This is a genomic window from Gemmatimonadaceae bacterium (assembly GCA_035606695.1).
Taxonomy (GTDB): Bacteria; Gemmatimonadota; Gemmatimonadetes; order Gemmatimonadales; family Gemmatimonadaceae; genus JAQBQB01.
The window spans coordinates 1-40,509 of the sequence record DATNEW010000030.1; the positions used below are offsets into that span (position 1 = coordinate 1).

Consider the following 40,509-nt stretch of genomic DNA (forward strand, 5'->3'; position numbering starts at 1 on the left):
CGTTAACGTCGCGATCGACGGCGCGTAGCGCCGAACGAACCGGCAGGCACCAGAACCACGGTCAGCCGCGCTCACACCCGCTGGCTGACCGCTCATTCACGAAAACCATTCACAAACACTCTTAGTTCAGACCTTCCCTAGGGACTCCGGCCTCCCGAGTAGCTACCGACGAGCCTTCGCCGAACGCATTCTTGCGCAGGCGGCGGCCCGAGCGTTTCTCGGACTCGGTGGTCGTCGAGCGTTCTGCTCTCGATCGATCGATGCTTGAGTACCATCTCGAGACTCTGACGAACCGTGGCGAAGAAACTCTCTTTGAAAACTTTGCGCGCCGGCTTGCGGAACGAGAGATCTGCCCGAATCTGCTGCCGCATACCGGTCCGACTGGAGGTGGAGACAGCAAGGTCGATTCGGAGACCTATCCCGTCGCTGATACACTCGCTCTCGGCTGGTACTTCGGTGTAGGTCGTGTAGCGGCTGAGGAGCGCTGGGCATTCGCCTTCAGCGCCAAGAAGACGTGGCGACCTAAGGTACGGTCCGACGTAGCGAAGATCGCCGCCACAGGCCGCGGTTACACCACCGCTTACTTCATTACGAACCGGTTCGTGCCAGATAAGGCACGCGCTGCAATTGAAGATCAGCTTCAGAAGAAACACAAGATCGATGTTCGCATTCTCGACCGAACTTGGATTTGCGACCGCGTATTCGACCATCATCACGAGGAGCTTGCGGTCGATGCGTTGGGTATGTCGCCATCAATTCTACATGAGGTTCGTCGTGGCCCACTCGACACCCAGCGCGAGCAGGACTTAGAGGACACAGAAGCGCGAATACAACTCGCGCTCAGGGAAGGCGGTTCGTCATTTCAGCTCGTCGATGATTGCATCCAGGCTGCAATGCTCGCACGCGGCCTCGAAAGGCCACGTAGTGAAGTCGAGGGGCGCCTATCGAGGGCGATCAGGATCGCGAAAGAGCACGGTACGCACCGCCAGCTACTCGAAAGCATCTACCAACACGCGTGGACAGCTTTCTTCTGGTATGAGGACTATGCGCAGTTCGTGAGCATGTATCGGGAGGTCGAGGACCTCGCGAAAGACAGCCGCAACGCCCAGGAGCTTGAGCGGCTGACGACGCTTTGGATGTCCCTGCGCAATGCCGTCGATCGAAGCGCGCTTAGCGACAATGACGCGCAGATGGAGCAGCACACGACGGTTTTGACGGAGTCGCTCACTCGGCTAACGAAAGAGACCGAGCGGCCGAGCACAGCGCTTCAGGCCCGGACATTCCTCCTTAAGGTCCGCCTTCTTACCTCGCCTTCGGATCGCGCAGATCCGATTCTGCGCGAACTCACGGATGTTGTCCGCAAAGCTGAAGGCCTCGTCGGTTATCCATTGGAGCCACTCGCCGAGATCGTTGCGGAGCTCGGAAACATCTTCGGGGAAAGCGCCGCATACGAGACGCTATTCGAGACGGTAGTTGAGACAACTTCGCGCCACACGGGTGATATCGCCGCAGCTAGAGCACTTTTGGGCAGAGGCGCCCAACAACTCGATGCCGGCAAGCCGTATACAGCGATTCTAACCTTCGGACGGGCACTGAGGCGTCTGGCGGCGCACGAGAGCCGAGGCGACTTGATTCGGGCTCTGTACCTCTGCGCCGGCGCCTATGAGCAAGTCGGGCTGCTATGGGCTGCGCGCGGGACCCTGCTCGTCGCCGCATCAATTGCAACGAACGAATTCTGGTCACATGAAACGGTCTCGCCTGCTCAGCGGGTCTGCTACAACCGATTGAAGTGGATCGAACTTCGGCTCGGTCGGATTCCGCACATCCTCGCTTGGCATGAGGTTGACGCGACGTTCGCTGAAATACTTGCGGCCAAGGGCTTCAGCGCAGACGCAACATCGCGAGGAGAGGTTGCTTTCGATGCAATTGTTGGAATGCTCTTCTTGAAATCAGATGTCTGGACTCTGCGCAGGCTGACGCGCCTACCGTCCGTCCTTGACCGACTTGAGCTCTACAATGCCGCCCCCGCACTGCTGTACGCTTTGGGGCGTGACGATGCGCTTCCGAAAGAGTTCTTAGAAGCCGCTACTGCTGATGGCACCATTGCTGAGTACTTCACTAAATGGCGGGATCAACCTGCGGCCGACGAGCTTCCAGAATCTGCCGATCCTTGGGACACGCGCACGGTGACACTGAGATCCCGGATACTCGGATGTCAGTTCACCGTAACCTCCCAAAACGCATCGCCGTGCATCGAACTCGGCGAATCTATGTTGGCTGCACTTGAAGCGTTGCTGTCAACAGGATCAATAGAGCGGCTAGTCGCACATGAGCCGACGCTTACTATCGACATTCGAGCCAGCGAGTTCGCAGAACAGCCGTTCGGATTTGAAATCTCGGAGCACGATGGTCGATATCAGCTCGATGTGCGCTGCGCAAAGTTTCATCCGCACAAGCTCTCGCCGGATGAGCACTCGGCCTTGAAGCGTAGGATGTTCGAAGCCATGGCTCAGATCCTCGCGCACGTGTACTTCTGGGGCGACGATGCTGAGGCTCGTCTTGCCGCTTTATTCGACGATGGTCATGCGCTCGAGCGCTCCATCGACTTCACGACGAGCTTCATTACAATCGGGAACATTCTGGGCCACGAGCCGAAAACAGCACTGTCAGCGTGGCTGACCGCGACTGATGAGGAGTACTCACTGGCGCGTGAGGAAGAGTGGGATGCCGGGGCTCGGCGCGCGCGCGCGGAAAAAGCTGCACGTCGGGCGTCACGGCCGAAGAATGCTGAAGGAGAGGCGCCCGAAGAACTTCGCGATCCTGAGCGCACTGTCCACTCGAAAATCGCTACCGTATCGCTCATTCGCATGCCGCTTTGGGAGCGAGCTGGATGGTCGGGCACAATGTTCCTTGTGGTACCCCAAGCGAACCTGCCGCCGGTCTTAGCACCAATTTTTAAGAATGCCGAAGCGGCGCGACAAATCATGGCTGGCTTTAAAGCAGATCTGGGCGAATCTGACAAGGAGGAGCGGCTCCGCGTGACAATCATCCGAGGAATCAACCGGGCGAACCCCTTCGCCTACCGCGTGGTGATCGGGGCAAACCTTCCAGCCGACGTTGCACAGGATGCGAATTCACAGTGGATCGTGGTCGCTCGATCGAACACAATGGATCCTGATTCCGACATCAATCTCAGGCGCTTCATTGACTCGTATGAAAGTTCTGGCAGCTATCTGCTGGCTGGCGCTGTATGGCACGATGCTCAAAGAGCACCAAGCCCGGCGTCCAACGTGCGCATAACAAAGCGGGAACTAAACATCCGCGAAGCCTGGCAGATCGGTCGCAATGACCCGGATGCCGTGGGAATTCGAGACGACGACGAACCGCTTATTCCAGACGACGGCAACCCGGCACCCGTTTTGGATCTTCTGGAATGGATGCGCCGGAATCGCAGTACCTAACCGCCTGACCACCGCGATGACGTCCGACGAGCTAGTCGACAGCACCGCTAGCTACTATCTCGAATCGGGTGACTTCAACGGTCTTCCCGCATACGGGGTCGTGGGGAAGAGCGTCGCGTCGCTCGATGAGCTGACGGGGCTGCTCCGCCCGCTGATCGAACGGGGCGTCCTTAGCGTGAATTTTGGCGACACGCACGTCAATCCTCACATCCGTGCACTCGCCGATTCGCCTATCGAACGCCAGCTGGCCAATCTCAACGCGGCCAGGACTGATCAATTTGTGATCTATCCAACGGCGACCACGCTCGAGTCGACAGTCGATCGAAACAACTACACAGGCCGCCCGTTCTCGCTTCGCCTGGCACTCGGTGCGCCGCAGTTGGAATTCGCGTCATTCGACCTCGCGGTGATCGATTATTACAGGAGAGACCCTCGATATCGTCTCTGGACCAACGATGTCCAAGCCACGCTCTCCATCAGCGATGATGCGTATCTCGACCCAGCGTTCCCCGAGAAGCACAAAGTTTTGATCCAGAACTTTGGCTATAGCTACGCCACTGATCTTCGTCGGGCCGTCGCCGTATTTCTCACGGACCTCGACCACCTCACGCCCGAGCACCAACAGCTCTGGGCTACGCACGAGGTCGAAGGGGACTACAAGCTACACCCAGATTTCTGGCGTGCAGCCATCATGGGCGACTGGGAGCTCAAGGCGTCGCTGCGCGATGCGTTTCTCGAAGAGCTGCGCACGGTCAACGCGATGTGCGAGGCGATTGGATGGCCGCGAATGTTCCACGACGTACCCGCGGAGCCTCCGCGAGAGTTGGCCCTCCTGATTCGTCCAACCCTGGCTGAGTTTAACGAGTTCGTCCACATCCTCGACAAGCTCATATCGGAGAACATAGACAAAGCCTTCTTCCCCGTCACGATCGCACGTGAAGACGAACGGGTGCGAGGTGACGGCAAGGTGATAGTAACGCCCCGTGGCACGCTCAAGATGCTCGACGAGTGGCTGCGCTTGAAGTTCCGCACCCCAGATCCCGCGCCGCTCGACGACATGCTGAGCACGTTTCGCGAGATTCGGCGGCTGCGCCAAAAACCCGCTCACGCGATCAACCCGGACGCCTACGACGCAGCGTTCTTCGAGACACAGCGGAAGCTCTTCGTGCGCGCCTACGATGCTGTTAGAACGTTGCGCCTGATCTTGCAAAATCATCCACTCGCGCGAGCAGTGGCCGACGAGATGGACGAGCGAGTGCGAGAGGGCGAGATCTGGAGCTACTAGCGGCCCGATTCCCTGCCGTTTCGCTTAGTCCGCAGAAGACACTTATCCCGACGAGAGACCTCACCGTGCCCCGAGCACCCAGAAAACGCTCGCCGCGAACAACAGCTGAGTTCGATCGACAGTTTGGCGATACCCTGCTTTCGGTGATCGCGAAGCGTCTCGAAGGCACTGACACGGACCTCGACGACGAGCCGCTTGTGCACGCGACCGTAGCGGCAATGGCGAGTGCCGCGGACGACATCGTCGCAAATATGGTCAAAGTTTCAGCCGTCGTGATGCGACGCCGCCAGTCTGCGCGACGCGGTTTCGAACGCCGCCTCGCTCGAACGTGGGCCCATAGCTTCGACGCCTTTGGCCATCTCTGCGCGGTGTACACTGAGTACGGCGAGGAGTACTACGCGACCGGAATCGTCGACGATTCTGTCAGAGACTCAGCGCTCTTCAAGGCGCTTCTTCAACTACACGGCCGGTCGTGCCGTGTAGCGTGCGAGATCGAGGCCCTGCTCCGGTCCGGCCTCCCCGACGGTGCCTTTGCACGGTGGAGGACCCTTCATGAAATCGCTGTTATTGCCCTCTTCATGGCGCAGGAAGGCGAAACCGTAGCTCGGTCGTACCTGGACCATGATATCGTGAAGCGGTACAAGCTGATGCTAACACACGAGAAGTACGCACAGACGCTAGGTCACCAACCGCCCACCGAAGCAGAACGGACGGCTGTCCACGATGCGTATAAGACGGTCGTCGCTTCCCACGGGGCGGGGTTCGCCGAAGAATATGGCTGGGCTGCGGCGGCCCTGAACAAGCCGCGACCCAAGTTCGTCGATCTCGAGCGTCACGTGAAGCTGGACCGCTTCCGGCCTTACTATTCCTGGTCCAGCAGTAGCGTCCACGCGGGCTCTCACGGTCTGGCAGGATTCGCTGGCGGCTTTCGCCTCGTCAGACCGATGCCTGCAGGATCTACCAATCAGGGCCTCGCTGATCCCGGGCAAAACACCGCGATCTCGCTGTCCCAGATCTTCGCGGCTGTGAGCGTCGTTCGCGCGAGCCCGTTCTTCACGCTTTCTTCGATCGTTGTCGGCAAACTCGCGAAACGGTGCCAGGATGCATTCATCGCGGAAGACCGCAATCTCAAGCAGGGTGTCAGCTAAGCGTCTCGACGTGTGGACAGCGCCGATTCCTCCCCGCACTTAGACGTCATGGGAAAGGTACTGACTCAACTGCCCTCCGAAGTGACGCCTGAGATACAACGGGCCTGTGTGCGCATTGGACTCGCCGACCATCCTCGATTCATCGACATCTCCCCGGATCCGTCCGCCAAGGTCAACAAGTGCATCTTCAACGTGCTCGCTGCGGCTTCCGCTGGCCGCGGTAGTGCAGCCGTCGGCTGGAAGATTCATGTTTGGCCGCGAGTCCTGGTCGAATTCGTTGGTCACGCCGTTCTACGCACCGACGTTGGGCTGGTCTGCATTACTCCCGACCGCTACGGCGAGGCGAAGGTGCTTTTCGTTGCCGATACTCGCATTGAGTTCAACCCGAGCGACCCCATGGCCCGAATGCCCTCGCGACGCGTCGCCTGCACTGACCACGAAGACGTCGCGGCATTCATTCGGACGCAAGAACAAATGGATGCGATCCGAATGGCGTATCCTCCGCAGTCAGGGCACTTCCTCGTGACAGGTCCCGCAGCGGCGCAACTCCAGAGCCTAGAACGCGCGCAGCGGCGCGCCTTCCGCGACATCGCCTTAAGAACCGTAGGCCACAACGCACCATGCATCTGCGAAAGCGGTCGCCCGTTCAAGAAGTGTTGCCGCCCGGGAATGCTTTTTGAGCGGAACGCGGAGTGATGCAGAGCGTAGGTCAGCCACCACTGCGCACACGGCGTTTCTGCGGTGCAAAGCCACTGGAAGGATGACCCATCAGCTTCCAACCTCTCTCCCTGAAGTGACTCGCGCTGTTGTAGAGTCAGGCAAGGTGCCGAAGCGGGGGCGTCGTCTTCATGGAGGAGATCATGAGGGCACCGTTACGGGAGCGCTGTTGCGAACGCATTCCATGCTGCGCGCGCTGAGGCGTCGCGAGATCTCTTATTCCTCGCTGAGACGGGATGCATGGAGGACAGTTTGACGCGGCAACCGTAGAAGGCCAGCTGGCTAAGCTGGACGCCTTCGCGAGAAGCCGATCCGACGTCCTCATTACAGGAAGAGCGCAACTGGCTGTCGGTGAAGCGGTTTGTCATCCACGATCAGAGCTCGCTGGCGCGAACGGTCCCCAAACCGATTGGCGCTGGGGACCGTTGCAACGGTCCCCAAAGCGAAAAACGGCCCCCACTCCGAAGAGCAGAGGCCGTTTCTAAGATGTTCTAAATCTCTAACTTACAGAGCGGGCGATGGGACTCGAACCCACGACGTCCAGCTTGGGAAGCTGGCATTCTACCAACTGAATTACGCCCGCGTCCCTCCAACATAACGCTCGCGACCGCCCGCTACAACATTGTGCGGCTTGCGCCCCGCCCTGCCCCGCCCCGCGAACGGTTTGCCACGACAGGCCGTCGAACACATAGATAATGGTATGATCCAACGCCCCGACCGCCGTCACGAGGTTCGCATGGCGAACGACGCAACGATCTCTCGGTCCGCGTTCCTCACCCGCTGCGCTGGGTTACTCGTCGTCGCCGCCGGCCGGCCACGTGCCCTGCTCCACACCGCGTCATCCGACATCGAACATCCGGACCCGCGCCCAGGAATCACCTCCGAGCACGTCCTCTCCGCCGACTCTCTCGCGAAGCTCAAACAGCGCGTGCGCGACGCCTACGACGCCGCCCGTCAACATCCGGAAATCTTCGATGGACTCGGCTGCGCCTGCGGCTGCACCGGCAGAGGCAGCGGCGGCAGCGGCGGCAGCGGCGGCAGCGGCGCCATGCATCGCTCGCTGCTCTCCTGCTACGAATCGCGCCAGCCAACGGGTTGTTGGTCCTGCCAGGAAGAAGCGCTGTTCGTCGGCGAGCAGATCAAAAACGCCAAAACACTGAGCGAAATCCGCGTGGCGGTCGACAAGAAATTCGCCTAGTCTTCCACGTGGCATGTGCCATGTGCCATGTGCCATGTGCCATGTGCCATGTGGCCCGACGGGCGAAGCCGCTCAGCCGACAGGTATCGCTTCGCTCGGAGACGAAATGAAGGTCGTGGCTTTCTATACCGGCCAGGGCGTGATCGGAAAGCTCAGCGAGATGAGCTTCTACACAGGACAATTCAGCACGTGCTCACCCGTCGTCATGTTCAACGAGAATACGACCATGGCCGGCGTCTACCACCTTCCCGGCTGCAACGGTACGCGCTCGAAGTTGATGACGGAGTGGGCCACGAATCTGATGCCGATGGCTGACGTCGTGAATCCGACCCACGTCTATCTCTTCCCGTCGGGCGACGCGTCGTACGAGGAAGCGTTCGGCCAATCGAGCCAGGCGAGCAAGTACGGCGATCGCGACAAACTGAAGCCGTTCTTCGAGGAGTACAAGGCGCTGTTCTCAACGAAGCTCAACATCGTCGTCGAGACCGTCGGGCGCACGGGCATCTACGTGTCCGCCCAAGGCAAGAACATTCAATTCGCGACGGCACTGCCGACGAGCGGCGTCGACGTTCACGATCTCAAGACAAACCGCAAAGAGCCGACGGGATGTCAGGTGTACAACATGGACATCGACTACTCGATCTGGATGTAGCGAGATGTAGCAAGTTGTAGCGACGTGACCGAGCGTTGCGACAACGGCGACCGGCATTCGCGACATCGAACGCCAGTCGCCGCATGCTTTCTACCGCCCGTTCGAGCTCGTCAAGCTGTCCTGCGACATCGCGACGGTGCTCTGCCCGCGCGACTCGATCACGAACACCACGCGCCGATTGAGCTCCGCGCCCGGCTGATCGTGACTGGCGCCCGGCACCACGAGGCGCGTCTTGCCGTAGCCGACCGTCGCCAGATCGTTGCCGGTCAACCCTTGGGCGAGGAGATACTGCCGCACCGCATCCGCGCGACGGGCCGAGAGCGCGACGTTGTATCGCGTACTGCCCGCGGGATCGGCGAAGCCTTCGATCGTGATCTTCGAACCCGGATAGTACGACTGCGCGATGTGCGCGAAACGCTGCAGCTGCGGCTGATCCTGCGTGCGCACGGCGGCGTTGTTGAAATCGAAATTCACCGGCATGGCGAAGTGCAGGCCGTCCTCGAGCATCGAGATCTTGGCGCCGAATTCCTTGCGCATCGTCGCGAGATCGGTGCGGAGCGAATCGACGCTCCCGCGCACCATGCCGAGTTGATCGGCCAAGGCGCTGTCGCTCGCCGCGCGCGCGGCGCGTTCGTTCGCGAGCTGCTGGCCCTGCACATCACTCACGTGCTTCAGCTGGCTCTGTGTCGCGAGGCATCCACTCAACAGAACGCTCGCTCCGGCAACCACGAGACGGGTGGCGTGACGCATGTTCCTGTACTCCGATGAAGGTGAGACGTACACCCGGGCACGCCTGCAAGAAGCAAGCACCAGATCACAAATGTGATAACAATCACGGCGGGGGTGTGACGCTCGGATCGCGTTTCCTGAAATCGCGGTACATCGCACGCCCATCGCACGCACACCGCATGTCCATCGCACGTACGTCGCGCCTACGACAGATGACGTATGCCTCGCCGCACCGCAGCTCGGCAGCTTGTGCGGGTCGCCAACCCGAGAGTGCACATGCGTCGTGCAGCGCTTTGTATCAGTCTTGTGTGTTCCGTCACGTCAATTCGCTCCACCCACGCGCAACTGCCGGTCGCGCCAGTGCTCGTCGTGCGCGCCGCGGAGTATGTGTTGAACGACGATCGGTCCGGCCCTCGCGTCGGCGTCGGGTACATCGCGGGCGGCAGCGTCACGGCGCAGAATCAAGGCAAGTCGTTCGCGCCCGTCACGTCGATGTTCGGCTGGCAGCTCGAACGCCAATTTCCGACCGGCCGCAAGGACGAGCCGCTGCCAGTGACGGAGTTCGTCGTGCTCGTCGCGGGCATGGAACAAGGTCTTTTCCTGCCGAGTGCGACGTGGCTGCTCGGGTTGCGGCAGCCGAACGGGTGGGAAGCGGGCGTCGGGCCGGCACTCACCGGTGCCGGGGTGCAGCTCGCGTTCGCCGCGGGAGTGACCCACGAAGTCGGACGGCTGAACGTGCCGGTGAATCTGGCGATCGCGCCCGGGCGGCGCGGCGCGGCGATCTCGCTGACGACGGGATTCAACGTGCACTAAGCTCGCGCCAGCCTGTTACCAACCCTTCAATAGCGTTTCACTCGGCTCCGGCCGCTCAGCGCATCGCCCGGAGCCCCGATCAAGCCCTCTCATGAGACATTCCTCATGGAGGGCTTTTCGGTTGCGACACCGCCCGCCTCGAGTGGATGCGCGTGTCTACGCGGTAGAGCCCTGACTCCATCGCGTCGGTCCCCCGCTTACACGCCGTGCGACGTAAACGTTTCTCGCACAACACGTTCGCGCGCGCAACGGATTGGGCACACGCGTTGCCTTCGCACTCGTGCAATTCACCGTCGCCCTTGCCCTTGCCCATTCCGGAGAACGACCATGCCCGCGACGACTCACGACCGAGTGAGACAGCACCAGTCCGACCCCGCGTTCGTCGCCCAGGCGAACGATTTCTACGCGCGCCTGCTCGAGCGCTCGGCCGTCGATCGCACGTTTCGTCAGAAGCTGCTGACCGACTCGCGTGCCGCGCTCGCCGAGTTCGGCGGCCGCGATCCGTCACAGGTCTCCTCGAACATCGTGTTCGTCGAAAACACGGCCGACGCGACCATCGTGCTGCCCGACTTCGTCGGCGAGAACACGGAGCTCTCGGATCAGCAGCTCGAGAGCGTGGCCGGAGGAACCGACCTCACGAGCATCGTCATCACGGCCGTCGTCCTCTACGATGCGGCCGTCGACTACGTGCGAAGCAAGATGCCGCAGGTTCCGTGAGCGTCCAGGCATTCCGAAACGCTCATACGCTGTCACGCGCAGGACATTCCGGAGATCACGCCATGACGTCGACGACGAACGCACAGATGCACCATGCCGAAACCGCCTACGCGAAGCTGCTCGAGCGCTCGGCGGTCGATCGCGACTTCCGGCGACAGCTGCTGACGAATCCGCGCGCGGCGCTGGCCGCGATCACAGGACGCGAGGTCGCGGAGTCCGTCACCATCAAATTCGTCGAGAATACCGCCGACGCGACGATCGTACTGCCGAACTTCGTCGGCGACGCCGAGTTGTCGGAGGCGGACCTGTCGGCCGTCGCCGGCGGCACGAACGTGCTGACACTTCCGCTGGCCGCGATCCTGATCGGCCAGGTGTTGCCCGAGACCCTGCGCGGCGGCGATCCCGCCCCATAGACCACGCGCACCGTTCGCCGAACGTCGAGTGCAGGAACCGCATCATCACCGTCGCATCATCACAGGAGACGATATGTCGAAGAAAAAGACGAAGAAGCGCGTGAGCCCCAGCGAAGACCAGCCGCTGTCCGACACGGCGCTCGAGAGCGTCGCCGGCGGATGCCAGATCGGCTGCAGCAACGAGAAGACGTGCATCGACATCATGTCGGGCGACGTCGACCGTCTGACGGTGCTCCAACAAGCCGGCGGCCTATAACACCCCAACCGCGCAGTCGCGCACAGAGGATTCGAGATGTCAAACGACAATACGCCCAAGGGAACGAACTCGCCGTCCACGCCGTCGGATCGCAAGCGCGTCGCGCCGTCCGATCCGAGCGAAGTCACCGACGAGGCGCTGGAGAGCGTCGCCGGCGGCTGCGAGATCGGATGCAGTGCGAACAGCTGCGCCGACATGGTCTCGCTGGAGCGGCCAACGTTCCTTCAGCAGTTCAACGGCTGATATGGCGCGCGCCATTCCATTCCGAATGGCGCGCTTCCCCTTTCTGAACTTGGAGCAACAATGAGCAAGAAACGCCGCGTGAAACCAAGCGCCAATCAGGAGCTCGACGACGCCTCGCTCGAGAACGTCGCGGGCGGCACGCAGAACCTGACGACGCCGGTCCTCACCGTGTACGACCCGCCGAGCACGATCGTCGTCATCGATCCGATTCCCGAGCCGATCATTCCGATCAACCCGACGATCCCGGTGAAGTAGCGCGCTCGAGATCGCACGTCATACGCTTTGACCTACAGCAAGGAGCAATCATGTCCGACGAGAACCGCAAACGCGTATCGCCGAATCAGGAAGAAGGACAGCTCGATGACGCGACGCTCGAGAGCGTCGCGGGCGGATGCGAGATGGGAACGAGCATCCAGACCACGGTGATCATCACCCGTCCGATCGAGCCGATCATCCCGCTGCCGGAACCGATCATCCCGATCAATCCGATCATCGAGTTGAGCTGACACGTCGTATGTCGCCGCTCGCGGACGTCATCACGCGCGCGGCCACGCTCGAGGAACGGCGCGCTCGCGGTGCTCACCCTCCGGTGACCACCCCAGCGCGCCGACTCGACGCGTGGCAGTCGATCGTCGCGCGCGGTGATGCGGAGCGTTGGCGCCGCCGCCTTCGCCACGATGGTATCGATCCCTCGACCGCGGCAAGTCTGGTCGAATCCTCGGGCGACGCGACCGACCGCGAGCGCGGTGCGCGCTGGTGGGAACTGCTGCAGTCCGCGATCGCGATCGCGGCTCAATCGACGGATTGGCACGCCTCGACAGATCGCGCATTGCGCGCCGAGGCGCCGTACCCGTTCGAGCACGTGCTGCTGCCCTTCATCGTCACGGCCCGTGCCGCGATCCGTACACCGCACCTGGCCGCGTTCACCGCGGCCGCGCAGGCGCAACTCGAGCGCGCGCTGCTCCGCCGCCTGACGTCGATCGCGGCGCCCATACTATATGAAGAGTTCACCGCCGCGGGCGGGGGCATCGAGTTGGACGACGCCATGCCGGAGCGCACTGCCCCGCGCGAGATCTACGATCGGTTCGTGTGCGCCCAATGCGCCGGCGCAATGGCCGACGTCTTCGCGCGATACGCGGCGCTGGCGCGCCTCCTTGCCACGCGCTGCGTGATGTGGGCGGAAGCAACGGCAGAATTGTGCGATCAACTCGCGGCGGATCGCCGGGTAATCGAGCATACCTTCACCGACGATCGCCCACTCGGCGACGTCGTGAACGCGCAGTCGGAGTTGTCGGACTCGCACAACGGCGGGCGGATGGTCAGCATCCTGACCTTCTCCAACGGCCTCACGCTCGTGCACAAGCCACGGTCACTCGCTCCGGAGCGCGCGTTTCAGGCGTTCGTGGAATGGGCGAACGCCGCGGGTGTAACCCCGGCGCTTCCCGCGCTCCGCGCGATCGATTGCGGCGATCGCGGCTGGATGGAGTACGGCGAAGCCGCGCCGTGCACGACTCGCGCTGGCGCGGCGCTCTACTATCGTCGCGCCGGGATGCTGGCGTGCTCGATGTATCTCATCGGCGGCAAGGATCTGCATAGCGGAAACGTTCTCGCGCGCGGTGCCGAGCCGCTGTTGATCGACCTCGAGATGCTGGTGCAACCGACGGTGCCTGACGAGCGGATTGCCGACGCGGCCGCGGTCGGCACGTGGCGGCACGTGCACGGGTCGGTGCTTTCGTCCTATCTGATCCCGATGCTGTGCCGCGACGCGCACGGTGGCACGTTTACCGAGGGCGGCTTCGCTCGCGGGGACGCCGGACGCGAAGGTGCGGCGCGACGCTGGTATGACGTGAATACGGACGCGATGGCGCTGTATGAGGAACCCGCGTTTCGCCCGGCGGGCAGCAACGTTCCGCAAGACGTCGACGGCTTCACGCGAGACGACGAATTCGTCGCGCTCGTTCGCGGCTTTAGAGATTTCTATACTTTCCTGATGAGCCGGCGCGCCGAGTTGATGGCGCCGGACGGTCCGCTGACGGCGTTCGGGCCGCTGCGCGTCAGGCTTCTGCTTCGCTCGACAGACGTCTATGACGGACTGCTGCGCCGCGCGCTGCGCCCCGAGGCGATGGTCACGGGCGCGGATCGAAGCATCGACTTCGATGCCTTGCGCCGCCCGTTTCTTCGGGGGCCGGAGCGGCATCGCCTGTGGGATGCCGTGGCCTGCGAGGTGGCGGCGCTCGAGCGCGGCGACGTGCCGATTTTTCATATGCAGGCGGACGGCACCGCGCTCTTGTCCGGCGAGCGGACCGTCGTCGCCGACTACGCCATGTCGCCGGGGTTCGCGCAAATGGCCGCGCGCGTGCGACGTCTGGGCGCGGCCGATCTCGAGCGGCAGACGCATTTTCTGCGCGTCGCGTGGTCGAGCTACCGCGCGCGATGGGACGCCGCACGACTCGAGGCGAGCGCACACGCGGCGCCTCCCTCCTCCGACGCGCGCATGCTTGGCGAGGATCGCGCAATGAGCGCGGCGGTGGCCATCGCCGCATCGCTTCGCCGGACCGCCGTCAAATCGCCCCGCGGCGGCGCGGAATGGATGACACTCGGCGACCGCGGCCTGACGCGCACCGATCTCAGCTTCGCCAACGGCCGTGCCGGTGTCGCCCTCTTCTACTCGGCATTGAGTAAACTGGGATTTAACAATTATTATGCCGACGCCTTGGCGCCGATCGAGCCGCTGCTCGCGGCCGACGAGACGCGCGTCCGGCAGTTGGTGCACAGCCACGGCATCGGCGGCGCGCGTGGCGTCGGTGGGATCATCTACGCGCTGACGCGCATCGGACAATGGCTCGGTGAGCCGGCGGCACTGCGTGCGGCCGAGCGATTTGCCGGAGCGCTCACGCAGGAGCGGATCGGGGCCGATCGCAAGCTCGACGTATTCGCCGGCTCGGCCGGCGCGATGCTCGGGTTGCTCGCGCTGCACGAAGCGACGGGCAGCGGCACGTCGCTCGCCGCGGCCGTGTGGTGCGGACGGCATCTGCTGTCGCGGCGGAGCATCGATCGCGGTAAGCACCGCGCATGGAGAACGCTCAACCGTGAGCTGACCGGCGGCTTCGGACATGGCGCGGCGGGAATCGCGTACGCGTTGGACCGTCTGCGGAACGCGGTCCACGACGAGACCATGAGGGACGCGATTCAGGAAGCAATCGACGACACGATCGACTTCGAGGGTTCGTTGTACGTGCCCGAAGCCGGCAACTGGGCGAGCAATTCACGGCGGGTGCGCGCGCTCGGCGAAGGTGCCGACAGCGCGCCGCTGATCTGCGGCTGGTGTCACGGCGCGGCCGGCATCGGGCTCGGACGCCTGGCCCTGCGCGATCACGCGAAGCTCAGCGGCGACGACATCGAGCGGGCGCTGGCGGCGATGCGCGCGAACGAGAGTGCGCCGCCGCCGCAGGACCATCTCTGTTGCGGCAATGCCGGACGCATCGAGCTGCTGTTGTACGCCGGCATGCGGCTTGGTCGCGCGGATCTCACCGAACGAAGCCTTCGTTATGCGGCGAGTGTCGTCGAGCGCGCGCATGCGCGCACGAGCTGGGGCGCCGGCAGCGTCGACGACGGATTCGCGCCAACGATGTTCTTCGGTACCTCGGGCATCGGGTACGAATTGCTTCGCCTGCATCACACCGCCGAGCTGCCCAGCGTGCTTCTGTGGGGATGATGGGTCTCGTCGATACACCATGGACCGCGGCTAACACGCTCGATCAGATCGCGCCGAGTTTTCCATCGGCGCTTGTCACTCGCGAAGCGCATACCGCGTTGCTCGCACTCGCGCGCCGGTTCCCCGCCTCGTATACGAACTGGATGTATCTCGAGTGTCGTCTTGCCTGGGCGCGGACCGAACGCGCTGACTTCATCCTGCGACTCACACGGCTGCCGAGCAGCGTGCCGCGCGAACTGATCGAGGAGATGTGGTTGGAGTTCGACGTCGCGACGAATGCCGATTTGGCGACAACGGCCGCGACGCCGGGCTTCTTTCTCCATCTGGCGCACGGCGCACGCGCGGCCGGTTCGCCCTTCGAGCGCGTAGAGAATGCGCAGCGCGCGCTCCGGGTGCTTCACGATGTCAGCGGGGTGGACTTCTCGTCGGCGGCGGCACTCGCGCTGGCGCGATGCGTCCGCGCGCTGCGCGCGGGCGCCTCGCTTCTATACCTCGGTTGCTTCCCGCATCGATCCAACCTCGTTCGGCTCTGCGTGCTCGGGCTCGCGGATGCGGCGATCGCGGAATACTTGGAGCGCGTCGATTGGCCTGGCGACGTGACCGAAGTGAACGCATTGATCACGCCCTTTAGTCGCGCGAGCACCCGACCCGGTCGTGCGGTCGCGATCGTGCATCTCGATATTGGTGAATCTGGTGAATCCATTGCGCCGACGGTCGGCTTCGAGCTGGGCTTCGCGCGCGCATCGCAATCCGCCGGCCGGATCGAGGAGCAGGCGGTGCTAGACACGCTCGTTCGCGAAAGCCTCTGCACCAGTGCCGAACGCGAGGCGCTTGCGACGTGGCCAATGAGTCGCATCTCGACCATGCGCCACGAGCTGTGGCCGAGCGTCGTGACACGACGCCTCAACCACGTGAAGCTCACGCATGCGCCCGGCCGGCCAACGTTCGCGAAGGCGTATCTCGCGTTGTCGCACCGACAGCACGTTCCCCGATCACCTGACCGCCTGAACGTGCGCGCCTTCACGGGCGTGCCACCGTGCACGGCGAATCGGACGCTGCTTTCCGTGAAGTAGAGTGCTGCATCCATCGCGACGTCGATCGCATCGGGTCCCGAATGTCACAACTCGTGATACGATCCTCGATTACGCTCGCGCGCCCTGCGGTATGAGCGTTGCGCTGAACTTTAGAAACTTCTTAGTACACCCATGACGCGATCACCTCAGGTCCGGAGCCGATATGGCATCGAATGAAAGCCACTCGGAAGCGATGCAGCGTATTCTGGCGCGCGCGGCGACGGACGCCTCGTTCCGTGCCGAGCTGCTCGTCGATCCGCGGGCTGCGATCAACCGCGCGTTCGCGATCGCGATTCCCGTCGGATTTCGTCTCAAGTTCATCGAGCGCGATCCCGGCGTCGATGCACTCGTCGTGCTGCCGGACCTGCGGCCGCCCGACGGTGAGCTGAGCGACGATGCCCTCGACGCCGTGAGCGGGGGCACCCAGACCGATGACCCGTCGAACTTCATCTGGTCCGATCCGTCGCCGCCGCCGCCGCCGCCCCCCGGTGGTGGGAACGACGGCCCGTGAGACGCAGCGCGCGGGACTGAAGCGACCCTCGTGACTTGAATGCCGGCGCAAGGACGAATGCGCCGGCATTCGTGCGTCTACCGGTCGCGGTGCGCCGGATCGTTCGCTCTAAAAAATAGAGGGTTCGATCCTGTTCGTCGGAGGCGCTCGCCGACGATGAATGCGATAACTCATTGCGGGGATATGAGTTCTCTCATTCGCGCGAGACGGTACACGCGTTGCTTTGGTGCGCGGCGTCGAAGCACGATGTCGACCGTCTCAACGCTCAGGATCATTTCACACGGAGAGGAGCCATGACTCGCACCGAACGGACCAAGGCGTACAACCAGGCCAGCCCGGAGCATCAGCGCGCCGCACAGAAGATGATGGAGGAAGTCGTCACGCGCTCGACGACCGATCGCGCGTTCCGCGACCTGCTGCTGTCGAACCCGCGCGCCGCATTCGCGAGCCACAGCGGCGTCTCCGAAAGCGTCATCCCCGAATCGTTCAACATCTCGTTCGTCGAGAACACGGCCACCGCGACGGTGGTGCTGCCGGATCCCGTCGGCTCGGGCGAGTTGGCCGAGCAGGAGCTCGAGACGGTCGCCGGCGGCACGGAAGTCATCTATGGCGAGATCGCGCTCGCCGCGGTCCTCGCGTACGACGCGATCAAGGAAGCGTACGAGCTTGGCAAGAACGCGAAGTAACGCCCCGTCGTCATCCGATTCAGCAACCCTACTCTACTGGAGTATTGCGATGCCCACCACCGCGAATGTGAAGTCACACGGCTCGCCCGACATCGAAGCACAGGCCCGCGAGCAGATCAGCAAGCTGCTCGTTCGGTCAGCCACCGACAAGAATCTGCGGAATCGTCTGCTGACGCAGCCGAACGCCGCATACACGGAAGCGACCGGCAACGTGTTGCCTGAGAACGTGCAGCTCAAGTTCATCGAAAACCGCGGCGGCCCGACGATCGTGCTGCCCGCCTTCGCCGACGCGGGCTCCCCGCTGGGCGACATCGAGCTCGAGATGGTGAGCGGCGGCTCGGAGCCGCTGACGATCGCCGGTCTGGTGTTCCTGGGAACCGCCGCCTTTGCAGTCGGCGCGTGGGCCACGGTGAAGGTCCTGGAAGCCGTGTCGAACTAACAACCGTCATTCATCCTTTCATTCTCAGGAGACTCACACATGCCGACCACCACACAGACGGCGAACGAAGAATCGGTTCGCCACACCCTCGAAGCGATCGCCGAGCGCGCCAACACGGACCGTCCGTTCCGTGAGAAGCTCATTTCCGATCCCCACAGCGCGATGGCCGAGTTCGCGGGTGTCAGCGCGGACAAGATGCCGAAGGTCAGCATCGCGTTCGTCGAGAGCGAAGCCGAAACGACGGTCGTGCTGCCGCCCTTCGGCAAGTCGCGGACGGAGTTGTCGGACAGCCAGCTCGAGACGGTCTCGGGCGGAACGGATCCAGTCACCGCCGGTCTCGTGATCGGCATTTGCTTCCTCGCCGGGGTCGACACCGCGCTGCTCGCGTACGACATCGGTTTGGCCAGCCGCAAGTAATCGGCGAGTCGACGCGAGTCGGCGCGAGTCGACCGACATCAGTCCGCGGATCTCGGAGAGTTTTCCATGCAGCAGCAGCAGCGGCAGCAGCAGCTCCCCCACTCGAACGCCGGCGGCGGCATGCGCATCGTCATAGGATTCGCCTATCTCCTGGCGGTGTTGACGGCCATCGATCTCGTCTCGACGTGGGTTCGTGACCACCGCGTACGGTATGTCTCGTTGATTCTGTGTGTCGGATTCCTCGCCGCCGCGACGCTGCAACTCTGGCAACTGCGGCGCACGCGGGGATGACCGCGAGGATGACCGCGGCGGGCCGGCTCGTTTACGAGCCGGGCGCCGGCCGCCTCGAGCGGCCGGCGCACTCGCCGGACTGGCGAGCGATTGCGGATGCGGCCGAAACACTCGGCGAACGCCTCACGCGCGTTCGCCGCTCGGATTTCGACGCAACGCGAACGAGCGACTCGTCCGATCTGGACGCATGGGCGGCCGTTGTCACGCAAGGCGACACGGCCGCGTTCGCACGTCGTCTCGAGTGGGACGAGCTCAGCGCATCGCGCGCGGCGGCACTCGTCGCGCATCCGAGCGGTACCCCAGCCGCGTGGATGCCGACGCTCGTCGACGCGTGGGATCGAGCACGCGACACCGCCAGCCAACCGGACACGGCGGACGAGCGATTGTCGACCCCGTTGCTTCAGCCGTTCATGTCGGTTGCACGCGAACGCCTGCGCCGCGTCGCGGGAGGTTGGATTGGTCGCCTTTCACCACACGCCCGTGACGTACTTGAGCATTCTTTGATAAAGCGGCTCGACGCCGTCGGTAGTCGCGCGGCGAGTACCCTGCCTCACCAGCCGCACGACCAGCACGACCAGCACGACCAGCACGAGCCGATGCACGACGACGGCGCGGCGCGCTTTGCGCGTTTCATCACGGCATATCCCATGGCCGCGCGATTGTGCGCGACCGTCGTGGACCTCTGGGTGGCCGCCACGACCGAGTTCCTTCAGCGCCTCGATGCGGATTGGAGCCAGATCGCGGCGACATTCGGCGACGGCACACCGCTCGAACCCGTGTCGCATCTGATCGGCGACTGCTCCGATCCCCATGGCGGCGGCCGCACCGTGCTGATCGCCGAATGGGAGTCCGGTCTTTCGGTCGTCTACAAACCGCGGACGGTGGGAGTCGACGCCGCCTTCTCGCGTCTCATCGATCGGCTCAATCCGCACCTTGGCGAGTTCGCGTTGCATTCTCTCCGGGTCTTGCCGCGCGATGACTTCGGATGGATCCAGCGCGCGGAGCTCGATGTCTGCTCGTCGGGGGCTGACGTCGAACGCTACTATGCGCGCTGCGGCGCGCTGCTATGTCTGGTGTACGCGCTCAACGGCACCGACTTTCATCACGAGAATCTGCTGGCGTGCGGCGAGCATCCCGTCTTGCTCGATCTCGAGATGCTGCTTGGCCCGCGCTTTACACTCGTCGAGGAACTGCCCGCCGCGGGAATGGCGAGCATCGCCTCGGGCCGCGATGTGTTGGAGTCCGTGCTCAACCTTCGGATGCTGCCGGTCGCCAAGGAGGCGGGCTTTGGCGCGGCGGTGGACGTTGGCGCGCTCTCCGACACAGCTGGCGGGCATCACCGCGCGGCACACGACGGCCGCGCCGTTCCCGCCTCCGCTTACGTGGATGCAATCGTGCGCGGATTCACGCTCATGCACGAGGTGCTGCGACGCGAATCGGCCTCGCTGATCGCTTCGGGCGGCGTCCTCGATGCACTTCGCGACGAAACCGTGCGGATCGTATTGCGCAACACGAGTCTCTATCAGGCGCTGATCCAGCGAACGCTGCGTCCGGAATATTTGCGTTCCGGATTGGCGTTTGGCGTGCAGCTCGACGTCCTCGCGAAAACGTTTCTCTCCATGGAGGATCGTCCGACGGTGTGGCCAGCCGTGAATGCCGAGCGTCGCGAGCTGGAGCAGATGGATGTGCCAATCTTTTCGGTGGGCGTCGACAGCCGCGATCTTCGTTGTGAAAGGGGAGTGGTCGCGCGCGATGCGTTCGTGGAATCGCCGTATGAGATGATGCTGCGCCGCCTGCACGGGCTAGACGATGCGGATCTCGCTCGCCAGGTCGACTTCATTCGCGGTGCGTTCGCCGCGACAGCGCGGCGCGGTCTGCATTCGCGGCGCCTTGTCGCGGCAGTAAGCGGTCACGATCCGCGGGAGCAGCGCCCGATCGCGCGCGATGAATCGATCGCCGCCGCCCGCGCGATCGCCAACGAGGTGCTCGGCAGAGCAGCCACTCGGACCGCGACCGAGACTTCGTGGATCGGCGCCGCCTACGCGCCTTCATCCCGCCGCTACACGCTACAGCCGATGCGCTACGACCTGTTTGACGGGTACGGCGGCCTGTCGCTGTTCTTCGCGGCGCTCGCGCGCGTGAGCGGCGACGATTCGGCTCGGGCGACGGCGCTGTCGGCGCTTGCCCCGCTTCGCACACGCTTTCGGGTTCTCGAACGTCTCATGCGGATCCGTCGCGCGTCTGACGTGGGGTTGGGATTCGGACCGGCCTCGGTCGCGTTGGCGCTGGCGAGGATCGGTCGCCTGCTCGATGAGCCGGACCTTCTTGGCGAATCGCGCGGCGTGATCGATCTCGTCACGCCACGACTCGTCGAGACGCAGGACGCGCACGATGTCATTGCAGGCTCGGCGGGCGCGATCCTCATTCTGATCGCATTGCACGCGCAGTTCGGCGACGCCGAGCTGTTGAAGCGTGCGGCGCTGTTCGGTGCGCATCTCGTCGAGCGGCGCATCAGAATCGGTGATTCGCTCGTCTGGCGCGCGCCGACGCGAATCGTCGACAGCGGGTTCGCACACGGCCAGGCCGGCATCGCGTACGCGCTCCAACGACTCGGCGCCGTCATGGGCGAGCGCGCATTCAGTGACGCCGCTGATCAGGCGATCGCGTTCGAGCGCGCGCGAATGGCGTCCAGCAGCGCCGACGTCGGCCGAGATGATCTCACGGCGGCCTGGTCACATGGCCGCACGGGCATCGCGCTCGCCAGACTCGGGGGCGGCGCGGCCGACGATGCTGCGCTTCGCGACATCGACGATGGTCTCGCCCTCGCGCGCCGAAACTTCGGTTGCGGCGTGCACTCGCTTTGCTGCGGTGATGCCGGCCGCATCGACCTATTCGTCGAATCCGCGAGTCGCTTGCGCCGTCGAGCGTTGTTCGACGAAGCGCAGCGGATGGCCGGCTCGCTCGTATCGCATGGACGCTATGACACGGGCTGGGGCGATCAGCAGACGTGGGAGCTCGGGCTGTTTCATGGAACGGCCGGCATAGGGTACACGCTCCTTCGTGTCGCGGAGCCGGCGCTGATACCGTCGGTGTTGCTGATCGCGTAGGCGGTAGAGCCAGCCATCTATAGAATAGACCAGCCCATCTCCGATCGCGCCCGCGCTTCGACGACGCATCGTCGCATGGCGTTGTGTTGCATCGACTTCGCGAACACGATGCATCGGTATGGCGGTTGCCTTGAGCCACGGTGAGCCACCGTCCCGCCGCCGGTACGGCCTCGCAGAGAGTTTCACCCATCCCTCTGCCGGTGCCGAGATGAGAATGTTCTCATGGAGCGTTTCATGAACGACGCGATCGCCGGATCCCACTTTGGCGCGTACATACCGCAGGCGCGGGCGGATGACGTCAACGACTCGGGCGAGCTGCTGGACAGCGATCTTGAACAGGTTGTCGGCGGCCTGTCCCGAGCTTGGCACGACGGACCCGGCATCGACGTCGGCACGCCTTCTTCGCACATCGCGATGCCCACCGTATCACCGCTCTCACCGTTGTCGCCGCTGTCGCCGCTGTCGCCTCTTTCGCCGATGGAACTCTCACGGCGTATCTCCGCATGATGTCGTCGAGTCGCTCGGCGCTCACTGCACTCCTGGTCTGCGCCGTAGCGGCGCGCGCGCAATCGCCAGGTGCTTCCAGCGCGGCGCCGGCTGGCGGACTCACGCTGCAAGCGGCGATCGACGCGGCGCTCACCGGCAATTCGCAGATACGCAACGATTGGCTGCAAGTCGAAGGGTTCCGCGGCCAGCTGCTGGCGAAATCGGCGCCGTTCGACATGCAAGTGCATAGCGCGGTGTCGCGGCGTCATGACAATCCGCAGCTCGCAAGCTCGGAATTCGTCGGCGAGCAAGCAACGAATTATGAACTGAGCGTGAGCCGGCAATTGCATTCCGGGGTGACGCTCTCACCGTCGGTGCAGGTGGCGCGATCGCAATACGGGTTGCCGAACGCGCCGGCCACGGGCACCGCGACGGTCGGCATTTCGGCACAGGTCCCCCTGCTGTACGATCGCGGCGGCGCGGTCACGGCGACGGCGCTGCGCGTTGGCGAGTACGACCTCGACGGAATTCGCGGCAGTTGGAAGACGAGCGTCACGGTCAACGTGAATGCGACAGCGACCGCGTATTGGAATTATGTCGCGGCCGTGGAACGCCTGAGCGCCCAGCGCGAAGCCGAAGTGCGCGCGCAACGTCTGCTTGACGAAACGACGCAACTCGTTCGCAATCAGGAGCGGGCGCCGGCGGACCTCGAGCAGTTGCGCGCGAACCTCGCCGCCAAGCGCGGGGCGCGCATCCTCGCCGAACAATCCGTCGTCGAATCGCGCGTGCAGCTCGGCAGCACGATGGGCCTCGACGCGTCGCACGTCATGGCGCTGCCATTGCCGGCGACGGAGTTTCCTGTTCCACCCGACTCCAACACCAATGCGGCATCGTCGAGTGCGTCGTCCATCGAGCGGCTCGTTGCGCTGGCGCGCGACCGCCGCCCGGATCTTGCGGCGGCGCAGTCTCGCATTCACGCCTGGGATCTCGAGCTCAAGCAATTCCATTCGGCGGTGCTCCCGCACTTCGATCTCGTGATGAACCTCGGATATCAGGGCTTCACGATCGGCGCCGGATACAATCCTCTCGTATCGCCGTTGTATCGCAACGTGCCGGGACTCAACGCCACCCTCGAGTTCCGTTACGACGCCGCGGTCGACAATTCGGGAGCGCGCGGACAACTCGCGCAGGAAGCGGCGTCGGTGGGCCAGCAGCACATCGCGCTGCACGACGTCGAGCGCCAAGTGATCACCGATGTCGAAACGGCGGCGGCGGGCGTGGACCGCAGCGTGCTCGCACTTCGCGAGTCACAGGCGGCGGTGGCGCTCTTTCGCCGCACGGTGGACAACGAGAAGCGCAAACTGCAATTGGGCATGAGCACGTTGTTCGACGTGTTGAACGCTGAAGACGCCCTCACCAACGCACTGCTCACAGACGTCAACAACCGGCGTACGTACGCGGCCGCACTTGCCTCGCTGCGTGTGGCGACCGGGACGCTCGCCGACATCCACGACGACACGCCGCACGTTGATGCGGCGCGTCTGCTCGTCGCTCCCTGAGAGGCGCTCGTGACACAATCTTCCGCCATCTTCCGAAAAGTCTCGCTCGATCGGCTCGCATCACCCGAGCAGCTCGATCAACTCATGCGCGTCACCGATTTGCGCGGATGGGTGGCGCTTGCGGCGACGGGCGTGGTGCTCGCCACCGCGCTCGCGTGGGGAGTCGCGGGCCGCATTCCCGAAAACGTGAGCGGAACGGGCATGCTCGTGAAGAGCGGCGGCATTTTCCAGGTGACGCCCTCCGCGGGCGGACGCGTGGTCGACGTCGCGGTCGACGTCGGCGACGATGTGGCCGAGGGGCAGGTGGTTGCGCGCGTCGCGCAACCCGAGCTCGACGATCGCATCCGATCGGCGAAAGCGGAGCTCGAGAATCTGCACGCCGAGCATGCGAAGCTGGTGCAGTTCACCGCGCGAGACGCAGTGTTGCAGCAGGCGTACATCGACCAACAGCGCACGAGCATCGAGCAGTCGAAGGCCGCGGCCGAGCAGAGCCTGGGGTGGTTGCAGGAACGCATCAACAGTCAGGAACAGCTCGTTCAGCAAGGGCTGTTGACGCGTTCGACACTCGTTGGCACTCGGCAGCAGTACGATCAGCTGCGCGAAAAGATCGCGGATGCCGCGGGCCAGCTCACGCAGCTCAAGGCGAAGAGCCTTGGCATTCGCAACGATCACGACGATCGCCTTCGGCAGAGCGAAGCGCAAATCGATCAGCGCTCGAATGAGCTTGCGGAGTTGGAGCGGCAGCGCCGTACAGGCACCGACGTCATCGCGCCGTACGGCGGCCGGGTTCTCGAGATCATGACGGACCGCGGCAATCTCGTGTCGGCCGGCGAACCGATCATGAGCATCAACCTCGGCGGCCGCGCGGTGCAGGAGCTCGAGGCGGTGATCTTCATTCCGTCGGTCCAGGGCAAGCGCATTCGTCCAGGAATGACGATCCAAGTCGCGCCGACCACGGTGAAACAGGAAGAGTTTGGCTTGATGGTCGGCAAGGTGACTTACGTATCCGACTTCCCCGCCACCGCGCGCGGCATGCAACGCGTTCTCAAAAACGACAAGCTCGCCGGTGCGCTCGCGGGAAGTGATGCGCCGTACGAGTTGCACGCCGAGCTCGTTCCGGATCCAAACACGACGAGTCGTTACAAATGGACGTCGTCCAAGGGCCCACCCATTCGCATTCAGAGCGGCACGCTGGCGACGGGCAACGTTGAAGTCGCGTCACGCCGCCCGATCGAGATGGTCCTTCCGTTGTTGCGCCGCGCCACCGGCCTGTGACCATGCCGACGGTGCCGATCATTCGGTCGCGATTGCAGGCACTGCGCGAACGGCTTCCGTTCGTCTCGCGGCGCGATGACAACGACGGGCCACCGGCGGACGCGCCGCCGCCGAAGATCCGGCGCGTCCGCACGCCGACCGTATTGCAAATGGAAGCGGTGGAGTGCGGCGCCGCCGCACTCGCCATGGTCCTGGCCTATCACGGCCGCTGGGTTCCGCTCGAGGAGCTGCGCACGGCGTGCGGCGTCTCGCGCGACGGAAGCAAGGCAAGCAACGTGCTTCGGGCGGCGCGCGCCTACGGACTCGACGCCCGCGGCTACAAGCGCGAGCCGGCACAGCTGCGATCGTTGCAGGTGCCGATGATCGTGCATTGGAACTTCAATCACTTCCTCGTGCTCGAGGGCTTTTCGAAGGGCCGCGCATATCTGAATGATCCGAGCGGCGGCCCGACGATCGTGAGCGATGAGGAGTTCGACAAATCGTTCACCGGCGTTGCGCTGGTCTTCAACGAGACCGAGGACTTCAGGCGCGGCGGCGAGCAGCCGAGCGTGATTCGCGCGCTTGGCCGGCGTTTGCCGGGAAGTCGAAACGCATTCGCGTTCATCGTGCTCGCGGGACTCGCGCTGCTCATTCCGGGCATCGTCGCGCCGTCGTTCAACAAGGTGTTCGTCGACGACATTCTGGTGAAGTCGTTGTCCGAGTGGGTAAAGCCGCTGATGTTCGCGATGGGCACCGCCGCGCTGCTCGCCGCCGGACTCACGGGCTTGCAGCAACGCTACCTGTTGCGTCTCGAGACGAAACTCTCGATCGAAACGTCGGGCAAATTCTTCTGGCACGTGTTGCGCTTGCCGGCGGGCTTCTTCACGCAGCGATTCGCCGGCGACATCGGCAGCCGCGTCGGCATCAACGACAAAGTCGCGAAGACGGTGTCGGGCGATCTCGCCACGACTACGATCAACATGCTGCTCATCGTCTTCTACGCCGTGCTGCTGCTGCAGTACGACGTCACGCTGACGATCGTCGGCATCGCGACCGCGGCGTTGAACATCGGCGCGCTGCGCTGGGCATCGCGTCGTCGCGTCGATCTCAATCGCCGGCTGCAGCAGGACCGCGGACGCATGCTTGGCGCCGCGATGGGCGGCCTGATGACGATCGAAACGCTCAAGGCAACGGGCGCGGAATCGGACTTTTTCAGCCGGTGGGCCGGACATCACGCCAAGGTCACCAATGCCTATCAACAGGCGCAGCTGACCGCGACGCTCCTCGGCGTCGTGCCGCCGATGTTGATGGGCCTCAACGCCGCGATCACCATCGGCGTCGGTGGGCTCCGGGTAATGGATGGTCGCCTCAGCATGGGATTGCTCGTGGCGTTCCAGGCCCTGCTCGTGGCGTTCCTCAACCCGATCAACAAGATGGTCGACCTGGGTGGACAGCTACAGGATCTCAAAGGCGACTTGAGCCGGCTCGATGACGTCCTGCGCGCGCAGCTCGATCCACATGCATCGCACCTTGGGGTCGCGGAAGAAGAACACGATGATGCGACCGGGACAACGGCGGTGAAGCTCAGCGGGCATCTCGAGCTTCGCAATGTGACATTCGGCTACAGCCGGCTCGATCCGCCGCTCATCACCAACTTCAATCTCACGCTTCGGCCGGGCGCACGCGTCGCCCTCGTCGGCTCGTCGGGCTGCGGCAAGTCCACCATCGCGAAGCTCGTGGCGGGATTGTATCAGCCATGGGAAGGCGAGATGCTCTTCGACGGTGTGCCGCGGAGCGCTGTTTCGCGCCGCACGCTGACGAGCTCATTGGCCGTGGTCGATCAGGACGTGAGCATGTTCGAGGGAACGATCTCCGAGAACATCACGCTATGGGACGAGACGATTCCGGACGCCGCTGTCCTGCAAGCGGCGCGCGACGGCGCCATCCACGAAGAAGTTGCCGCGCGAAACGGTGGCTACGCCGGCGGAATGGAAGAGGGCGGCCGCAACTTCAGCGGCGGACAGCGCCAACGGCTCGAGATCGCGCGAGCGCTCGCCAATAATCCCTCGATTCTGGTGCTCGACGAAGCAACGAGCGCGCTCGATCCGTCGACCGAGAAGATGATCGACGACAATCTTCGGCGCCGCGGATGCACGTGTCTGATCATCGCGCATCGCCTGAGCACCATTCGCGATTGTGAGGAGATCATCGTCCTCGATCGCGGGGTCGTCGTGCAGCGCGGTACGCACGAGTCGCTGAGCGCGGTGCCGGGACGATATCAGTCGCTCATCGCGTCGGAGTGAGACGAGAGCCCATGACCAATCTCCGCGAGCTGCCGGAATCGGACGACGCCCTGCCCCTTTCGCAGACGCTGGCGCTGTTCGCCGACGCCGAAACGCAGCTCGGCGGCAGCGATAAGCCGTTCCGAATGGACAACGACCTCGTGTGGCTCGTCGAGCACGGTGAAGTCGACGTCTTCTCGGCGCCCATATCCGATGCACCAGGCTCGGGCAGCCGCACGCATCTCTTTCGTGCGCGACCCGGACAGGCGGTGTTCGGTGTCGGATCCTCGGCGCCTGATGCGACGCGCATGCTGGTGGCCGTTGGCACGAGTGGCTCGCGCTTGCGGCGGCTGCCGCAGGCCACGCTGCGCGCGCGCGCGTGGCGCTCGGAGTATCGCCCCACAGTGCACGCCATCGTCGACGCGTGGGTGCAAGCACTCTGCGACGGCATGACGCGCGGCGTCGCGCCGAAAGAGTGCGCCGAGCTCGACGCAGGGACTGAGGTGAAAGTCCCGGAGCCGACGACCGCCCGGCCCCGACGCGGTGTGATGTGGGTACGTCATCTCGAAGGGCACTCACATCTGCTTGGACAGGAATCGCTCACGGTGAACGGCACGGGATTCGTTCCGATCTCGCGCCCGTCGTGGTTCCGCGTCACCGAACCAAGCCGTTTGATTCTTCTCGAGACCGCATCGCTCCCGCATCCGGACGAGCTGTGGGGCGGCCTGACGCTGTTGCACGATCTCGTGCTTCGCTACGCGACGCTGCTCGAATCGCAGTCCGCGGCGAGCGCCGCGGAGCGCATGCGTCGCAAGGCGCTTGGAAATCGCGCGGCACTTCGCGGGGCGTGCGCGTCGCTCGTGGCGACGATGCGGCCGGGTACGCCGGAGCCCTTGACGAGTGTCGTCGCCGCGCCCGACGACGCGCATCTCGATCCGGTGGAGGCGCGCCACGAAGCACTTTTCGCGGCGTGCGCGCTCGTCGGCCGAGCACTCGACGTGCCGGTACGACGGTACGCGTCGTCCGAAGACGGGAGCCAGCCGCGCGATCCACTCGCGGCGATCGCGCGCGCGTCGCGCCTGCGTACGCGTTCCGTATTGTTGCGCGACGATTGGTGGCAGCACGATAACGGGCACTTGCTCGCGACCTTCGGCGAGGACAAGCGGCCGGTTGCGCTCATCCGCGGTACGCGCGGTTACACGCTGCACGACCCGATGTTCGGCACCACCGCGCCGCTCGATGCAACGTCCGCCGCGTTGCTGCAACCGATCGCGCATACACTCTATCGACCGTTCCCCGATCGGCCGCTGAATCTGCTGGACGTGCTGCGCCTGGGCGTGCGCGGGTGTGCATCGGACTTCGGCATGGTCTTCACCATGGGACTCGTCGCCGCGCTGCTCGGTCTCGTGCCGCCGATGGCGACCGGCGTGGTCTTCAATTCCATCGTTCCGGGTGCGCAACGATTGCAGCTCGTCGAGATCAGCGTCGTGCTCGCGGCGTGCGCGATTTCGACAGCGCTGTTCAATCTCGTGCGCGGCCTGGCGCTCCTGCGCGTCGAAACGCGAATGAGCGCAACGATTCAAGCGGCGGTGTGGGACCGGCTTCTCAGTTTGCCAATGCCGTTCTTCCGTCCATACGCCGCCGGCGATCTCGCCACGCGCGCGATGGGCATCGACGCCATCCGCCAGGTCATCTCTGGCACGACGGTCAGCGCGATCCTCGGCGGCGTCTTCTCGCTGGTGAATTTCGGCTTGATGTTCTCGTACAGCAGCGTCATGGCCTGGCGCGCCACGCTGCTCATCGCGGTGGCCGTGGCGGTGACGGCGTTCGGCAGCTGGCTGCAGCTCAAGCATCAGCGCGGCATCGCCAGCATTCAATCGAAGGCATCCGGACTCGTGCTCCAGCTGTTGTCGAGCATCACCAAGCTTCGTGTCGCCGGCGCGGAAATCACCGCGTTTACGCTCTGGGCGCGTCGCTTCGCCGAGCAGCGCCAACTGACGTTTCGCGCGCGCATGATCGGCAATGCGGTGAGCTCATTCCATGCGGCGTTCCCCACGCTCGCGTACATGCTGTTGTTCTGGACCGCGATTCCCCTCGTCCACGGCGCGCAACCAACGATTCGCACCGGCGACTTCCTCGCGTTCCTCTCGGCGTATGGCGCATGTCAGGGGGCGCTGCTCGGAACGTGCGTCGCATTGCTCGGCACCTTGAACGTCATTCCGCTGTACGAGTTGGCGCAGCCAATCCTCGTCAGCCGTCCGGAAGGCGATCTCGCGAAATCGGATCCCGGCGTTCTCACGGGGAACGTCGAAGTGCAAGCGGTGACGTTCCGATACGCGCCGGATATGTCGCCGGTCATGCACGGCCTGTCGTTCCAGGTTCGCCCCGGCGAATTCGTCGCACTCGTCGGGCCGTCCGGCGCCGGCAAGTCGACGATCCTCCGCTTGCTGCTCGGCTTCGAGACGCCGGAATCGGGAGCGATCTATTACGACGGACAGGATCTCGCCGGCGTCGACATTCAAGCCGTTCGCCGGCAAATCGGTGTCGTGCTGCAGAACGGCAAGCTGCTCGCCGGCGACATCTTCAGCAACATCGTCGGAACGTCGCCGCTCACGATCAACGATGCGTGGGCCGCGGCGCGCATGGCGGGATTCGCCGAAGACGTCGAAGCGATGCCGATGGGCATGCACACCGTCGTGAGTGAAAGCGGGGGCACGTTATCCGGCGGACAGCGTCAGCGCCTGATGATCGCGCGCGCGCTCGTGCACCGCCCGCGCCTGCTCTTTTTCGACGAGGCAACGAGCGCGCTCGACAACCGGACGCAGGCGATCGTCAGCTCGAGCCTCGAGCAACTACACGCCACGCGCATCGTCGTCGCCCACCGCCTGAGCACCATTGTCAACGCCGATCGCATCTGCGTGATCGCGCGCGGCCAGATCGTGCAGAGCGGCAAGTTCGACGACCTCATGAAAGAACCTGGAATCTTCGCCGAGTTGGCAAAGCGACAACTCGCGTAAGGATCATTGATTTCGACGCAGCGACCTTCGCAGGAGCACCACTGATGCAGATTCTCCGATTCGCGCCCGAGGTCTCACCGCCGCGGGTGATCGCCGCGGTGGCCGCGCTCGTTCTTGCCGCCTCGTGTGGCCCGCACAGCATTGCCGAACAGCGCGCGGATCGAGCGAGTCGTGCGAGCGGCGACGTGGTCATCGGGGTCGCGTGGCCGTGGCAAGCGCGCCGCGAGCTGCGCTTCGGCGATGGTCTCGACATGGCCGTGGCCGAGATCAACGCAAGCGGCGGGATCGACGGGCGACACATTCGTCTGGAGAAGAGCGACGATCATGAATCCGCCGACGACGGCCGCGCCGTCGCGCAGAAGTTCGACGCAGACCCGAATGTGGTCGCGGTGATCGGACACCTGCAGTCCTACGTCTCGGTGCCGGCGGCATCCATCTACGACAACGGCGGCCTCGTCATGGTCGCGCCGGCCGCAACCGATCCGGAGCTGACGTCGCTCGGATATCGCCGCGTGTTCCGCGCGACGTTCACGGACAAGGCAGTCGGTCATCGCATGGCTGATTTCGCCGCGGCGCGGGGCTACCGACGCGTGGCGATCGAATATGTTCGCAACACATACGGCCGCGATCTCTCGAACGCATTCGAGGAGCATGCGGTCGATCTCGGGCTGACGATCGCCGCGCGCGAATCGTACGGCGCCGAGGCGACGACGGCCGACACGTTCGATCCGACGGTGCGTGAATGGAAGACGCTCGGTATCGATGCGATTTTCCTCGCCGGCGAGGTGCCGTCGGCGGCATACTTCGTCACATCGGCGCGTCGTTCGGGACTCACCGTACCAATCATCGGCGGCGACGCACTCGGCACCGGAGCGTTGATGAGCATCGCCGGCGCGGCCGCGGAAGGCACGATCGTGCCGTCGGTCTTTCATCCTGACGAGCCGCGCGCCGAGGTCGAGCGATTCGACGCCGCTTTCCGCCGGCGATTCAACGCGGTGCCGGACGCTGGATCCGCGCTGGGTTATGACGCCGTGAATCTGCTCGCTGCGGCAATGAAGCAAGCGCATTCGGTGGCTCCCGACCGCGTGGCAACGGCACTCCACCATCTGCATGACTGGCGCGGAGTAACCGGCACATTCGCGTTTGACTCGACGGGTGATTTGGGCGATCGCCCGATGGTGACGATGGTGGTACACAACGGTCGATTCGAATACATGCCCGCGCCGCAACGTCTTACGGCGATGAGGCGCGATTCCGCGACCGCTCGCTCGAGTCTTCGCTAATGCAGCTCGCGAATCGATCGGAACGAATAAACATCTTGCGCGACCTGTGCACGGATGCCATAGTCGCCGAGGAATTGTTGGCGTACGGTGAAACTGGTTTCGCTGCCGATGCACTTGCTGCCGACCGTGAGTATCCGCTTCCCGATGAACCGTTCGTCGAAGCGTGGCGTACCTACGCGGACGAAGCAATGCGCGACGGAGCTGGTGCGACGTTGCGACGACACTTCCTGCAGTTGCAGTTTCCGGTTGTCGAAGGCATGCACGCGCGTGAGGATTACCTCACCGCGACGCGGCGGGGCGTGATTCCACGCGAATCAAACGCGCCGCCGTTCGCGGACGAGTCGGGGTTGACGATTTCCTTGCATGCGACGGCGGCAGGACGCATCGGTGTGATCGTGGCCGATCACCGCGCGGATTTTCAACGGATCGTTCGCTCGTTCGCGAACCATAACGAGCCTGCGGTGGTTCCTACTTCGATGGGCGCATGTATCATTGGCGGGTACAACAACTGGAGTCGCGTCGCTCGACTCCGTGAGCAGTGGCTGGCGCAGCATGCAACGCAGGACGACAGCGCCGTAAGCGAAGCAGCATGGCGTGCCGAGTTTCAGCGTCTGATGCCGAGACGAGAGCTGTATCAGGACCGGTTCATCGTGGCGAGCACCGGGCCGTACAGCGCAACGCCGGCACATACGCTCGGATTATCTGACGACGAATGGCGTCGGATTTCGCTGGTGATTCGCGTGGAGCACGAGAGCGCGCATTACTTCACACGGCGGGTGTTCGGTTCGATGCGCAATGCGCTGCTCGACGAACTGATCGCCGACTATACCGGTATCGTTGCCGCGCGCGGCGCGTTCGAGCCGGAATGGCTGCTGCGATTCATGGGCGTCGAGCACCCAACGCAATGGCGGGCGGACGGACGCCTCGCCAACTATCGTGGAACGCCGCCGCTGTCGAGCGCCGCGTTTAGAGTTCTGCAAACTATCGTCCGCCGCGCCGCCGCGACGCTCGCCAGGTTCGACGCTCTTTGGCGCGATCATGCGCGGTCGATGACCGGAGACACGGGACCGCGCTCGTTGTCCGACGTCGCGCGCATCATCACCGCCATCGCCTCCGCGGGGCTCGAACGCCTGTCACTCGACGACTTCGCGCACGAGTTGTTTGCCGCCGCAACGACGCACCTGACTTCCCTGCCGGGCATCGGTCCCCTGACCGCCGATCCGTCGCGCACCGACCAGGAACGCTATCTCCTTCGATGTAGCACGGCATAGCGAGTACCTGTGGGTCGGCGCCTGCGGCACGCCCGGCGCCATCTTGTCGAAGGGCCGTGGGATGACTTCGCGACCACGCGTGAGATCGACGCGCTCGAGGTGTCTTGGCCACGGCATGGAACACGTCGAGCCGACGGCGGCCACGATCGCGGATTCTCCTGCGGAGCTGAACGATGGTCGACGTACAACGCGAGAGCGTTTGCCAAATTCGCCTGGCGCGAAAGATCGATCGCCTGGCCAGTGAGGTCTGGGGGAACAACCGCCGCACGGTGATCGTCGGCCGCCACGAGTCGCTGGCCGACGCACTCGAACGGGTTTCGAGATTTGCCGCCTCGGACAGTCCGGTGCTGATCACCGGCGAAACCGGCACCGGCAAAGAGCTGTTCGCGCGCGCGCTGTTTCTCTTGAGCGAACGACGTCACAAGCCATTCCTGAGCATCAACTGTGCGCAGTATCACGACGGACAGCTGATTGCGAGTGAGCTCTTCGGACATCGCCGCGGCAGCTTTACCGGCGCGGTCGCCGATCATCGCGGCATGTTCGACGAAGCCAACGGCGGGACCATCTTCCTCGACGAAGTCGGTGAGCTGACCCTCCCCGCCCAGGCAATGCTCCTTCGCGTCCTCGGCGAAGGCGAGATCGTTCCGGTCGGCGGAACACAGGCCAAACACGTCGACGTTCGCGTGGTCACGGCGACGAGTCGCGACCTCATGCCGATGGTCGAACGCGGCGCCTTCCGGCTGGACCTCTACTATAGATTGCGTACGCTGCACGTGGTCGTGCCCCCCGTGCGCGCGCGCGGCAGCGACTGGGAATTGATCGCCGGCTTCTACCTCGACCAGTTGCGCGCGACTCGCGGGTTCGAGAAATCACTCTCACCGGCGTCGCGCGAATTGATGAGCGCGTACTCGTGGCCCGGCAATGTGCGCGAATTGCGCGGCGTCGTCGACGCCGGTTTCCACCTCAGTACCGGCGATGCAATCGAGCCCGCGCACTTCGCCGAGCAGTTGGAGAGCTCGTCGCGCGCGGATCAGTGGAGCCGCATCCCGCTGATCGCCGATCGCCCCGATCCGCTGCAGCGCATGCTCGACGGAGAGGAGACGTTCTGGGACGCGGTACACCGGCCGTATTTGCGCCGAGAGCTGAGCCGCGGCGAAGCACGCGAAATCATCGCGCGCGGATTGGAGCGTACGCGCGGCAGCTACAAGAAACTCCTGCCGATGTTCAATCTCGCGGCCGACGACTACTTGAAATTCATGGACTTCCTGCGCCATCAGCAGCTCAAGCCCGACTAGTACGGGCGACGCCGCGCGGTCCACCAGCCCGCGGATTCTTCGAACAATTTCCTTACGCCACGGCGTGACCCGGCACGGGTACGCGAAGGTATGCACATGGGGCCGTCTCTCGGCCCACATCCTTTGCCGCCCGGAGTTGCCTCCGTGAACGTGTCGCGCCCGCTCGTCGCACTCTCGCTGATCTTCCTCACGATTCCAAGCCGCGCCACCCGCGCACAGGCGAGCGCCGCCGCCGCGATCGGCGTCGCCATGCAGCATGAGGGCGATGGCTGGCGCTCGGGCACGCGAATCGATCCGGCGTTCCGTCTCGACAACCGCTGGTTCGGCTTGCGCGGCGACCTGTCCGCGATGGCCGATGCGAACAGTCTGCGCGCCGACGAAAGCAGTCTTGCATTCAACGCGGCGTCGCCTGCGATCGGTGTCCTTCGTCTCACGACGACGTCGCGATTCGACGACATCCCGATCGCACATGGTGTGATGCGCGGACTCGGCACGGTCGAGTCGGCGATCAGCGCCGCCGCGAACGGCCGAGGCATGTGGCTGGGCGCCGCCGTCGAGCGGTCGGCGGCGCTCGACAGCGTTGCCGCGCGCCCCCTGCTCCGCCTCGGCCTATGGCAACAGTGGAAGTCGATGACGTTCTCGATCGCATCAGAGACGCATGCCGTGAAGATCGGCGCCCGGCCCGCGACCTTTCATACAGGGCTCCGCCCTGACAGTCTGTACGACTCGCTGTCAAAAACGTGGACGCCTACGACGCGGCAAGTCTTTTTCGGCGACAGCGGCACGGCGGCGCATGCGCTGCAATGGGCCGACATCGAAGCACGCTTGAGCGGTTCGGCCGCGCGCATCTCATTCGACGGACGACTCGGCTATCGTCCCGCGCTCGACGGCGCAGCCGCGTCACTCTGGGGCCGCGTCACCGCGACCGCCGAGCTCTCGCCGCGACTGTCGCTCATCGCGGGCGCGGGGCGAGAGTCCGCTCGGTTGTGGGTTGGGGCTCCCGCTTCGCGCTTCATGACGCTCGGCCTTCGCGTTGCCCCCGCCGCTCTCATGCGGCCCGCGTCGCCGCCACACGTTCGGCCGTCCGCCTCGACCTTCTCGATCGATCGCATGGAGGGCGGCGGATATGTCATCACGATGCGCGTGCCCGATGCGCGCACCGTCGAGATCTCTGGTGATTTCAACGGGTGGAAACCCGTCGCACTGCGCGAGACGAAGCTCGACGTGTGGGAGACGGCGTTGGCGCTTCCCGCGGGCACATACCATGTGAACGTTCGCGTCAACGGCGATCGATGGGTCGCGCCGCCGGGCCTCGCGTCGACGGTGGACGATTTCAACGGCGCCGTCGGATTACTCGTCATTCGCTGACCGTTGTGACGCCGGCCACCGCGCGCGGGTATCACCCGTTGCCAATGAGCGACGCCGTGGATGTGAGTGCCGCGCGAGCGGGCGATGCACGCGCGTTCGCGGCGCTGGTCGACCGTCACGCGCCGGCATGCCTTCGCTACGCGACGCGCATGCTCGGCTCGGTCGAAGACGCCGAGGACGCGACGCAGGAAGCGTTCGCGCGCGCGTACCGGGCGTTGGCGGGCTACGATGCATCGATGAGCTTTCGAACGTGGGTCATGAGTATTCTCATAAATCGATGTCGAACGAGTTTGCTGCACCGCAAGCGTCGCACGCTGCGTGTGGTGCTGGATGAGGACGCGGTGGCGCGGGCACATGTCGAAGCATCGGATAGCGATGCCCATCTCCGCGACGCGATCGAGCGGGCGCTCGCCCAGCTCGATGCACCGCAGCGCGAGGCGTTCTTGCTGAAACACGTCGAGTTGTTGAGCTACGAAGAGATGGCGGCGATGAGCGGAATGAAGATCTCAGCGCTGAAGATGCGCGTGCAGCGCGCCTGCGAGCGACTGCAGGCGCTTCTCGAGGAGGACCGCTATGCGTGAACATCACGATGACGACAGCCAGCTGACCCCGCTGCTCGCGCGCGGCGCACGACTGCTGCGCGACGAGCCCCGCGTGCGCGATGCGTGGCGCGATGCGCTTGTCGACCGCGTCGCGCGTGAAGCCGCGCCTGTGCGTTCGGGTTCGCCTTCGCCTCGCGTTCGGTTGAGCATTCCGATGGCGATTGCCGCGGGCCTGGCATGCGCATTGATCGGCGGCGCGGCGGCGACGGTCGTGCAGTCGCGCAGCAGACCGCGCGTTGAGGCGGCGGTCGCCGCGAATACGATGCTTCTGCCCGTGCGATTCAGCGTCGTCGCGCCAAACGCATCGACCGTGTCGGTCGTCGGCGACTTCAATCACTGGAATCCGACGCGGCTGCCGATGCGCCGCTCCGCCGATGGCCGGGTGTGGGAGGTCGAAGTCCGACTCCCGCTCGGCCGATACAACTACGCGCTCTTCATCGACGGCAAGGTGGCGCCCGATCCGGCGGCGCCGCGTGCCGGCGACGACGATTTCGGCTCGCCCAACTCCGTCCTCATGGTGCGCGGCTCATGAGTAAACTATCATTGCTTGCACTCGCAGCCGTCGTGATGGCGTCGAGCGCGAGCGCACAGGACGCTCCCCTTCCCGCCTCGCTCGCGCCAGCGACGCGGGCACTCCTCCAACAATTGATCGACTCGGTGGGCGCGCTCGGCGTTCCGCGCAAGCCACTCGCCGACAAGGCCGCCGAGGGCGTGTTGAAGGGCGCCGAGGCGGATCGGATCGTGCGAGCGGTGCGGTCGCTCGCCCAGGAGATCGAGACGGCCCGCGGCGCACTCGACGGCACGAACGACCTCGCGCTGCTCGGCGCCGCGGCCGGTGCGCTGCACGCCGGCGTGAGCGCGAATGATTTGCGGCGACTGGCGCATCCGGCCGGCGCGAGCGCCGACCCGCCCACGCTCGCGACCGCGCTCGTTACGCTCGTCGATCTCGTCTCCAAACGCATTCCGGTCGACGTCGCGACGCTCTCGATCCAGAGCATGATCGATCGACGCGCCAACGAGAAGCAATTCAGGGCGCTGCGCAGCGACGTCGCGCGCGACGTGCTCGCCGGCCAGTCACCCGAGGCGTCGCTCGCCGCACGAACGCGCGCGCAGCTTCGCATCACACCATGAAAGTCGTCGTGACTTCGCGTTGCACACTCAGGTATCAGAGTGCACGAAGTACAAACGCACACACCGTTGGAGGAAGCATGATGCGATTGCAATTTGTGCTCGCGGCCGTTGCCGCCGCGATCGTCACGGCGTGCTCGGGCGACGCCGCCACGACGTCGATCGACGGACCGCAAACCATAGCGGCAACGACACCCGCGTCGCGCGGCAATGACACATCCGCAAGCTCACCCGGCACGTCGAACGGCGCCGTCGCGAGCGTAACGATCACGCCGCACGCGTTGACCCTTGGCCTCGGGCGCTTTTCGACGCCGACGATCGCCGCATACGACGCGAAGGGCGTTGTCGTGACCGGAAAGGCCGCGACGTGGCGCTCGGCCGATGCGAGCATTGCCATCACGAGCGACACGGGTCTCGTGTATGCCAGGGCTCTTGGCACGACGAAAGTCTATGGAAGCATCGACGGCCACACCGACTCCATGACTGTCACCGTCGTCGACGCGCCGGCGACGAACCCGCCGCCGCCGCCCGCGCCGGGCGTCGCGTCGTTCGATCTCGCCATCACGGTCAATGGGGCGGTCCTCAGCGGAGCCGACACCAGCGGCTTCGTTCACGTCGCTGGGGCAACGGTGAAGCTGACGCGTGTCGGCGGCATCACCGGCGATACGCTGTCGACGTCAATTCCCGCCGGCAGCGCTACGACCGACGCCAACGGGAACGTCTCGTTCAAATCGCTCGTCGGCGGATCATACACCGTCGAGATCACGCCGCCGTCGGGTTCGGGATACGCGGCGATCACGAGCGGCATCTATCGGCCGACGACGAGCGACGTGCACATGACGTTCACGTTGAGCAAACACTAATGATCTTCGCTCTGGACGCGAAGCGGCTCGGTGCGGTTCGATCGGCCGGAGTTGCTCGACCTGCTCAGTGCACGCTTCGCGTCCAGAGCACGAAGTACGCGGGGTGATGCATCGCGCTGCCTCGGCACTCGCGCAGCAGGTCCATCTGCGAGACCATCGTTTCATCGACGAACGCGTTCGGCCGAAACACCTCGACGAGCTGCACGTCGTTGGCGCTGAACGATCGCAGCGGTTGATACACGGCACGCCTGCCGTCGAGGAGCAGACAGTCGCCGTCGTCGGTCGATCCCGTGCCCTGCTCGGCCGACCGGCGCGAGATGTTGAACGCCGGATCGCGGTACTGCTGCAGCACGAACTCGAGCGACGCGCGATCGTAGCGAAAGAGATCCCCGGGGCCGAGTAGCGGTCGGCCCGATTCGCCGAGCATGCGATGGTCGAATGCGTCGAAGGGAGCGTCCGCGCTGCCATAGCCGCTTGCATTTGAGCCGCGGGGCAGGCCGAACATCTTGAACGCGATCGAGCGATTGTCATCGTCGACGATCTGCATCACGTGCGTGATCGGCCGCAGTCCGTGTCGGCGGATGCGAACCATGTACGACCCGGCGGCGAGGCTCTCGAACTGAAAGGATCCACTCGAGTCGGTGATCGTCGAGAGGCCGGCGCCGAGGAGTCGCACGTCGGCGTTGGGGACCGGGGCGCCGGTCGAGTCGCGCACGCTGCCGCCGATGCTCGACGTTCCGCGTCGCCGCGAGTTACCGGGCGCCTCGACGACGACGCGATCGAGTTGGCGCGTGACAGGCATCATGGCGACGTCGACTTGCAGCGCGCGGCCCGATTGGGCGGTCCAGCGATACTCGACGCTTTGGAAGCCGATCCGGCGAACGAGCGCGGTGTGGCGGCCGGCGGGGACGTCGCGGAGTGTGAAGCGGCCGATGCTGTCGGCGCGCGTGGAGAGTGGCTCGCCGACGAGCGTGATGGTGACGTCGGCGAGCGCGGCGCCGGTGGCGTCGTGGACGGTGCCGGAGAGCGTGCTGGTCGCTGCGACTGGCGTTTGTGCGTCGAGTTGGTGCGTGCCGAACGTGCCGGCGATAGCGAGCGCGAGGCCGAGCGCGGCGATGAGCCTACTAGACATTTAGTAGATTCTACCGTCGCTGCGGAGCGGCGTCAACTAGAATTCTAGTTGGTTCGCGTCAAAAAAAACGCCGCGACGGCGGCGGCGTTTCGCGGGATCGGGGCGGTTGGAGTGTCCGGGCGACCGGTGGATGCGTCGCGGATCAAATCAAGGATCTCAAGAGCCAGCGGTCGGGATTGAACCGACGACCGCTCGATTACGAATCGAGTGCTCTACCACTGAGCTACGCTGGCAGATCGTGCGTGGAACGTGCGTGGAACGTGGGTGCAACGTGCGTGCAACGTACGTGGATCGTGCGTTCGTGGTGCGCAGAATGACGAGTACGGCGTGCGACCGGTAACCGTGCAACTCGTGATGCTGGTGATGTGTTTGGTGCGCTTGCTGACCATGCCCTGGCACGGACTCGAACCGTGACGCCTTGCGGCACCACCCCCTCAAGATGGCGTGTCTACCAATTTCACCACCAGGGCCCTGCGCTGTACGGCTGTCGTTCAAGGTGCTTCAACGCGCTTCAACGTGCTTCAAGGTGCTTGCCGTCCAACGTGCTTGACGTCTCACGAACCAGCTTTCAGATCGGCGATTAAAGCTCTGAGATACCAGAGCTCGAATGTGCGTCCACGTCCAGCTGTCCAACACGGGAGCGACGGGGCTCGAACCCGCGACCTCTCGAGTGACAGTCGAGTGCTCTAACCAAACTGAGCTACGCCCCCAACACCATCCATACCGCCCTTCCCTGCGCCTGCACTTTCACGATAGCCCGTAGGGGAATCGAACCCCTCTCTGCACCGTGAAAGGGTGCCGTCCTAACCGATAGACGAACGGGCCGTCTTGCTGGCCTTTCCAGTCCTACTGCAACCTGCGTACAACCTGCGTACAACCTGCGTACAACTTGGATAGCGGTAACGGGATTCGAACCCGTGTTTGGGCCTTGAGAGGGCCCCGTCCTAGTCCCCTAGACGATACCGCCGCGCTTGGCCGCTACGCGACGAAGCGCGGCGGCATCATTCCATTTGAAGTCGCGAACGCGACGCGTTCGCTCCTCTCTCCTCTCGCATACCGCTACGCGACGAAGCGCGGCGGCATCATTCCATTTGAAGT

Annotated in this window: 36 protein-coding genes and 6 tRNA genes; 34 read left to right on the forward strand and 8 right to left on the reverse strand. The window is 64.4% G+C overall.

From position 1 onward, the window contains the following. Positions 1–260 precede the first annotated feature (260 nt). The 4 genes from VN706_15910 to VN706_15925 all read left to right on the forward strand — a co-directional run bounded on the left by VN706_15910 (position 261) and on the right by VN706_15925 (position 6,590). Positions 261–3,461, forward strand: coding sequence for a hypothetical protein (locus VN706_15910; protein ID HXT17128.1), 3,201 nt, complete (start codon positions 261–263; stop codon positions 3,459–3,461). A gap of 16 nt (positions 3,462–3,477) precedes the next feature. Further along, positions 3,478–4,746, forward strand: a complete 1,269-nt coding sequence (locus tag VN706_15915) for a hypothetical protein (GenBank protein HXT17129.1) — start codon at positions 3,478–3,480, stop codon at positions 4,744–4,746. 65 nt (positions 4,747–4,811) lie between these two features. Then, on the forward strand, positions 4,812–5,894 hold the full coding sequence (locus tag VN706_15920) for a DUF5677 domain-containing protein (GenBank protein ID HXT17130.1): 1,083 nt from the start codon (positions 4,812–4,814) through the stop codon (positions 5,892–5,894). 48 nt (positions 5,895–5,942) lie between these two features. Beyond that, on the forward strand, positions 5,943–6,590 hold the full coding sequence (locus tag VN706_15925) for an SEC-C metal-binding domain-containing protein (GenBank protein HXT17131.1): 648 nt from the start codon (positions 5,943–5,945) through the stop codon (positions 6,588–6,590). Between the two features lie 531 nt (positions 6,591–7,121). On the opposite strand, the gene VN706_15930 is transcribed toward VN706_15925, so the two are convergent. Further along, positions 7,122–7,194 (reverse strand) — tRNA-Gly (locus VN706_15930). A gap of 153 nt (positions 7,195–7,347) precedes the next feature. Here VN706_15930 and VN706_15935 point away from each other — a divergent pair. Both VN706_15935 and VN706_15940 read left to right on the forward strand, forming a co-directional pair. After that, complete coding sequence (locus tag VN706_15935; GenBank protein ID HXT17132.1) at positions 7,348–7,809, forward strand: hypothetical protein; 462 nt, start codon at positions 7,348–7,350, stop codon at positions 7,807–7,809. A gap of 106 nt (positions 7,810–7,915) precedes the next feature. Continuing rightward, complete coding sequence (locus VN706_15940; protein HXT17133.1) at positions 7,916–8,461, forward strand: hypothetical protein; 546 nt, start codon at positions 7,916–7,918, stop codon at positions 8,459–8,461. 90 nt (positions 8,462–8,551) lie between these two features. Here VN706_15940 and VN706_15945 read toward each other — a convergent pair whose 3' ends face one another. Continuing rightward, a complete protein-coding gene (locus VN706_15945; GenBank protein HXT17134.1) occupies positions 8,552–9,211 on the reverse strand; it encodes an OmpA family protein in 660 nt (219 codons plus the stop codon). 339 nt (positions 9,212–9,550) lie between these two features. On the opposite strand from VN706_15945, the gene VN706_15950 reads away from it, so the two are divergent. The 28 genes from VN706_15950 (at position 9,551) to VN706_16085 (ending at position 38,279) form a co-directional block, all read left to right on the forward strand. After that, positions 9,551–10,003 (forward strand): hypothetical protein, encoded by a 453-nt coding sequence (locus tag VN706_15950; GenBank protein ID HXT17135.1) that lies wholly within the window; start codon positions 9,551–9,553, stop codon positions 10,001–10,003. A gap of 327 nt (positions 10,004–10,330) precedes the next feature. Beyond that, positions 10,331–10,720, forward strand: a complete 390-nt coding sequence (locus VN706_15955) for a hypothetical protein (protein HXT17136.1) — start codon at positions 10,331–10,333, stop codon at positions 10,718–10,720. A 62-nt stretch (positions 10,721–10,782) separates the two neighbouring features. After that, complete coding sequence (locus VN706_15960) at positions 10,783–11,133, forward strand: NHLP leader peptide family RiPP precursor (protein ID HXT17137.1); 351 nt, start codon at positions 10,783–10,785, stop codon at positions 11,131–11,133. A 73-nt stretch (positions 11,134–11,206) separates the two neighbouring features. After that, positions 11,207–11,389 (forward strand): hypothetical protein, encoded by a 183-nt coding sequence (locus VN706_15965; GenBank protein HXT17138.1) that lies wholly within the window; start codon positions 11,207–11,209, stop codon positions 11,387–11,389. Positions 11,390–11,425: 36 nt separating this feature from the next. After that, positions 11,426–11,632, forward strand: coding sequence for a hypothetical protein (locus tag VN706_15970; GenBank protein ID HXT17139.1), 207 nt, complete (start codon positions 11,426–11,428; stop codon positions 11,630–11,632). Between the two features lie 60 nt (positions 11,633–11,692). Next, positions 11,693–11,887 (forward strand): hypothetical protein, encoded by a 195-nt coding sequence (locus VN706_15975; protein HXT17140.1) that lies wholly within the window; start codon positions 11,693–11,695, stop codon positions 11,885–11,887. Between the two features lie 50 nt (positions 11,888–11,937). Next, positions 11,938–12,138, forward strand: a complete 201-nt coding sequence (locus VN706_15980; protein HXT17141.1) for a hypothetical protein — start codon at positions 11,938–11,940, stop codon at positions 12,136–12,138. An 8-nt stretch (positions 12,139–12,146) separates the two neighbouring features. Further along, positions 12,147–15,347, forward strand: a complete 3,201-nt coding sequence (locus VN706_15985) for a type 2 lanthipeptide synthetase LanM family protein (GenBank protein ID HXT17142.1) — start codon at positions 12,147–12,149, stop codon at positions 15,345–15,347. Then, positions 15,344–16,420, forward strand: coding sequence for a hypothetical protein (locus VN706_15990; protein HXT17143.1), 1,077 nt, complete (start codon positions 15,344–15,346; stop codon positions 16,418–16,420). Before VN706_15985 ends, VN706_15990 begins: the two co-directional genes overlap by 4 nt. A gap of 163 nt (positions 16,421–16,583) precedes the next feature. After that, positions 16,584–16,931, forward strand: coding sequence for an NHLP leader peptide family RiPP precursor (locus VN706_15995; protein ID HXT17144.1), 348 nt, complete (start codon positions 16,584–16,586; stop codon positions 16,929–16,931). Between the two features lie 293 nt (positions 16,932–17,224). Further along, positions 17,225–17,617, forward strand: coding sequence for a hypothetical protein (locus VN706_16000; GenBank protein ID HXT17145.1), 393 nt, complete (start codon positions 17,225–17,227; stop codon positions 17,615–17,617). Between the two features lie 49 nt (positions 17,618–17,666). Further along, positions 17,667–18,056: a hypothetical protein gene (locus VN706_16005; protein ID HXT17146.1), complete on the forward strand. Its 390-nt coding sequence runs from the start codon at positions 17,667–17,669 to the stop codon at positions 18,054–18,056. A gap of 39 nt (positions 18,057–18,095) precedes the next feature. Then, positions 18,096–18,473, forward strand: a complete 378-nt coding sequence (locus tag VN706_16010; protein ID HXT17147.1) for a hypothetical protein — start codon at positions 18,096–18,098, stop codon at positions 18,471–18,473. Between the two features lie 66 nt (positions 18,474–18,539). Further along, complete coding sequence (locus VN706_16015) at positions 18,540–18,764, forward strand: hypothetical protein (GenBank protein ID HXT17148.1); 225 nt, start codon at positions 18,540–18,542, stop codon at positions 18,762–18,764. Then, the gene (lanM, locus tag VN706_16020; protein ID HXT17149.1) at positions 18,761–21,871 is read left to right on the forward strand and encodes a type 2 lanthipeptide synthetase LanM; all 3,111 of its coding nucleotides are present in this window, start codon (positions 18,761–18,763) and stop codon (positions 21,869–21,871) included. The genes VN706_16015 and lanM overlap by 4 nt, the downstream gene beginning before the upstream one ends. A gap of 222 nt (positions 21,872–22,093) precedes the next feature. Beyond that, a complete protein-coding gene (locus VN706_16025; GenBank protein ID HXT17150.1) occupies positions 22,094–22,378 on the forward strand; it encodes a hypothetical protein in 285 nt (94 codons plus the stop codon). Continuing rightward, entirely contained in the window at positions 22,375–23,916 is a 1,542-nt protein-coding gene (locus tag VN706_16030; GenBank protein ID HXT17151.1) for a TolC family protein, read from the forward strand. Before VN706_16025 ends, VN706_16030 begins: the two co-directional genes overlap by 4 nt. Before the next feature lie 9 nt (positions 23,917–23,925). Next, the gene (locus VN706_16035; protein ID HXT17152.1) at positions 23,926–25,191 is read left to right on the forward strand and encodes an NHLP bacteriocin system secretion protein; all 1,266 of its coding nucleotides are present in this window, start codon (positions 23,926–23,928) and stop codon (positions 25,189–25,191) included. Between the two features lie 2 nt (positions 25,192–25,193). Then, positions 25,194–27,473, forward strand: coding sequence for an NHLP family bacteriocin export ABC transporter peptidase/permease/ATPase subunit (locus tag VN706_16040; GenBank protein HXT17153.1), 2,280 nt, complete (start codon positions 25,194–25,196; stop codon positions 27,471–27,473). 11 nt (positions 27,474–27,484) lie between these two features. Then, on the forward strand, positions 27,485–30,469 hold the full coding sequence (locus VN706_16045; GenBank protein HXT17154.1) for an NHLP bacteriocin export ABC transporter permease/ATPase subunit: 2,985 nt from the start codon (positions 27,485–27,487) through the stop codon (positions 30,467–30,469). 44 nt (positions 30,470–30,513) lie between these two features. Then, positions 30,514–31,752 carry an ABC transporter substrate-binding protein gene (locus VN706_16050; protein ID HXT17155.1) on the forward strand — a complete coding sequence of 413 codons (1,239 nt, stop codon included), beginning with the start codon at positions 30,514–30,516 and terminating at the stop codon, positions 31,750–31,752. Positions 31,753–31,787: 35 nt separating this feature from the next. Continuing rightward, entirely contained in the window at positions 31,788–33,023 is a 1,236-nt protein-coding gene (locus tag VN706_16055) for a hypothetical protein (GenBank protein ID HXT17156.1), read from the forward strand. Between the two features lie 173 nt (positions 33,024–33,196). Continuing rightward, complete coding sequence (locus VN706_16060; GenBank protein HXT17157.1) at positions 33,197–34,318, forward strand: sigma 54-interacting transcriptional regulator; 1,122 nt, start codon at positions 33,197–33,199, stop codon at positions 34,316–34,318. Between the two features lie 144 nt (positions 34,319–34,462). After that, entirely contained in the window at positions 34,463–35,686 is a 1,224-nt protein-coding gene (locus VN706_16065) for a glycogen-binding domain-containing protein (GenBank protein ID HXT17158.1), read from the forward strand. Positions 35,687–35,730: 44 nt separating this feature from the next. Further along, positions 35,731–36,267, forward strand: a complete 537-nt coding sequence (locus tag VN706_16070) for an RNA polymerase sigma factor (protein HXT17159.1) — start codon at positions 35,731–35,733, stop codon at positions 36,265–36,267. Next, positions 36,260–36,820 (forward strand): isoamylase early set domain-containing protein, encoded by a 561-nt coding sequence (locus VN706_16075; GenBank protein HXT17160.1) that lies wholly within the window; start codon positions 36,260–36,262, stop codon positions 36,818–36,820. Before VN706_16070 ends, VN706_16075 begins: the two co-directional genes overlap by 8 nt. Then, positions 36,817–37,419 carry a hypothetical protein gene (locus VN706_16080; GenBank protein ID HXT17161.1) on the forward strand — a complete coding sequence of 201 codons (603 nt, stop codon included), beginning with the start codon at positions 36,817–36,819 and terminating at the stop codon, positions 37,417–37,419. The genes VN706_16075 and VN706_16080 overlap by 4 nt, the downstream gene beginning before the upstream one ends. A gap of 77 nt (positions 37,420–37,496) precedes the next feature. After that, positions 37,497–38,279 carry a prealbumin-like fold domain-containing protein gene (locus VN706_16085; protein HXT17162.1) on the forward strand — a complete coding sequence of 261 codons (783 nt, stop codon included), beginning with the start codon at positions 37,497–37,499 and terminating at the stop codon, positions 38,277–38,279. A gap of 64 nt (positions 38,280–38,343) precedes the next feature. On the opposite strand, the gene VN706_16090 is transcribed toward VN706_16085, so the two are convergent. From VN706_16090 to VN706_16115, 6 genes are all read right to left on the reverse strand, one after another. Continuing rightward, positions 38,344–39,411: a carboxypeptidase-like regulatory domain-containing protein gene (locus tag VN706_16090; GenBank protein HXT17163.1), complete on the reverse strand. Its 1,068-nt coding sequence runs from the start codon at positions 39,409–39,411 to the stop codon at positions 38,344–38,346. Positions 39,412–39,572: 161 nt separating this feature from the next. Next, a tRNA-Thr gene (locus VN706_16095) sits at positions 39,573–39,644 on the reverse strand. 155 nt (positions 39,645–39,799) lie between these two features. Further along, a tRNA-Leu gene (locus VN706_16100) sits at positions 39,800–39,881 on the reverse strand. Positions 39,882–40,046: 165 nt separating this feature from the next. Next, a tRNA-Asp gene (locus VN706_16105) sits at positions 40,047–40,121 on the reverse strand. A 43-nt stretch (positions 40,122–40,164) separates the two neighbouring features. Continuing rightward, positions 40,165–40,236, reverse strand: a tRNA-Glu gene (locus tag VN706_16110). A 69-nt stretch (positions 40,237–40,305) separates the two neighbouring features. Next, a tRNA-Glu gene (locus VN706_16115) sits at positions 40,306–40,378 on the reverse strand. Between the last annotated feature and the right edge of the window lie 131 nt (positions 40,379–40,509).

What these genes read in the sequence shown, in the direction of transcription:
- VN706_16030 (HXT17151.1), top strand. Translation starts at nt 22,375, where the DNA reads ATGATGTCGTCGAGTCGCTCGGCGCTCACTGCACTCCTGGTCTGCGCC.
- VN706_16070 (HXT17159.1), top strand. Translation starts at nt 35,731, where the DNA reads ATGAGCGACGCCGTGGATGTGAGTGCCGCGCGAGCGGGCGATGCACGC.
- VN706_15990 (HXT17143.1), top strand. Translation starts at nt 15,344, where the DNA reads ATGATGGGTCTCGTCGATACACCATGGACCGCGGCTAACACGCTCGAT.
- VN706_16080 (HXT17161.1), top strand. Translation starts at nt 36,817, where the DNA reads ATGAGTAAACTATCATTGCTTGCACTCGCAGCCGTCGTGATGGCGTCG.
- VN706_15935 (HXT17132.1), top strand. Translation starts at nt 7,348, where the DNA reads ATGGCGAACGACGCAACGATCTCTCGGTCCGCGTTCCTCACCCGCTGC.
- VN706_16050 (HXT17155.1), top strand. Translation starts at nt 30,514, where the DNA reads ATGCAGATTCTCCGATTCGCGCCCGAGGTCTCACCGCCGCGGGTGATC.
- VN706_16060 (HXT17157.1), top strand. Translation starts at nt 33,197, where the DNA reads ATGGTCGACGTACAACGCGAGAGCGTTTGCCAAATTCGCCTGGCGCGA.
- VN706_15960 (HXT17137.1), top strand. Translation starts at nt 10,783, where the DNA reads ATGACGTCGACGACGAACGCACAGATGCACCATGCCGAAACCGCCTAC.
- VN706_16010 (HXT17147.1), top strand. Translation starts at nt 18,096, where the DNA reads ATGCCGACCACCACACAGACGGCGAACGAAGAATCGGTTCGCCACACC.
- VN706_15945 (HXT17134.1), bottom strand. Translation starts at nt 9,211, where the DNA reads ATGCGTCACGCCACCCGTCTCGTGGTTGCCGGAGCGAGCGTTCTGTTG.
- VN706_16090 (HXT17163.1), bottom strand. Translation starts at nt 39,411, where the DNA reads ATGTCTAGTAGGCTCATCGCCGCGCTCGGCCTCGCGCTCGCTATCGCC.
- VN706_16085 (HXT17162.1), top strand. Translation starts at nt 37,497, where the DNA reads ATGATGCGATTGCAATTTGTGCTCGCGGCCGTTGCCGCCGCGATCGTC.
- VN706_15925 (HXT17131.1), top strand. Translation starts at nt 5,943, where the DNA reads ATGGGAAAGGTACTGACTCAACTGCCCTCCGAAGTGACGCCTGAGATA.
- VN706_15965 (HXT17138.1), top strand. Translation starts at nt 11,207, where the DNA reads ATGTCGAAGAAAAAGACGAAGAAGCGCGTGAGCCCCAGCGAAGACCAG.
- VN706_15970 (HXT17139.1), top strand. Translation starts at nt 11,426, where the DNA reads ATGTCAAACGACAATACGCCCAAGGGAACGAACTCGCCGTCCACGCCG.
- VN706_16040 (HXT17153.1), top strand. Translation starts at nt 25,194, where the DNA reads ATGCCGACGGTGCCGATCATTCGGTCGCGATTGCAGGCACTGCGCGAA.
- VN706_16025 (HXT17150.1), top strand. Translation starts at nt 22,094, where the DNA reads ATGGAGCGTTTCATGAACGACGCGATCGCCGGATCCCACTTTGGCGCG.
- VN706_16015 (HXT17148.1), top strand. Translation starts at nt 18,540, where the DNA reads ATGCAGCAGCAGCAGCGGCAGCAGCAGCTCCCCCACTCGAACGCCGGC.
- lanM (HXT17149.1), top strand. Translation starts at nt 18,761, where the DNA reads ATGACCGCGAGGATGACCGCGGCGGGCCGGCTCGTTTACGAGCCGGGC.
- VN706_15910 (HXT17128.1), top strand. Translation starts at nt 261, where the DNA reads ATGCTTGAGTACCATCTCGAGACTCTGACGAACCGTGGCGAAGAAACT.
- VN706_16045 (HXT17154.1), top strand. Translation starts at nt 27,485, where the DNA reads ATGACCAATCTCCGCGAGCTGCCGGAATCGGACGACGCCCTGCCCCTT.
- VN706_15955 (HXT17136.1), top strand. Translation starts at nt 10,331, where the DNA reads ATGCCCGCGACGACTCACGACCGAGTGAGACAGCACCAGTCCGACCCC.
- VN706_16000 (HXT17145.1), top strand. Translation starts at nt 17,225, where the DNA reads ATGACTCGCACCGAACGGACCAAGGCGTACAACCAGGCCAGCCCGGAG.
- VN706_15940 (HXT17133.1), top strand. Translation starts at nt 7,916, where the DNA reads ATGAAGGTCGTGGCTTTCTATACCGGCCAGGGCGTGATCGGAAAGCTC.
- VN706_16075 (HXT17160.1), top strand. Translation starts at nt 36,260, where the DNA reads ATGCGTGAACATCACGATGACGACAGCCAGCTGACCCCGCTGCTCGCG.
- VN706_15975 (HXT17140.1), top strand. Translation starts at nt 11,693, where the DNA reads ATGAGCAAGAAACGCCGCGTGAAACCAAGCGCCAATCAGGAGCTCGAC.
- VN706_16005 (HXT17146.1), top strand. Translation starts at nt 17,667, where the DNA reads ATGCCCACCACCGCGAATGTGAAGTCACACGGCTCGCCCGACATCGAA.
- VN706_15980 (HXT17141.1), top strand. Translation starts at nt 11,938, where the DNA reads ATGTCCGACGAGAACCGCAAACGCGTATCGCCGAATCAGGAAGAAGGA.
- VN706_15995 (HXT17144.1), top strand. Translation starts at nt 16,584, where the DNA reads ATGGCATCGAATGAAAGCCACTCGGAAGCGATGCAGCGTATTCTGGCG.
- VN706_15985 (HXT17142.1), top strand. Translation starts at nt 12,147, where the DNA reads ATGTCGCCGCTCGCGGACGTCATCACGCGCGCGGCCACGCTCGAGGAA.
- VN706_15915 (HXT17129.1), top strand. Translation starts at nt 3,478, where the DNA reads ATGACGTCCGACGAGCTAGTCGACAGCACCGCTAGCTACTATCTCGAA.